Origin of the sequence: Sphingomonas corticis (assembly GCF_012035195.1) — a bacterium.
In the GTDB taxonomy this organism is placed as follows: domain Bacteria; phylum Pseudomonadota; class Alphaproteobacteria; order Sphingomonadales; family Sphingomonadaceae; genus Sphingomonas; species Sphingomonas corticis.
Genome location: NZ_JAAVJH010000006.1, coordinates 55,646 through 113,316, shown reverse-complemented (window position 1 = coordinate 113,316; position 57,671 = coordinate 55,646). Strand labels below are relative to the sequence as shown.

The 57,671-nt window shown below is 69.0% G+C and carries 47 protein-coding genes (2 of these 47 running past the window's edge); 25 read left to right on the top strand and 22 right to left on the bottom strand.

Annotated features, from left to right (window positions below):
- The 3 genes from HBH26_RS11375 to rpsD form a co-directional block, all read right to left on the bottom strand.
- Positions 1-1,549, bottom strand: the 5' portion of a protein-coding gene (locus HBH26_RS11375) for a M28 family peptidase (protein ID WP_168134741.1). It extends 80 nt beyond the left edge of the window; 1,549 of the gene's 1,629 nt are visible here — the first part of the coding sequence; it begins with the start codon at positions 1,547-1,549; the stop codon falls past the left edge of the window.
- A gap of 43 nt (positions 1,550-1,592) precedes the next feature.
- A complete protein-coding gene (locus tag HBH26_RS11370) occupies positions 1,593-3,575 on the bottom strand; it encodes an alpha/beta hydrolase family protein (protein WP_168134740.1) in 1,983 nt (660 codons plus the stop codon).
- 173 nt (positions 3,576-3,748) lie between these two features.
- The gene (gene rpsD / locus HBH26_RS11365; RefSeq protein ID WP_168134739.1) at positions 3,749-4,363 is read right to left on the bottom strand and encodes a 30S ribosomal protein S4; all 615 of its coding nucleotides are present in this window, start codon (positions 4,361-4,363) and stop codon (positions 3,749-3,751) included.
- Between the two features lie 248 nt (positions 4,364-4,611).
- Here rpsD and HBH26_RS11360 point away from each other — a divergent pair, with 248 nt between their 5' ends.
- The 3 genes from HBH26_RS11360 to HBH26_RS11350 are packed head-to-tail and all read left to right on the top strand — an operon-like array spanning position 4,612 to position 8,466.
- A complete protein-coding gene (locus HBH26_RS11360; RefSeq protein ID WP_168134738.1) occupies positions 4,612-4,917 on the top strand; it encodes a chorismate mutase in 306 nt (101 codons plus the stop codon).
- Between the two features lie 52 nt (positions 4,918-4,969).
- Positions 4,970-7,426 carry a DegT/DnrJ/EryC1/StrS family aminotransferase gene (locus HBH26_RS11355; protein ID WP_168134737.1) on the top strand — a complete coding sequence of 819 codons (2,457 nt, stop codon included), beginning with the start codon at positions 4,970-4,972 and terminating at the stop codon, positions 7,424-7,426.
- A complete protein-coding gene (locus HBH26_RS11350; RefSeq protein WP_168134736.1) occupies positions 7,423-8,466 on the top strand; it encodes a glycosyltransferase family 2 protein in 1,044 nt (347 codons plus the stop codon). Before HBH26_RS11355 ends, HBH26_RS11350 begins: the two co-directional genes overlap by 4 nt.
- Positions 8,467-8,479: 13 nt before the next feature.
- Here HBH26_RS11350 and HBH26_RS11345 read toward each other — a convergent pair whose 3' ends face one another.
- Positions 8,480-9,202 carry a murein L,D-transpeptidase catalytic domain family protein gene (locus tag HBH26_RS11345; protein ID WP_168134735.1) on the bottom strand — a complete coding sequence of 241 codons (723 nt, stop codon included), beginning with the start codon at positions 9,200-9,202 and terminating at the stop codon, positions 8,480-8,482.
- A gap of 211 nt (positions 9,203-9,413) precedes the next feature.
- Between HBH26_RS11345 and HBH26_RS11340 the strand changes: the two genes are divergently transcribed.
- Positions 9,414-10,022, top strand: coding sequence for a L,D-transpeptidase family protein (locus HBH26_RS11340; protein ID WP_168134734.1), 609 nt, complete (start codon positions 9,414-9,416; stop codon positions 10,020-10,022).
- A 42-nt stretch (positions 10,023-10,064) separates the two neighbouring features.
- Positions 10,065-11,180: an NAD(P)H-dependent flavin oxidoreductase gene (locus HBH26_RS11335; protein WP_168134733.1), complete on the top strand. Its 1,116-nt coding sequence runs from the start codon at positions 10,065-10,067 to the stop codon at positions 11,178-11,180.
- A 337-nt stretch (positions 11,181-11,517) separates the two neighbouring features.
- Here HBH26_RS11335 and HBH26_RS11330 read toward each other — a convergent pair whose 3' ends face one another.
- From HBH26_RS11330 to HBH26_RS11300, 7 genes are read right to left on the bottom strand one after another with little or no spacing between them, the layout of a single operon-like run.
- Positions 11,518-13,398 (bottom strand): TniQ family protein, encoded by a 1,881-nt coding sequence (locus HBH26_RS11330; RefSeq protein WP_168134732.1) that lies wholly within the window; start codon positions 13,396-13,398, stop codon positions 11,518-11,520.
- Complete coding sequence (locus tag HBH26_RS11325) at positions 13,395-15,200, bottom strand: TniQ family protein (RefSeq protein ID WP_168134731.1); 1,806 nt, start codon at positions 15,198-15,200, stop codon at positions 13,395-13,397. Before HBH26_RS11325 ends, HBH26_RS11330 begins: the two co-directional genes overlap by 4 nt.
- On the bottom strand, positions 15,197-16,351 hold the full coding sequence (locus HBH26_RS11320) for a TniB family NTP-binding protein (RefSeq protein WP_168134730.1): 1,155 nt from the start codon (positions 16,349-16,351) through the stop codon (positions 15,197-15,199). The genes HBH26_RS11325 and HBH26_RS11320 overlap by 4 nt, the downstream gene beginning before the upstream one ends.
- The gene (locus HBH26_RS11315; protein WP_168134729.1) at positions 16,348-18,591 is read right to left on the bottom strand and encodes a Mu transposase C-terminal domain-containing protein; all 2,244 of its coding nucleotides are present in this window, start codon (positions 18,589-18,591) and stop codon (positions 16,348-16,350) included. Before HBH26_RS11315 ends, HBH26_RS11320 begins: the two co-directional genes overlap by 4 nt.
- A gap of 2 nt (positions 18,592-18,593) precedes the next feature.
- Entirely contained in the window at positions 18,594-19,256 is a 663-nt protein-coding gene (locus HBH26_RS11310) for a TnsA endonuclease N-terminal domain-containing protein (RefSeq protein ID WP_168134728.1), read from the bottom strand.
- Between the two features lie 13 nt (positions 19,257-19,269).
- Entirely contained in the window at positions 19,270-20,013 is a 744-nt protein-coding gene (locus tag HBH26_RS11305; RefSeq protein WP_168134727.1) for a hypothetical protein, read from the bottom strand.
- 19 nt (positions 20,014-20,032) lie between these two features.
- Complete coding sequence (locus HBH26_RS11300) at positions 20,033-20,431, bottom strand: hypothetical protein (RefSeq protein ID WP_168134726.1); 399 nt, start codon at positions 20,429-20,431, stop codon at positions 20,033-20,035.
- Positions 20,432-20,575: 144 nt separating this feature from the next.
- On the opposite strand from HBH26_RS11300, the gene HBH26_RS11295 reads away from it, so the two are divergent.
- Both HBH26_RS11295 and HBH26_RS11290 read left to right on the top strand, forming a co-directional pair.
- Positions 20,576-21,703 (top strand): hypothetical protein, encoded by a 1,128-nt coding sequence (locus tag HBH26_RS11295; protein ID WP_168134724.1) that lies wholly within the window; start codon positions 20,576-20,578, stop codon positions 21,701-21,703.
- Between the two features lie 48 nt (positions 21,704-21,751).
- Positions 21,752-22,594: a hypothetical protein gene (locus tag HBH26_RS11290; RefSeq protein WP_168134722.1), complete on the top strand. Its 843-nt coding sequence runs from the start codon at positions 21,752-21,754 to the stop codon at positions 22,592-22,594.
- A gap of 16 nt (positions 22,595-22,610) precedes the next feature.
- On the opposite strand, the gene HBH26_RS11285 is transcribed toward HBH26_RS11290, so the two are convergent.
- The 3 genes from HBH26_RS11285 to HBH26_RS11275 form a co-directional block, all read right to left on the bottom strand.
- Positions 22,611-23,513 (bottom strand): 3'-5' exonuclease, encoded by a 903-nt coding sequence (locus HBH26_RS11285; RefSeq protein WP_168134720.1) that lies wholly within the window; start codon positions 23,511-23,513, stop codon positions 22,611-22,613.
- An 8-nt stretch (positions 23,514-23,521) separates the two neighbouring features.
- Positions 23,522-24,142: a hypothetical protein gene (locus HBH26_RS11280; RefSeq protein WP_168134718.1), complete on the bottom strand. Its 621-nt coding sequence runs from the start codon at positions 24,140-24,142 to the stop codon at positions 23,522-23,524.
- Between the two features lie 197 nt (positions 24,143-24,339).
- Positions 24,340-24,732 carry a MerR family transcriptional regulator gene (locus HBH26_RS11275; protein WP_168134716.1) on the bottom strand — a complete coding sequence of 131 codons (393 nt, stop codon included), beginning with the start codon at positions 24,730-24,732 and terminating at the stop codon, positions 24,340-24,342.
- 695 nt (positions 24,733-25,427) lie between these two features.
- On the opposite strand from HBH26_RS11275, the gene HBH26_RS11270 reads away from it, so the two are divergent.
- The 14 genes from HBH26_RS11270 (at position 25,428) to HBH26_RS11205 (ending at position 42,281) form a co-directional block, all read left to right on the top strand.
- Complete coding sequence (locus HBH26_RS11270; RefSeq protein ID WP_168134714.1) at positions 25,428-25,961, top strand: hypothetical protein; 534 nt, start codon at positions 25,428-25,430, stop codon at positions 25,959-25,961.
- Positions 25,962-26,058: 97 nt separating this feature from the next.
- Positions 26,059-26,343, top strand: a complete 285-nt coding sequence (locus HBH26_RS11265; protein WP_168134713.1) for a hypothetical protein — start codon at positions 26,059-26,061, stop codon at positions 26,341-26,343.
- 125 nt (positions 26,344-26,468) lie between these two features.
- Positions 26,469-27,032 (top strand): hypothetical protein, encoded by a 564-nt coding sequence (locus HBH26_RS11260; protein WP_168134712.1) that lies wholly within the window; start codon positions 26,469-26,471, stop codon positions 27,030-27,032.
- A 95-nt stretch (positions 27,033-27,127) separates the two neighbouring features.
- Positions 27,128-27,277, top strand: a complete 150-nt coding sequence (locus HBH26_RS11255) for a hypothetical protein (RefSeq protein WP_168134710.1) — start codon at positions 27,128-27,130, stop codon at positions 27,275-27,277.
- A gap of 87 nt (positions 27,278-27,364) precedes the next feature.
- A complete protein-coding gene (locus tag HBH26_RS11250; protein ID WP_168134709.1) occupies positions 27,365-27,823 on the top strand; it encodes a hypothetical protein in 459 nt (152 codons plus the stop codon).
- Positions 27,766-28,635 carry a hypothetical protein gene (locus HBH26_RS11245; RefSeq protein ID WP_168134707.1) on the top strand — a complete coding sequence of 290 codons (870 nt, stop codon included), beginning with the start codon at positions 27,766-27,768 and terminating at the stop codon, positions 28,633-28,635. Before HBH26_RS11250 ends, HBH26_RS11245 begins: the two co-directional genes overlap by 58 nt.
- A 95-nt stretch (positions 28,636-28,730) precedes the next feature.
- The gene (locus HBH26_RS11240; protein WP_168134698.1) at positions 28,731-29,738 is read left to right on the top strand and encodes an abortive infection family protein; all 1,008 of its coding nucleotides are present in this window, start codon (positions 28,731-28,733) and stop codon (positions 29,736-29,738) included.
- A 12-nt stretch (positions 29,739-29,750) separates the two neighbouring features.
- Positions 29,751-30,005, top strand: a complete 255-nt coding sequence (locus HBH26_RS11235; protein ID WP_209308503.1) for a hypothetical protein — start codon at positions 29,751-29,753, stop codon at positions 30,003-30,005.
- Positions 30,002-30,481 carry a BREX-3 system P-loop-containing protein BrxF gene (gene brxF, locus HBH26_RS11230; protein ID WP_168134697.1) on the top strand — a complete coding sequence of 160 codons (480 nt, stop codon included), beginning with the start codon at positions 30,002-30,004 and terminating at the stop codon, positions 30,479-30,481. The genes HBH26_RS11235 and brxF overlap by 4 nt, the downstream gene beginning before the upstream one ends.
- Positions 30,478-34,224 carry a DUF6079 family protein gene (locus HBH26_RS11225; protein WP_168134696.1) on the top strand — a complete coding sequence of 1,249 codons (3,747 nt, stop codon included), beginning with the start codon at positions 30,478-30,480 and terminating at the stop codon, positions 34,222-34,224. The genes brxF and HBH26_RS11225 overlap by 4 nt, the downstream gene beginning before the upstream one ends.
- A complete protein-coding gene (locus tag HBH26_RS11220; protein WP_168134695.1) occupies positions 34,224-36,941 on the top strand; it encodes a DNA methyltransferase in 2,718 nt (905 codons plus the stop codon). The genes HBH26_RS11225 and HBH26_RS11220 overlap by 1 nt, the downstream gene beginning before the upstream one ends.
- Entirely contained in the window at positions 36,938-39,721 is a 2,784-nt protein-coding gene (locus HBH26_RS11215; RefSeq protein WP_168134694.1) for a helicase-related protein, read from the top strand. Before HBH26_RS11220 ends, HBH26_RS11215 begins: the two co-directional genes overlap by 4 nt.
- On the top strand, positions 39,718-41,670 hold the full coding sequence (gene pglZ / locus HBH26_RS11210; RefSeq protein ID WP_168134693.1) for a BREX-3 system phosphatase PglZ: 1,953 nt from the start codon (positions 39,718-39,720) through the stop codon (positions 41,668-41,670). Before HBH26_RS11215 ends, pglZ begins: the two co-directional genes overlap by 4 nt.
- Complete coding sequence (locus HBH26_RS11205; protein WP_168134692.1) at positions 41,667-42,281, top strand: hypothetical protein; 615 nt, start codon at positions 41,667-41,669, stop codon at positions 42,279-42,281. Before pglZ ends, HBH26_RS11205 begins: the two co-directional genes overlap by 4 nt.
- Before the next feature lie 337 nt (positions 42,282-42,618).
- On the opposite strand, the gene gyrB is transcribed toward HBH26_RS11205, so the two are convergent.
- From gyrB to HBH26_RS11170, 7 genes are all read right to left on the bottom strand, one after another.
- The gene (gene gyrB, locus HBH26_RS11200) at positions 42,619-45,129 is read right to left on the bottom strand and encodes a DNA topoisomerase (ATP-hydrolyzing) subunit B (RefSeq protein ID WP_168134691.1); all 2,511 of its coding nucleotides are present in this window, start codon (positions 45,127-45,129) and stop codon (positions 42,619-42,621) included.
- Between the two features lie 98 nt (positions 45,130-45,227).
- Complete coding sequence (locus HBH26_RS11195) at positions 45,228-46,475, bottom strand: MFS transporter (protein ID WP_168134690.1); 1,248 nt, start codon at positions 46,473-46,475, stop codon at positions 45,228-45,230.
- Positions 46,476-46,529: 54 nt separating this feature from the next.
- Positions 46,530-47,828 (bottom strand): MFS transporter, encoded by a 1,299-nt coding sequence (locus HBH26_RS11190; protein WP_168134689.1) that lies wholly within the window; start codon positions 47,826-47,828, stop codon positions 46,530-46,532.
- Positions 47,806-49,152 carry a hypothetical protein gene (locus HBH26_RS11185; RefSeq protein WP_168134688.1) on the bottom strand — a complete coding sequence of 449 codons (1,347 nt, stop codon included), beginning with the start codon at positions 49,150-49,152 and terminating at the stop codon, positions 47,806-47,808. Before HBH26_RS11185 ends, HBH26_RS11190 begins: the two co-directional genes overlap by 23 nt.
- A 162-nt stretch (positions 49,153-49,314) precedes the next feature.
- Positions 49,315-50,361 (bottom strand): DNA replication/repair protein RecF, encoded by a 1,047-nt coding sequence (recF, locus tag HBH26_RS11180; protein ID WP_168134687.1) that lies wholly within the window; start codon positions 50,359-50,361, stop codon positions 49,315-49,317.
- Positions 50,362-50,410: 49 nt separating this feature from the next.
- Positions 50,411-51,190, bottom strand: coding sequence for a Coq4 family protein (locus HBH26_RS11175; protein WP_168134686.1), 780 nt, complete (start codon positions 51,188-51,190; stop codon positions 50,411-50,413).
- 61 nt (positions 51,191-51,251) lie between these two features.
- Positions 51,252-52,535, bottom strand: a complete 1,284-nt coding sequence (locus tag HBH26_RS11170; RefSeq protein WP_168134685.1) for an MFS transporter — start codon at positions 52,533-52,535, stop codon at positions 51,252-51,254.
- A gap of 113 nt (positions 52,536-52,648) precedes the next feature.
- Here HBH26_RS11170 and HBH26_RS11165 point away from each other — a divergent pair, with 113 nt between their 5' ends.
- Positions 52,649-53,026: a hypothetical protein gene (locus HBH26_RS11165; protein ID WP_168134684.1), complete on the top strand. Its 378-nt coding sequence runs from the start codon at positions 52,649-52,651 to the stop codon at positions 53,024-53,026.
- A 76-nt stretch (positions 53,027-53,102) separates the two neighbouring features.
- Here the strand turns inward: HBH26_RS11165 and mutL are convergent, their stop codons facing one another.
- A complete protein-coding gene (gene mutL, locus HBH26_RS11160; RefSeq protein ID WP_168134683.1) occupies positions 53,103-54,914 on the bottom strand; it encodes a DNA mismatch repair endonuclease MutL in 1,812 nt (603 codons plus the stop codon).
- Positions 54,915-55,045: 131 nt separating this feature from the next.
- Between mutL and HBH26_RS11155 the strand changes: the two genes are divergently transcribed.
- From HBH26_RS11155 to HBH26_RS11145, 3 genes are all read left to right on the top strand, one after another.
- On the top strand, positions 55,046-56,086 hold the full coding sequence (locus HBH26_RS11155) for a rod shape-determining protein (RefSeq protein WP_168134682.1): 1,041 nt from the start codon (positions 55,046-55,048) through the stop codon (positions 56,084-56,086).
- A 183-nt stretch (positions 56,087-56,269) separates the two neighbouring features.
- Positions 56,270-57,187 (top strand): rod shape-determining protein MreC, encoded by a 918-nt coding sequence (locus HBH26_RS11150; protein WP_338057334.1) that lies wholly within the window; start codon positions 56,270-56,272, stop codon positions 57,185-57,187.
- A protein-coding gene (locus HBH26_RS11145) for a rod shape-determining protein MreD (protein WP_338057333.1) crosses the window boundary here: on the top strand, positions 57,184-57,671 show its 5' portion. It continues 22 nt past the right edge of the window; 488 of the gene's 510 nt are visible here — the first part of the coding sequence; the start codon lies at positions 57,184-57,186; the stop codon falls past the right edge of the window. Before HBH26_RS11150 ends, HBH26_RS11145 begins: the two co-directional genes overlap by 4 nt.

Genomic DNA, 57,671 nt, shown 5'->3' with positions numbered 1-57,671 from the left:
TCGCGAGGTCGCGGCCCACGTCGTAGTAGAGCGACAGGTCCTGCATCATCCCGGTCCAGTTCCAGGCGGGATCGTATTCGTCCTTGGGACCGTGGTAGCGATTGGCCTCATAGTCCTTCGCCGCGGCCTCGCCCGCCGCCTTGCCGCCGGCGACCAGATCGTCGCCGTTCTCGATATAGAGCATCGGCACGCCCTGCTTGGCCAGGCTGAAATGGTCGGAGCGATAGTAGAAGCCCTTCTCCGGCGTCGGCTCCGCGGTGGCGACGCGGCCCTGCTTCGCCAGCGCGCGGCCGAGCCAGGCGTCCAGCTCCGACTTGCCGCCACCGACGACGATCACGTTGCGCGCCGGTCCCGTGAAGCGCAGCGCGTCGATGTTGACGCCGCCCACGGTCTTCGCCAGCGGCACGACCGGATGGCGGCCGTAGTAATCGGAGCCGAGCAGCCCGCTCTCCTCCCCCGTCCAGGCGACGAACAGCTGCGAGCGCGCGGTCGGCCCCGCCTTCGCATTCGCCTCCGCCAGCGCGACCAGCGCGGCGGTGCCGGTCGCGTTGTCGACCGCGCCGTTGCAGATGTCGTCGCCGTCGGCCGCCTTCTCGCACCGGCCCAGGTGGTCCCAATGCGCGGTGTAGAGGACGTATTCGTCGCGACGGGTGGTGCCGGGCAGCAGGGCGACGACGTTCTTCGACTGGTGCTTGCGCACCGTGTTGGCGAACGAGACGGACAGCGTGGTGCCGGCGAGCGGCACCGCTTTGAACCCCGGCCGCTTCGCCGCGGCGGCGAGCGTCGTCAGGTCCTGCCCCGCGGCGGCGAGGAGCGCCTGCGCCTTGTCCTTCGTGATCCAGCCGATCGCCGCGCTCTTCGCCGCGTCCGCCTCGCCGTCGGGCACCTGCTGCGCGCCGGTCCAGCTGGATTGCACGACGTTCCAGCCATAGGCGGCGGGCACGGTGTCGTGGACGATGATCGCGGCGGCGGCCCCCTGCCGCGCCGCCTCCTCGAACTTGTAGGTCCAGCGGCCATAATAGGTCATCGCCCGGCCGTTGAACGGGCCGGAGAGGCCGGCGGTCTCGTAATCGGGATCGTTGACGAGGATGACGACCGTCTTTCCCTTCACGTCCACGCCGGCATAGTCGTTCCAGCCCTTCTCCGGCGCGACGATGCCGTAGCCGACGAAGACGACGGGCGATGCCTTCACCTCGATGCGCGGGCTGCCGGTGCGATAGGTGCCGACCACCATTTCCGGCCCATAAGCCGCGGTGACGGCACCGCGCGGCGTCGCGAAGGCGAGCGGGGACACGTCGCGGGCGGTGATCTCCACCATCGGCACGGTCTGGAACCAGCTGCCGTCGTTGCCCGGCTTCGCGCCGATGCGGGTGAATTCCTTCACGAGATAGTCGAGCGTCTTTCCCTCCCCCGCGGTGCCCGGAGCGCGCCCCTCGAACGCGTCGGAGGAGAGCGTCTCCACCGCGCGCTTCATCGTCGTTTCGGAGACCTGCGCGGCGGCGGGGGTGGCGAGCAGGATGGCGGCGGCGGTGTGGAGAAGACGCTTCATGCCGCGCGCCTTGCCACAGGCGCCCGCCCCGCCACAACGGCCGCTACAGCCCCAGCGCCCGGCGCAGGAAGGCATCGGACCTCTCCAGCATCGCGGCCCGCACCTCGCCGTCGTCGAGCTGATGGTCGAGCCCCTTGTACTCGACATAGTCGACCGGCCGCCCCGCCTCGCGCAGCGCCTTCGCCATCAGCCGCGATTCGGCGACGCCGACGTTCACGTCGATGTCGCCGTGGAACAGCAGCACCGGCGCCCGGATCGCGGCGGCGTTGCGCGCGGGCGAACCCTGCCGCACGTGCGCGCCGCGGCCGATGAAGCGGTCGACGTGCGGATAGTTGGTGAAGCCGAGCGACTCGGCGCGCAGCGTCTCCAGGTCGGTGACGGGTGCGACGGCGACGATCGCCTTGAACAGATCGGGGTCCAGGGCGGCGGATTGCAGCGCGGCATAGCCGCCATAGGACCACCCGACGATCGCCAGCTTCCCCGGCGCGGCGATGCCCTGTCCCAGCAGCCAGCGGCCGGCGTCGTTCACATCGCCGATCGCGGTGCGCCACGACTGGAAGCCGTTCTTCTGGAACCAGCCGGCGCCATAGCCGGCCGAGCCGCGGAAATTGGGCTGGAGGACGGCGAAGCCGCGCGCGGCGAAATATTGCGCCCACCAGTCGAACCCCCATTCGTCGCGCGATCCCGGCCCGCCGTGGGGCATGACGATCGCGGGCAGGCCCTTGCCGGTGCTGCCGTGGGGCAAGGTGAGATAGCCGGGGATGGCGGTGCCGTCCGCCGCGGGGACGCGGACGGGCGTCATCGTCGCCAGCGTCACGCCCTCCAGCTCCGGCCGCGCCGGCAGTACCTCCACCATGGCGCGGGTCGCCTTGTCGTAGAGGTAGTAGCGGCCGGGATCGTCGTCGCTGCCCGCGAAGATCAGCAGCTGGCGCTCGCCGTCGCTGGCGTCGACGATTCCGACGATCGGCTTGCCCGGCAGCGCCTTGCCCAGCGTGGCGGACAGCCGCTCCAGCTCCTTGTCGAAGTAGACGGTCTCGCGCCGCTCGGTGGCGTAGCTCGCGCCGACGACGCGGCGCTGGCGGCCGATGCGGATCAGGCCGTCGACGTCCACGCCCTCGTGATCGAGCACCAGTTCGCGCGCCATGCTGCCGTCCAGCTTCACGCGATAGAGCGCCTGGCGCCCGTCCTTCGCCTCGAAGCCGTAGACGGCATCGAGCGCGCGGTCGATCGCGACGGGATTGAAGCCGGTGCCGTAGCCGTCGCCGAGCGTCAGCTTGCCGAGCGGCTGCCAGCCGCCGCCGGCGGCCTTGCGGTAGGAATAGGAGATGACGTTCCCGTCGTAGCCGGCGGAGTTCGAGCGGCGCGTGCCCACGATGCGGACATGGCCGTTGCCGTCGGTGAGATACTCGACCGCGTCGGCATTCGCATATTCCACGTTGCTGCGGCGCAGGGTGGTGACGTCGACCCGCTCCACGCCCAGCCCCTCCGCGCTGCTGGCCAGACGGGTGCCGATCGTCTGCTCGGGAACGTAGGAGCGCGCCATCAGGATGCCGCCCTTGCCGTCGCCGGTCCAGTCGATGACGTCGCCGCCGAATTGCGCGACGCCGAGCGCGCGGTAGCTCTGCCGCGCGGTCACCTGCTTCTGGTTGCGGCCGTCCGCGTCGAGCGCGATCAGCCGGGAGAAGACCATGTTGCGCACGCCGACGCCCGGCCGGTTGATCGCGACCTCGCACACGATCCGGTTCGCCGTCGCCCAGTGACAGTCCGTCACCTGCTCGCCGTCGGTGCCCGGCGTGCGCAGGATCGTCTTCGCCCCCCCTCCGGCGATCGGATCGGCCACCATCACCCCGGTGCCGCGCGGACCCACCGGAATGACGATGGCGACGCGCCGCCCGTCGGGCGACAGGCTGATCTGCCGGATATACTCGCGCGCGCCGAACGCGTGGGCGGTGGCGGCCGCGTCCTGCGCGGCGGCGGGCACGGCCGCGGAGGCCGCGCAGACGGCGGCGAGGATAAGACGGCGCATCGGATTCCCCCTCGTTCCTGATGGAGGTTAGCGGGGGAGGTGCGCGGCACAAGGTGGGAGAATACGCAAAAAGGGCGGCCTTGCGGGGCCGCCCTCTTGCTTTGCGGTCGTCGGACGACGTCTGCGCGCGGCGGCCGGATATGACCGGCCGTCGCTCTCGCTACGGCTTCGCCTCAGCGGCTGTAGAACTCGACCACCAGGTTCGGCTCCATCTTCACCGGATAGGGCACCTCGTCCAGCGTCGGCACGCGGACGAAGGTGACCTTCGCGGCGCCGTCCGGCGCGACATAGTCGGGCACGTCGCGCTCGGCCAGGCTCTGCGCCTCCAGCACCAGCGCCATTTCCCTGGCCTTGGTGCCCAGCGTGATCTCGTCGCCGACATTGCAGCGGCGCGAGGCGACGTTGCACTTCACGCCGTTGACGCGGACGTGGCCGTGGCTGACCAGCTGGCGCGCGGCCCAGATCGTCGGCGCGAACTTCGCGCGGTAGACGATCGCGTCCAGGCGACGCTCGAGCAGGCCGATCAGGTTCTGCGAGGTGTCGCCCTTCATGCGCGACGCCTCGTCATAGGCGTGGCGGAACTGCTTCTCCGTCACGTCACCGTAATAGCCCTTCAGCTTCTGCTTGGCGCGCAGCTGGATGCCGAAGTCGGACACCTTGCCCTTGCGGCGCTGGCCGTGCTGGCCGGGGCCGTACTCGCGCTTGTTGACCGGGCTCTTTGGACGACCCCAGATGTTCTCCCCCATCCGGCGGTCGAGCTTGTACTTGGCGCTGGAGCGCTTCGACATGACAATTCCTTCAATCTGCGAACAACGTTGACCCGGCAGACCCCTGCCTGATCGCGTCCCGGTATCGCCTGCACCACGAGGATGCAGGGCCGCCGCTTCACCGGGGTGCGGGGCCGAATTGCGAAGGCGCGCGCCTAGACGCGGGTGGGGCCTGTGTCAACCGTGGGCGCTACTTGCCGGCCGGCTTCAGCAAGGCACCCGCCCTTCCCGCTCTGGACAGCGCGGGCGCGCGCCGCCACAGCGCGCGCATGACGACGACGATCCTGGCCGGGCCCGACTGCACGACGATGGCGGAGGTGCGCGCCGGCGTGGACCAGGTCGATCGCGAGCTGGTGGCGCTGCTGCGGCGGCGCTTCGACTATATGGACGCCGCCGCCCGCATCAAGCCCGAGCGCGGCCACGTGCGCGACGAGGCGCGCAAGGCGCAGGTGATCGCCAATGCGCGCGGCGCGGCGGAGGCGGCGGGGATGCCGGGCGAGGCAATCGCCGCGATCTGGGAGACGCTGGTCGAGGCGTCGATCGCCTACGAGCTGGACGCGTTCGACCGGCGGTGACGGGAACCGGCGCTAACCGGACGTTAGTGCCGCATCGGGCACAGCGGCGGGCGTGACCGCCCCGCCCCGCCCCCTTCCCCTCATCGCCCCCTGCCCGCCGCGTCTGTCCGAACTGGGCGACGCGCTGCGCCGGGTGGAGGCGTCCGGCGTGTTCAGCAACCACGGACCGGAGGCGCGCGGGTTCGAGGAAGCGGCGACCGCGACGCTGTTCGGCGGGCGCGGCGCGACGCTGGCGGTGGCGAACGCCACGCTGGGGCTGACGATCGCGCTGGCCGATGCGGTGGGCGCGCGCCGGCGCGGGCGCATGGCGCTGATGCCCGCCTTCACCTTCGCCGCCACCGCGCAGGCGGCGTGGTGGGCGGGGATGACGCCGCTGCCGTGCGACGTCGATCCGGGGGACTGGGGCGCGTGCGCCCGCGCCGAGGAGCGGCTGCTGCAACGCCACGGCGACGCCATCGCCGCGATCGTCCCCTACGCGACCTTCGGCCGCGCGATCGACCTGGAGCGCTACCGCGCGCTCGCCGCGCGCCACGGCGTCGCGGTGGTGGTGGATGCCGCGGCGTCGCTCGGCACCCTCCATGGCGCCGTCAATTTCGGCGCGGGCGCGCCCTTTCCCGTCGTCTTCTCCATGCACGCGACCAAGCCCTTCGCGACGGCGGAAGGCGGCCTGATCCACTGCGGCGACCGCGCGACGATCGCGCGGCTGCGCGCGATGACCGGCTTCGGCTTCGGCGCGCCGCGCACCGCGACCATGCCGGGGCTGAACGCCAAGCTGCCCGAGGTGATCGCCGTGATGGCGCGCGCGCGGCTGAAGGGGTTCGACGCGCTGATGGAGCGGCGCGAGGCGGTGGCCGCGGCGTATCGCGCCACGCTGCCCGAGGGCTGCGCGGTGCAGCCGGCGCCGGCGGAGCGGCAGGCGCTGGGCTTCTTCCCGCTGGCGCTGCCCGTCGGGACCGACCGCGCCGCGGTGATCGCCGCGCTGGCCGGCGAGGCCATCGGTACCGGCGCCTATTTCAGCCCGCACCTGGGCGAGCAGCCGTGGATCCGGTCGGTCGCGAGCCTGACGCCGACGCCGGTCGCCGACGACCTGTCGCGCCGCATCCTGTCGCTGCCCCTCACCGACGCGATGACCGCCGCCGACGCGACGCGCGTCACCGCTGCGCTGGCGCGCGCGCTGTCGCGCCGCCGATTCCTGCCCGTGACGAAAGGCGCCGCCATCCACGACACGATCGTCATCGGCGGCGGACCCGCCGGCACCGCGCTGCTGACCGCCGCGGCGAAGGCGGGGCTGCTGCCCGACCTGTCGCGCGGCCTCGCCATCGTCGAGCGCGGGCCGGCGCTGGGCGCGGGCGCGCTGGGCGGGTACGCCATCACCTCGGACAGCAGCGCGGACACGTTCCTGACGGCGATCGCGGACCATCCCGATCCCGCGGTCGCGGCGCTGGCGGACCATCCGACCGCGCATCGCGTCGCCGCCTATCGTGCGGCGCTGGGCGTGCCGCTGACGGAGGTGGGCGGGCTGCTCGACACGCTGGGCGACCGGCTGGCGCACACCGTGGCGGGTCACGGCGGCGCGGTGCTGACCGGGCACGAGGCGGTGTCGGCGCGGCGCGACGGCGGCGGCTGGCACGTGCGGCTGCGGCGGCTGGCCGATGGCGAGGTGCGCGAGCATCGCGCGCGCGCGCTGGTGATCGCGACCGGCGGGCACCAGCCGCTCGACCGGCTGGCGGGTGAGCAGATCGCGGGCGTGCCGCTAGGCGAGCTCGCCGCGGGACGGCTGGTGCAGTCGGACGCGGTGCTGAAGGTGGGCGGCACGGCGATGGTCGCCGACCTGCTGGCGCACGCGCGCGCGCCGCGCATCGCCGTGGTGGGCGGATCGACCAGCGCGCTGACGACGGTCGCGGCGCTGCTGAAGGCGGGGCTGCCGCTCGGCGCGGGTGCCGTGACGCTGCTGCACCGCCGTCCGCTGCGCCCCTTCTATCCTTCCGCGGATGCGGCGCGGGCGGAGGGGTACACCGATTTCACCGCGGAGGACATCTGCCCGGTGTCGGGCTTCGTCTACCGCCTCGCCGGCTTCCGGCTGGAAGCGCGCGACCTCGTCCTCCGGCTGCTCGGCATCGACGGACGCGTGGCGGACCCCCGCGTGGCGGTGCACCGGATCGCCGGCGACGAAGACACGGCCGCGCGCCGCCTCGTCCGGCAGGCGGACCTCGTCGTCGCGGCGCTCGGCTATCGCCCGCACGCGCTGCCGATCGAGGGCGTCGCGCTGGCCGCCGACGCGGGGCGCGCGATGGTGGACGGGCATTGCCGGGTGCTGGGCGCCGACGGCGACCCGGTGCCGGACCTCTACGGCATCGGCCTGGCCGCGGGCTTCGTGCCGTGGGGACGGCTGGGCGGCGAGCCGAGTTTCCGCGGGCAGGCGAACGGCCTGTGGCTGTGGCAGAACGACGTCGGCCGCATGATCGCGGAGCAGGTGCTGGCGGCGCGTGCCGGCCGCCGCGCCGCATGACCCGCCCGCCGACCGTCAGCGTCGTGATGGCGGCATACAACGGCGCGCGGCTGATCGGCGCGACGCTGGACAGCCTGGCGGCGCAGACGCTGACCGACTGGGAGGCGATCGTCGTCGACGATGCCTCCGCCGACGACACGCGCGTGGTGGTGGCGGCGCGCCGCGACCCGCGCATCCACCTGATCGCGCTGTCGCGCAACGGGGGGCCGGTGCGCGCGCGCAACCGCGCGGTCGGGGTGGCGCGCGGGCGCTACATCGCGGCGCTGGACCAGGACGACCTGTGCCATCCGGAGCGGTTCGCGCGGCAGGTCGCCTATCTCGACGCGCACCCCCGCGTCGCCCTGCTGGGGACGGCGGCGACGGTGCTGGACGAGGCGGGAACGCTGTCCCCCGCGCGCCACGCCGCCACCAGCACGCCCGCGCTGATCGGCTGGCTGCTGCGGATCGGCAATCCGTTGGTCTGGTCGTCGGTGATGCTGCGCGGCGAGGCAGCGCGCGCACTGCACCCGTTCACCCGGCCGGAAATCCTGTATGCCGAGGACTTCGACCTATACCACCGGGTCGCCCCGTTCGGCATGGTGGCGCGGCTGGATGCGCCGCTGCTGACCTATCGCAGCCATGCCGGGGGCGCCTCGCAGCGCTACGAGGAGCGGATGCTGGCCAGCGCGACCAGGGTGCTGGCGGCGGACCATCGCGCCACCTTCGGCGACGGCGCGGGGGCCAGCGCGGGGCTGGTGGTGCGGCACGTGATGCACGGCGCGCCGGTGGCGGATCGCGCCGCGCTGGCGCGGCTGGGCGCGATGATCGCGGCGCTGAAGGCCGATCACCTGGCGCGCCATCCGGTCGGCAATGCCGACCGGCGGCTGATCGAGTGGGAGACGGGACGGCGCTGGGCCGAGGTGGTGCGGATCGCGCTGGCGGCCGGCACGATCGGCATGGCCGACGCGCTGGCCGCGCGCGCGGTGCTGCCGCACCTGGGCGTCGAGCAGCTCGCCTGGGCGCGGCTGGTCGGCGGGATGCGGCGGGTGCTGGCGTCGTAGCCGCCGCCCGGCCTCAGGCCTTGTCGGCGTAGATCATCCGTCCCGGGCCGAGCCGCTCGAACACCTCCGCCAGTTCGTCCTCGCCCACGGCGAAGCAGCCCTGGCTGCGGCCGAGCATGCCGAGCCGCGAGATCATGTCCGGATTGGCGTACCACGCGGCGTGGACGACGATGGCGCGCGACAGGGCGTTGTCGTTGGTGCGGTCGAGCCCGATCAGCTTCTGCGAGCGGCCGTGCTTGCCGTAATAATAGTTCGCCGTCGTGAAGGCGCCCTCGCACGAGGCATTGGAGCCGTCGACGTTGGAGAAACGCTGGAGATAGCCGCTGTGCGCCGGATCCGATCCGCTGCCGTGCGAGACCAGCTTCGACACCACCGAGCCGTCATGCAGGTTGATGAGGTGGAAGCGCTTGCGCGAGGACGACAGCGAGAAGTCCGCCACCGCGATGCGATCGTGCTGGGCGATGCGATGGCCGTGCTTCTCCATCGCCGCCATGGCGCGGCGGAACAGCGCCGGGTCCACGCCGCGCGGCGACAGGTCGCGCGGGGCGGTGGCCATGGCGCGCGCCGGCGCGGCGGCGACCGGGCGGTGGAAATCCTTGGGAAGCAGCGATTCCGGCTTCCCTTCCCGCATGGAGGCGGAAACCGCGCCCGGCAGCATCAGCATGCTGGCGAACAGTCCACCGTTCTTCAGCAACGCGCGCCGCGACGGCAGCGCCTCATCACGATCGTTCTGCATCTCTATCCGAGTTCAGCCCACACCCACGGCCTGTCGTATAGCAGAAAAATGGTGAACAATCCGCTATCTGGCCCGCGACTTGCAGCGGATAACGCCGCACTCGCCGCAGATACCCCACGGCTCGCCGCGCCGGCACCAACCGCGACGACGGGCGTTAACGCAGGTAAGCGGCGACCGAATCTCGCGGCCGCGATCGAGAAAGGACCCGAGGATGCGCCCCCACGCCCTCCTGATCGCGCCGGTGCTGCTGGCGCTCGCGCCCGCACCCGCCGTAGCGGCCGGCATGGACGACCTGGCCATCACCGAGGCGGCCGCGGCGCTCGCGCCCAACCGCTACCTGTGGACCGACGCCGAGGCGCAGGGACCGGTCAGCGTGCTGATCTCCCTGCCAGACCAGCGCGCCTATGTCTTCCGCGGCGAGAAACTGATCGCCGCCTCCACCGTGTCCACCGGATCCGACGACAAGCCGACGCCGATCGGCAGCTTCACGATCCTGCAGAAGAAGGCGGATCACAAGTCCAACCTCTACGACGACGCGCCCATGCCCTACATGCAGCGGCTGACGTGGGACGGCGTCGCGCTCCACGCCGGGCGCAACCCGGGCTTCCCCGCGTCGCACGGCTGCGTCCGGCTGCCCACCGCCTTCGCGAAGAAGCTGTTCGCCATCACCGAGCTGGGCGCCACCGTGGAAGTGACCGATGCCGCCTATGTCACCGGCGACGCCCCGCGCAGCGAAGCGGCCGAGGTGGCGGATGCGAATGCAGCGGCGTCGCGGGGCGCCTCCCGCCGCGACGTGGCGCGGGCACTGGCGGCGCGCTGACGCGGAGTCTAAGTCTCTCTCATTAAAACGGGAGAGGTGAGGATGAAGACGCCGGTCTGCGCGATGCTGGGGATCGATTTCCCGCTGCTCGCCTTCAGCCACTGCCGCGACGTGGTGGCCGCGGTCAGCCGTGCGGGCGGGTTCGGCGTGCTCGGCGCGACGGGGCATACGCTGGAGAGCCTGGAGACCGAGCTCGCCTGGATCGACGCGCACGTCGACGGCAAGCCCTATGGCCTCGACGTGCTGATACCGGAGAACCTGGGCGCGCGCGGGGAGACGCGCGACGCGGTGGCCGATCGCGTGCCGGCGGGGCATCGCGCCTTCGTCGCCGATCTGGCCGCGCGGCACGGCGTCGACCTGCCCGAGGAGCGACGCGGCACCGGCGCGCCGGTGCCGTTCGACCCCGACCTGGCGCTCGCGATGCTGGACGTCGCCTTCCGCCACCCGATCAGGCTGATCGCCAACGCGCTGGGCGTGCCGCCCGCGGCGATGATCGCGCGCGGCAAGGCGGCGGGCGTGCCCGTCGCCGCGCTGGTGGGCGCGAAGGAACATGCGCTGCGACAGGTGGCGGCGGGCGTCGACCTTCTCGTCGTGCAGGGCGGCGAGGCGGGCGGGCATTGCGGCGAGGTGTCGACGATGGTGCTGGTGCCCGAGGTGATCCGCGCGGTGGACGGCCGCGTGCCCGTGCTGGCCGCGGGCGGGATCATGACGGGCGCGCAGATGGCGGCGGCGATGGCGATGGGCGCCGACGGCGTGTGGACCGGTTCGGTGTGGCTGGCAACGCCGGAGGCCGAGACGAGCGAGGCGTTCCGCGCGAAGATGGTCGCCGCCACGTCGCGCGACGCGGTGCGTTCGCGCAGCCGCACGGGCAAGCCCTCGCGCCAGCTGCGCTCCGCCTGGACCGACGCGTGGGAAGCGCCGGACGCCCCGGCGGCGCTGCCGATGCCCTTGCAGAGCCTCATCAGCGAACCCGCGCTGCGTGCCGCCGACCGCGCGACCGAGCGCGGCGTGGATGCGGCGCGCGACATGGTGACCTATTTCGTCGGCCAAGGCGTGGGCCTGGTCGAGCAGGTCCGCCCCGCGGCGCAGGTGGTGCAGGACTTCAAGCTGGAGTTCGCCGAGGCGGTGGAGCGGATGACGGGGCTGGTGGCGGAGTAGCGGGGCGCTGCCGGCGACGGAGCGGATGGCCGCGCTTCGACTTCGCTCAGCGCGGACGGGGATGGACACAGCGCGACGTCCGTCCGGCCTGAGCGAAGTCGAAGGCTACGCGCCACGGTGGCGGTGCTTCGACTTCGCTCAGCCGAACGGAGGTGGGATAGAGGCGCGACATCCGCTCAGCCCCGCCGGGACGAACGGAAATGTTTGCGACGGTGTTCACGAAACCAATTGTCTGCGGAGCCAGCTCACGCAAAATCAACAGGTTAGCGCAAAAGTGGAACGAATTGGCTGTTCCCGCCGAAACCAATAGCCTGCCGAAACCGTCATTTCGAAATCATTATACTGCCGATCTCTCCAGGCAATAGGCGAGAACGGCCGTGATCGCCTCGGGACGAGGAAAAAGACGAGTATATTTTGAAGGCAGCAACGGTTCGAGGCCGGAGTCGCGGAGGACCCAACGTATTCCGCGAAGGCCGTTGTGCAGGGGGTGAATCGCCGCCAAGTCCTCAAGCGTGGCATATTGCTGAGAGAAGGCATGGGCGTCTGCGTCCGCCACGAAGTTCTCGCGGCGCCAACGGGATGAGGGAATCAGCCCCTGCGCGATTATGTGCCGGGCTGTCGTCGGAGACACGCCGATCGCCCGCGCCAGATCGAACTGATCTAGCTGGGCTCCACAGCGGCGCGGCGCGGCCTTCGGCAGGTCGGCCCGCGCGACCCGCAAATCCTTGATCTGCAAGCGGCCGGCGGTGCTGCGGGTGGCGCGCAACTCACCATGGATGATCCGGTCGATCAGACAATGGAGCGGGCGCCTGGACCACCTGACCGCCGCGTCGAAAACATCGATCCACACCAAGTCTGCGGTCGGCGGAACCAGCTTGGCCTCGATCCGGTCCAGCCACTCGTCGAGCTCGACCTGATAAAAGTATTTCACGTGATGCCTCTCCGAATACCAGACCGGCATCACAAAACGTGCGCCCACCATCCTAGAGAAGAAGGGATGGGATAGTCCGACATAGGGGGCGGCTTCCGTCGCAGCGAGCAGCGCACCGGCAGCGCGACCGACATTCTTGGCATCCTGCCGCCAACCCCGTTCAGGCAGCGCGCCGGGCAGTATGCGTTCGAACCGCTGCCGCTCCGGCACCGTCAGCGGTATGCGCGTGTAGATTCGGTAACTCGGATGCTGGCCGTGATCGCCGTAGCTGGGGCGTTTCAGAGGATCGTTGCGGCGCAGGTGCTCCCGCAACACTTCATCTATCACCTTCCGAATCGGGTTGAAGTGACTGCCGAGCCACCTTCCAAACGGGTGGCCATACAGTGACGACATCGAAGCTCGGTGCCTTGGTGGGGCTTGGCTCGCGAGATCGTCGAGCAGCACCTCGATCGACCGTGAGCCGTCACGGCAACACTCGAGACCGCGACTGACGATCAGGCCCAGTTGGTCCGGGGCCATCTCAGGACTTTCATTCCTCTGGGCGCGCATCCCGACATCCCCGGCGTCGATGCCGAACACCGCACTAGCGCCGAGCCGACTCATGACAGAGAAAGCCTGGGTTATGCCGACGGCGTCGAGTGTGGCACATGGGATCCGCTCGCCGACGCCGATACGGCCGGTGAGATAGTCGCTCCCCGCCATCGCCGTCTCGGTCAACGGCACCGCGTCCGCATCCCACAGCCACGCGCCGCAGGCGTGCCTATGCATCGGAAGGCTGTCCCAATGAATACCCTCCTCGCACCCGGGACAGCGTTCGATCATCGCGCACCGGTGCTCCGGGCATGCGTAGAAAATCGGTATCGACCACCACGAGCGATGATACGGCCCGTTGGAACGCGGTTCATCGGGCTCCAGGCGCCGAAGGTCGTCCCGGAGGCACATCGGGCAGAACCTGCGCCATTGCGACCTGGCCCTGATGATGCTTATCGTCGTGTCGCGATATTGAACGACGCCATGCCGGTCCGCCGGACGCTGCGACCATTGCTCCAGGGCCTGCCGGTCAGCTCCCGCGAAAGCCGCCAGACGGGCGATCGACGGGGGGTCGAACACGGCCGCGTCCGGCAGCGACATCCACTTCGTGAATTCCTGAAGGCTCGCGCATCCCAGGCGATCCGCGGACCGCAGCGCCAGTTCGCGCGCACCTTCGAAAGGCTTGTGCCTGATCCGCAGCACGGCCCGATCGGGAGCGGTGGAGGCTATCGACCGGGCAGTCGGCCCCAGCGTCACGATCTGCCTGCACTCGGCAAGTCCACCAGCAACGCGGCCCTCGCGGTCGTGCGGTCGTAGAACAGCTGGCGAAAAGCAGGAGGGGACAGCTTGGGCGCAATCTCGGCGCGGCGCAACCTGGCCACGACGCTCCGCGGGGACGTTCCGAACTCACCCGCCAGATCCCGCGGCGTCGCGTTGGCGCTCGTGAAGTCCACGAGTCCCTGATCGGTGACGGTGCCAGCCGGGCCCAGCAGGCCTGCGCGCACCAGTGCCGATGCGGCCTCGGGATGAATGGTCAGACTCCTCGCGACACCCCCCACAGTCAGCGGATCGGGATCGCGCAAGGCCTTCATCTCGCGGCACGAGACGACGATGGACGTCAGGCGGCCCTTCTCACCGCGAACACCGATGGGCGTGAGGGTTCCCGAAGAAATGGCATGGCAGACGTCGATGAGCGAGACCGAGAAGTTGCGGCAGGCGGTGGGCAGCGGCAGGCAAGATGCAGGCGTCCTCGACAGGTCAGGGACTCCCACGGCGAGGGACGCGACCCAGGCAACGAGCCGTTCGACATCGTATAGCGCGCCGGATCCCAGTCGCCCGGCCTCCTCATCGGGCGCGACGAACCCGACGGCGACGAGCGAGCGAAACTGGCTCCTGCCGATGCCGAGCAGCATGGCCGCCGTCCGTCCATCCACGAGCGACCCCAGGCGGCGCGCCAGTTCCTGGGCAGCGTCGCGATCGATGGCGAAGTTGACGCCGCGACGTGAACCCGTCGGCACGAGCCCAGCCCGGGTCGCGATGCGGCGCGTGCGCTCGTGTCCCATGCCGAGCATATCAGACGCCTCGCCGAGGGTCACCGCGTTCTCGGATGCCTGCAGCTCGTCGGTCGCGATGATGCCGCGCCCCGCTGCGTGACGGAGAAGCGCATCTCGCAGGATCCCACCGCTGTGGTCGCCGCCCGGCGGCGCCAGCCAGCTGCGGTAGGTCCATCCGTATGAGGCCATGAGCCCCACGGCATCGCCACCCGCGCCTGCGACCACATCATCCAGGACACTAGGAAACGAGGTCTCGACAGTGAGTGCGGTGTGGAAGCCGTCCGCGGTCAGGCCGACGAGATCGGCAGCGGCGACGGTCGGACGAGAGGTGGCGAAGCCCAATCCGCATTGACCGAGCCGACCCATCACGGCCGCGGCGCGGGCGAGGGTGAGCGCGTCGAGCAGCGGGACCGCCTCTCGCGCCCCACCTTCCAGCCGGGCGAGCAGATACGCGTCTCCGTCGCAGCGGAGCGATCCACCGTCATGTTCCAGCCAGAGCGGAGCGCCGCACCTGCAGACGTCCACCGACGGCGATCGCCAATCCACCTGCTCGCCGCACGCATCGCAGGCGCCGACCAGGAGCGACCGGTGGATCGGGCACGACAGCACCATGGTGGCGTCCCACCAGGGCCGGTGCCAAGCGGCGTATCGCTCGGCAAGACCCCCGGCACGCGCTGCCGACCGGTCCTCCGCCAGACAACGGGGACAACGCCGACGCGGCGAGACGGACAAGTCCCCTCGTCCAAGCGTCTCGCCCATCAGCGTCAGCTGGCCCGGCCGCGACCCGCGGCTCGCGGTGGACCGCGATAGCGTCACCGCGTCGATGCCGATGGCGGTCGCGAAGCGGTCGAGCCCTTCCCCCCGGGCGAGCGCCGAAATCTCGAGGCCGAGGTCGGCCGCGAGGGTCGCCGGTGTGAGCCTGAGCCTCGTGGCGGTGCGGGCCAGCAGACCGTGCGCCGGCTCCTTCGATACGGAAGGCACGCGGAGGGCGATCGCTCCGCTCACAGCGACAGGCCCTGCGCGGCGCGCTTCGGCGCCCGACGGATGCCGGTCTTGCGCGACCGGTCGACGGGTGGCGCCGAGTAGCGCGCCTTCCACATCGCCTTGAACTTGGCGGCGTCGACTAGGAACGGGTCGTCACGTCCGCCGACGGGCGCGACGAAGATGTCCGGATCGTCGGCGACGAGGACCGACGCTGGGTTCTCGAGCCGGAACGCGCTGGAAAGCATCCTTCGGTCGATCCCGCTCGCACCGGCCTTCAGCGCCAGCTTCAGTGCCTGCGACAGGATCTTCGTGAGCAGACCCACCGAACCCTCCGACGCGAAGTACAGCCGGCACGCGAGTTCCATGTCGGTGCTGAGCGCGGCGTCGGTGCCGAACCCCATCGCGTCCTCGAGTTGGCCGAGGATGTCGAGGAACTCGAGCTGCTCGTCCGGATCGGACCAGGAGTAGGGGCGCAGCTCCACAAGCGCGTCGGTGCGACGCTTCAGCGCCTTCGACGTGCGCAGCTCCTCGAGCAACTCCTCCCCTGCCATGGCGATCGGGACGCCGCAGCTGTTGAGCAGGAACTTGAGGAACTTGCCGTTGGCACGAAGCCCGGCCTCCCCTTGGCCATCGACGAACGAATGCGCCTCGTCCAGCATCAGTAGTCGGGTCTCGAGCTGCTGGAACTGATATCGCAGCCGGCTCGCCACGCCGTTGCGGGTGAGCCGCTTCGGAACGGGCGCGCCGACGGCGCGCATGATCTCCACCACCGTCTGCTTCGGATTCGCGAAGTCCGGCACATCCAGCCTGACGACCGGCCGACGGTCGCCGTAGCGACCCGACGTGTCCACCTGCATCTCCGGCAAAGCCTGGATGCTGGTAAGGACGTGGCTCTTCCCGGTGCCCGCGGGGCCGACGATCATGACGCAATACTGCGTGAGCGCCCCGCCGCCCGGAGATGCGTCCTCGAGCCCATCCTCTGAGAAATCGAACGGCGCGTCGTCTTCCACCAGGTCGGAGGGCGGGCCGGCGTCCGGCCCGACGGGCATCGCCGCAGGACGCCGGAGTTCGAGGTCCAGGATCGCGTCCTGGGCCGCGACGAACTGCGGGTGGCGGATGACCAGGGTCTCCAGCCGCAGGATGCGCGCCTTGATCTCATCCCGGGTCATCATGCGATCCTCCCCGCTCGCCGGGCCGCGAGCCTCGCCTGGACCTCCGCCGCCGCCCTCTGCGCGGGGGTGATCGTGGGCGCCTGCACACCCTGGTGCGTGAGTCGCGGAACGCCGCCGCCGAGCGGATTGCCGGACCCGTCGACCAGCGCCGGGACGGGCGTCGCCGAACCGGGAAGGCGCAGCGGCGCAGGCTGCGAGAACGTGATGAGGCCGCCACTGTCGGTGCCGCCGGTGACGACGGGAAGGACGGGCAGCAACGGGGCGGGGAAAAGGCGGATCGGGGTGAGGAAAGCGCCCTGCTCCAGGTAGCGCGCGAGCTTCACCTGGGCGGTCTTGGTGCGACCCTGCCTGCCCCGCCCGATGATGAGGTCCCGATCGGCCTGCGCGGCGGCGCGGGCGCGCTCTAGGCCATCCTCCGTCACCACGCCCCCGCGCGCCATCTCCCCGGCGAGCTGGGCATGGAAGGTATGCTGCCACGCGGTCGTGCCGTTCGCGATGTCCGGCCGGGTGCACCACAGCGTGAGCCACTCCCCGGTGACGTGGTCTAGGAGGTCCACCCCCGCGAGGTCGTAGGGGTCGTAGCGCACCTCATACCAGTCGAGGTCGGACCCATGACGGTCGCGGATGGCTCCCAAGCCCGGTCCGTTGTAGTTCAGGCCGTGCACGCGGATGCCCATGTGCGACACGCGGCGGCGCACGCTCACGCCGAGCAGGCGGCGCAGCCCGCCGGTCGAATCTACCGGCGCGACGCCGAAGTTCAGGTCGACCTGCGACTGCCAGAACTCGCCGGGCGCCATCCGCCCGTCGAGTCCGGAATGCCCACTGGGATGATAGTCGCGGGCGATCCACGTCACGATGTCGTGACGGAACTCGGCGTAGCCAACGGTCGCGTTCTTCCGGCCGTCATACTCCTTCAGATCCCACGAGATGAGACCGTCGCGGTAATCGTAAGCCTGGAGGGCGAAGCGCTTGAACAGCGATTCGATGCGACCCTTGAGCCACGGACTGAAGCCGGGCAGGCTGGCGATCTCGAAGTGGAGGAGCTGCGCCGATCGCCGGGCGGCGTGGCTGATGAAATCCATCCCGCGGTCGGTGTAGGCCCAATCCCACTTCCCGTGCTGATCCCAATCCAGTCCTGGATAGGCGGTCATGTCCTTCGGCCACAGCGCGTGCGCGATGCAGCGCGACAGCGTCGCCCACGACGGCGGGAGGAAGGAGATATGGCAGCCCAGGATGCACCGGGTCAGCCGGTCCATGATCATCGTGATCCAGGGCCGGCCGAGCAGGACCCCGCTGGCGTCGTCGACGACGTTGAGGTTCGCGAGCGTGTGGTCGATCTCGACCTGCTGCAGCAGCCAATCGGGGTCGGGCACGTATTCGTTGATGCGGCACGCCTGATCGGCGGCCCGCTGACCCTGCTGCGACCGAAGGGTCTCCCTGCGGTTGGCGGCGGCGCGGACCTTCTTCGCGAATGTGACCCTGCTCGGGACTGGCTGGCCCACGCTCTTCAGCTCGCGTTCCAGCAGCCGGTGATAGGCCGCGAGGTTGCGAATGGGACCCTTCTCGAGCGCCCGGGCGATGAACTCACCCATGACGGCCTCAACCTGGGGCGTCAGGTGGGAACCGCGATAGCCCTTGCGATCATCGTAGGTGACGAGAGCGAGCACGCTCTGGCCCATCTCCAAGTAGCGGGCGATCCACTCGGACATGGTCCGCGCGCAGGGCGCCGTCGCGGACGCCGTATCCTGCGGGCCTGAACCCGCCTCGATCGGCAGGCCGGCGGCCCGCCGCGCCTCGAAGGCGGCGCGCGCCGCCTGCCTGTCCTCCTCGGCCCACCTGTCGCGGTTTTCGTCGAGCACGGCGCCCGGCACATCTTGGAGCACGCTTCCGACAGGCTCGCGGGCGCGGATAGCCTTGAGGCATGCCTTCACCATGACCTCGCGCCGCAGGGCCCGGCGCTGCCGGTCCGGCGATTGCGCGTCCCAGGCCATCTTCATGCGCTGGCGCCGCGCCTCGTCGAAGTGCGCGGCGTCGAACGGCTTATACTCGAGCCGGCCAGCAAGGTAGACCTCGAGGATGTCATCGGCCGCGTGGAAGCGGCGTTCGCCCGGCTCGTCGTTCGGCTCGAGCAGATAGCCGTCCCGACGGCGCTCGCGGACCGTCCACCAGCGCTTGCCGCCATGGATGTCGGTAATGACGATGGTGTGGTTCAGTCCGAACCTGAGCGGGGCGCTGCCCATCGCTACGCAAGCCGCAGCATGGTGTCGAAACCGATCGCGATATCGAGGTCGACCCGGCAGCGCCGCGCCGCCGCCAGGGCGAGCGCGGCGTAGTGGCCCGCCGGTCCGAGGCCGGATTCGCGGGATATCTCCGACAGCGGCAGCGTGCCCCGCCGGCCCAGCAGATCCACCACGACAGCGACGTCATCCACCCGGGAGCGGCGGAACGCGTGCCGCAGGAGGTTCGCATTCCTGAGACGGACCGGATCGCCATACCAGCGGTCCGTCACGATCTCAAAGTCGGCACCCCGCTCCGCGCAGGCCCGCCGGATCGGATCGACCCGGCCATCGAGGTCCGGCTTCTCGGCGAGCTTCCCGTCGGGCTTGACCTCGCGGTAGGTGACGCGGCCGTCCCTCCACCGGATCTGCACGTCGGGCGTGTAGGTGCCGCCGTCGTCTAGCCGCATTCGCTCCGGCTGCGTCCTGTAGGCCACAACGTCGAAGTCGACGTCGAGAATGATGGCGGTCCGCATCTCGCCAAGGCTCTCGAAGACATGGCACACAGAATCCCGGATCGAGACCAGCTCGCCGGTGATCGATCGGGCATTGCGCCGCGTGCGGGGATCGCGGACGGGATCGTAGCGGATGCCGAAGGCCAGCTCGTCCAGGCAAGCGTCGTCGGGCATCGCGAACGCGAGTTCAGAAGACATCGTCGGACCCCCGGGTGATGACGCTCTCGTCCCGCAACTCGCCGTCCGCCGACCGCAAGGTGCCGAGCCGGAACAGATACCGCAGGGCGGCACCGGCCGCCCCACGCGAGCCGAGGAAGGACACGAGGTATCCGAACGTCGCGGACGAGCCGGGTTCCCGGAAGATCCCCATGATGCGATCGGCGTCCCCCAGGATGCGCGCCCGCCGCCGGACCTCGTCGCGGCGGCGGGCACGGGCATCGCGTTCCGGCCGTCCCGAGTAGAGTTCCGCGAGGTCGCGCTCGCCATGGCTGCGCGCCGCGGGGAGCAACGCGGCCATCGGCGTCCGCGATGCGCCGCGCGGGAAACTGACCTCGGCATGCGCGTCGAGCCACGCCCGCTCGCCCTCGATCGAGACCGACCCCGACAGCGTGATCAGGGGCCTGCCGACGGGCGAGCCGTCCTCGCCCAGCACCAGCAGGTTGACCGGTATCTCGCGCTTGAAGACCATGCGGCCGACGCGCCCGCCGTCGAACCAGCGCTGCATCGCGGCCATCCGTCGGCGCACCGCCTCGTAGGATACGGGACACAGCCCCGCCTCCCGCAGCGCCCTGAGGACATGGTCGTGCGCGCGCCTCGCACAGGGCGGCAGCGGCGGCCGGAATTCCGCGCCGATCGCGTGCGCCAGCACCGCCTCGACATGGTCGCCGAAACGACCTCCGATGAATGTCCGTCCGTCGAAGCTCAGCGACATCTCCGCCTCCTCCTCGCCGTCACTGCCGACGGAGCGCGATGAGCGACGCGTCCGTCAGATAGCCGGGCGTTGCGACGTCCACGGATCCGGACCCGAGGAGGACTAGGACCGCGAACCGCGCCGCGACGCGGGACCCGAGCGCCGCGGCGACGTCGCCGAACGGCAGCGAATCCGCCGAACCCGACAGCAGCGCGAGGACACGGACCGCGGCCACCGGGTCGACCTCGCTGATCAGCGCGTGGGCTGCCAGGGGGTCGAGCACGCCAGAACCGCGCCGCGCGGCCGCGGCTGCCATGGCCGTGCGACCGACCTCAAACATCATCGCGCGACCGACGCGTTCCGGTCCGGCGGCCTGCGGACGCCGCTCGGGCCGCTCCGTGCCACGCTGACGGCGATCCATCATCTCCAAAGTAACCATTCCAACCATGCTCCCCGAGTCCGTGTGAGTGAACGTGAGTGTAACATCAGGGAAAAAGTCGTGGCGTGTCAACCCCATTCCAACCACGTTCCTTCGTGGCATCGCAACCTGAAGCGTTTCTTGCTGCCGGGCGAACCATCGCCTATGGTGCAGCGCCATGATGCAGATGCGTTCATGACGGCCGACGGCGACGACTGGCGGGACGACCCGCGCTGGCTGGAGCTCACGCTCGAGAAGCGGGCCGCGGCGCTTACCCGCATGGCCGTAATCGAGCGCTACCTCTCGATGGAACGGCGCTCCGCCCAGGAGGCCGACCGCTGCGCCGCCGAGCTCGGGATCGGCAGGTCGCGCTTCTACGGGCTATGCAAGCTGTGGGAGCGGAGCAGGTCCCCCGTCCCGCTGGCGCCCTACAGCGAGCCCGTCGTGCCCAAGCGCCCCTCAGTGAAGGCCGAGCGCGCTGCCGAGATCGAGACCAAGGTCGGTAGCGCGCTCGCCTCGACCCGCGACCGGACGCCCAACGCCATAGTCGACACGGTCGCCCGGGACTGGGGCGAGGGGACCGCGCCGCCGGCGCGAGAGACGCTGCGCCGCTTCGTCATGCAGGCCATAGCCAGGGAGGAGACCGACGGGGGCGAGGTGCTTCGCCGCGAGGCGAACGAGGTCGCCCGCGGCTTCGGCGAGGTCGTCGTGTTCGACCATTGCTTGGTCGACATCTTCGCAGATGACGGGCCGCTCCCCAGGCGTCCCACCCTCACGCTCGCCATCGACCTGTTCACCGGCGCGCCGATAGGCCACGCCGTCGCCATGGCGCCGCCAGGCCCGGGCATGATCGTCGCCGCGATCGAAGATGCGACGCGGCGCTCGGCGAGCCTGGCCGGCGACCCGGTGCGGCCGCGGATCATCGTCGGATCCAGCTATTCCGCCGACTGGACACGGCTGATCGAACGCTTCAGGTCGTCGGGCATCGTGATGTCGGGCCGCCGTTCGCCCCAACTCCCCTTCGGCGCCCCGACAGCCCGACTCGTCGGGCCACGTCTCGGGCGGCTGCGTCTGCTCGCGCGCGCCGGGCACGAGGAGGATGGCGCCACGGCTGGCTTCGATCCCGCGAAACACCCCGTGCTGACCATCGAGCAGGCGCGGTCCGTGATCGTCACCAACATCGCCTCGGTGCTGGCCGACCGCCTCGGCGAAGACGGCGGTCGTCCCCTGCAGTTCGACCTCGTCAACGAAGTCGACGGTGTGGATTGGGGCCGGGACGGCAACGAGACCTAAGCACGCCCCGTTAACCCCATATACGGCGATCCCGCCTATCCACGCAGGATGCCGCAACATCCCGAAGTCGAATGGCTGCTCGACCTGCTTCCGCCGCACAGGCGCGGCGAGGTGGCGGCGGCGATCGCTGATGCCGGCATAACGAGGCTGCCGCCGAGGACGGTGGGAGGCGCAATCCATCGGGGATACCTGATCGACGTCGACCAGCGCCGGATCGTCGTCCCCGATGCCTTCGGCCCCAAGCGACGCGCCAGGCGCATGCTCGATCTCGCCGAAGCCCTCCGGGCGGCCCGTGGCGCCGAGATCCGCGAATGCCTCATAGCCATCGACGGACGCCTGGCATGGGATCCGCCGGCCTGGGCCTGGCGCTGCTCCCGGGTGCTTCGCGACGCGCTAGCGATGGCGGGCATGACGGCCGAGACCATGCTCGAGCACGTCCGCTGGGCGCCGACCAACAGCAACGCGATGCCGATCGCGATATACGCCAATGATCCCGCCATCGGGAGGCCGAAGCAGATCGCGTCGCTCGACGTCGAGCGCCCGCCGACCGGCGACCTGCTGCGCGCGACGATCGATCTGGGTGGTGGTGTCATCTACCGCGAGGGCGGCGACAAAACCTTCCTAAAGACCCGGCACGAGGTCTTGGCGAGAGGCAGATCGATACCCGCCACGCTGGCAATCGGGCTGAGCGGACGGCCGGTATCGGCGCTCGTCGGTCACCCGCTCCTCGACCGGGCCGGCTACACCATACGGAAATCCTGGACGGGGCAGAGATACACGCGCGCGATCATCGAGGTGCCGGAATGCTCGCTCGCCCGCCTGCCGAGCCGGTTCGCCGCGATCCTGCCCGACCACGACCGCTCGGATCTCGCGGCCTCGCCCTGGAGGTGAAGGGATACGGGCGAGCTCAGTTCAAGCGACGGTAGCGGCTACCGGCGTCGACCCGGGACACGACCGGGCCGGATGCGCGGGCGCGGTGCCCGTGGGCATATACCTCGCGATCGAGCCATTCGCGCTCGTCACCCAGCGCTTCGTCACCGACCTCCCGCATCCAGACCTTCGCGGAACCGTTCCAGAAATAGCCGCGCTGGCGCAGCACGTCCTTCCGGTCGAAGTGCGCCCCATCGGCACGCACCAGCCAGCCGCACCGATCGGCCCCGGCGAGGACGTGCGACAGCACGGTCGATCCGTCGCCGAACTGGTGGCGCAGCAGCTCGATCAGAGCGTCGACGTCGTCGCCTGCACGGTGCGCCGCGTAGAACCAGCCTGCCTGGTCGAGCAGCCAGCGCAGCGCCCGCCCCTCGTAGCCGGCCCCGGCCCAGTCGACCTCCTCCATGCTGCACGACCAGCGCAGGCCGGCGACCGCGGGCAGGCGGCCCTCGACGAACGGGCGGTCGAACCGGCTGTTGTGCGCCACCACCAGCGACGCCGACAGCAGCAGCGTGGTGGCGGCGTCGCCGTCTATGACACGGCCCGCCAGATCCGCGTCGGTCAGGCCGGTGAGGCGGGACACGACTGGATCGAGCGGCGCCCCCGGATCCTCGAGCCAGGCGAACGGCGCGTCGAGGGCGACGATCTTGCCGTCCGCCGTGAACCTGAACCGCCTCAGCGCCAGCTCGATGACGCTGTCGACGGCCGGGTCGAGCCCGGTCGTTTCGGTGTCGAGACAGATGCCGATTTTCGATCCCGCTATCGGGCCGAGCGGCACGCGCCCGTCAGGCAGTGCGACACGCTCGAGCACCCGGAACCGGCCATCGGCCGCAAGCAGCCGCCGCGCGGCTTCCACGTCGGATTGGACGGCTTCGGCCACACCGTGCCTCAATGCACGGTATGGCTGGTCGCTGCGACCTGGTTGAGGAGCAGCAGCAGGACGCGGCGGAAGCCGACCTCGCCGTCGTCCACGAGCAGGTCGCGGATCGAGCGGCCGCCGAACGCGGCGCGGTCGTCGCCGACCCACGCCGCCGCCTGCGCGTCCTCGACGCCCACGATGAGTCGCAGGTGCTCGACCACCACCAGGCGACGCGCGCGCTGGGCGACGACGGCCGGGATCGTCTCGCCGTCGTCCTGCGCTGCCTTCCCGATCCAGAGGTCGAGGGTCTGCGCCCCGACGCCCAGCACCCGCGCCGCCTCGGCGCTGTCCCAACGCCAGTGCCACATCAGGTAGACGAGGTCGGCGAGCAGCAGCGCGCGCCGGTCCGACACCTCGTTGGCGCGCACGTAGCCGGGCGTCGGCCGGTGATCGGCGTGGGTCGAGATCCACATGTCGCCCCGCTCGAGCGAGAGCTCGCCCATCGGCCGCCCGTCGCGGCACCCGGCCACATAGACGAACACGTCGGAATACGAATCCGCCCCGACGGCGTCCAAGGTCACGACCACGTTGGTCAGCATGTCCATGAGCTGCGGCAGGCCCTGCGCCTCCGCGGTGGCAATCTCTCGCATCAGTCGTCCCTTTCGTCAGTTCCTTCCGTCGGCCGGGCGCAAGCGCGGCGCACGAAATGATCCCGTGCACTTAAACCCTGACATGATGTCAAGGTTATGTCAAGAACAATCTAGGAACATCAGCCCGCGCCCACTAAATGCGGACAAGGCGGTTATCGGGACAACGCGAGGATGCTCGGCGATGCGTGAATGGCGGGTCAGGCTTCCCCGGCCGCCCCGTCGATGAACGGGAACTCCTGGCGGTCAACGCCGTCGCAGCTACCGGCTAGGTCGACGAGCGTCGCGCGCAGCCGCTCCAGCGCGACCGCCTTTCGTCCCAGATCAGCCGCGCGCGCCAAGGCGAGCGCCTTCACGTCCGCGACCCCGCGGCCACGGTCGTGCCACAGCGACAGCAGATCGGCGATCTCGCCGATCGGTAAGCCCAGGTCCCGCGCGTTGGCGATGAAGCGCAGGCGGTGGACGTCGGCGTCCGAATAGTCGCGGTATCCGCTATCCCGCCGCGGCGGGGCGGGGATCAGCGACAGCTTCTCGTAATGGCGGATCATCCGCTGCGAGACGCCGCTCGCCTTCGATGCCTGGCCAATGTTCATCGCCGGACGTTGTATGATGGCCGCGTTCCGACGAGAAGCGGAAACCTCAGCGCGACGACCGGAGCGCCGCGCAGCGGCGGGTCCACCAGCCGACAGCGATCGAGCGCCGCGACGGCCTGATTGTCGGCGATATCGCGCTTCTAGTGTCGAACGGAGCGGCCGCGCGGGAATCTCACCCCCGGCGCAGGCTCGCTGACGGCGTCGTCTCAAGCCGTCGCAAGCTGCCGCGCACGATAAGCCGGTCCCCGACATGCGCCACACGCGTCGCGCGGCCAGCTGGGCGCGAGCCACTTTCATTGAAGTTGGATCGCGGCAGCCGCCAGCGGCGTCAGAAGGGAAAATGGCTTCCGAATGTCGATGGCCGCACACGATCATCGTGAAAACGGGACTGTTCTGGGACCGCATCGGCGGCACCGAGCTGCATCTCGCTTTCATCAGCCAGAGGGAATCCGGTGTTACCTGTTTTTGCCGACCGACGCGCCCATCGCGTGAGAGTCCGGTAAGCCGCTTGAACTCGCCGCCTGACGTATCCGCGTGCGGCAGACCAGTCGGGTGCCCAGCATCGGCCGGAGCCCGTCGGCCCGGCAGGAAGCCCGTGGCGGCGGCCATCGGGGTGTGAAGCCGTAGGGAGGGGAAAAGGCGAGGCCGAGCCCGGCCCCGCGGCTTCGCCGTATACAGCTAGGAGTTAAGAAACGATGAAAGACGTTTTCCTTTCGAACATGTTCGATGATCAGAGCGATGTCCTTCCGGTTGCCGATGTGCTTTCGATGTGCGGTCTGCGCACCATCGCGGCACTCGCGCTGGAGGGCGCAATCGCCCACCCACTCGCCGGTGAACGCGACACCCTGGTCATCCAAGCCGACCTCCGGAGCGAGGAAGAGGAGTTCTCACTCGTCCGCCTCGCGCTCGCAAGCGGCAGCGACGCGGTCTGCGTGCTCGGCCCCCCGGATGCCGACGGCACGGACAAGCTGCTGGTGGTCCAGGCGGGCGAGGACAGCGCATGGATCGGCTACTGCAGCGCGTTCGCGGACTCGGCCGCAGCGCAGGGAGCGCTCGTGCCGCTTGACCCGGCGCAGGACCTGCACCTCGTCATGGGCGTGGACGGACGGCTGCAGCGCCGCGACGGGCGGCCCGCCACGCACCCGGCGTTCGGCCAACGCATCGCTGCCGCGCGCATCCGCCGGGCGGCCGAGGCTATCCTCGCCGAGGGCAGGGCGCTCGCGGCCTGACTACGCTCGTTGGGGGCGGGGCTTTCCTGCCGGTTCGCCGTCGGCGCGACGCGCCGCCGTCATTCCATTTCGAACGGGAACATCGCTAAAGGCCATCATGGACGATACGCAACGGCCCGCAGCCTCCCTCGACGCCGAAGCACATCAGGGGAGGATCCAAGCCGAGGTCGACGCGACAGATGAGCGTGTCAGCATCAGCTGGGCGCTCGAAGACCAGAACGAGTTCGGAAGGACCCTGGTCGCGACCGGGGCGATCGGCGCGGACCAGTTCGACCTGGCCGTCCGTCACGCGACCGCGACCGGGGCCTCGATCGGCCACGCCCTGATCTACACCGGCGCGATGACACAACGGCACCTCATAAGCTGCCTGGAGCGGATGTGACCGACGGGATCGCCGGCGCGAGCAGGAAAAATGGTGATCGCTTCGTCGCGGACGACTTTCGTCCTAAAACCCCTGGCAACCGCGCGATCCATCCATGAACAGTGCGGGCGAAAGGGGTTGAGCAAATGTTCGGAATGTTCGGGTCGAAGCCGGCCAGCCGGTTCAAGGTGATGAACCATGACGTCGAGGTCGCCTCGGTAAGCCGGGGAGGAAAGGTGCTCTTCACGGGAGACACCGTGAACGCTTGGCCGAAGACCCACCTCGAGGGGCAGATCTTCGAGGTGATGCTCAGGTCCCGCTCGGGCCTGCCGTATTTCGCATACTACCTCTGCAAGGACTATTACTTCGCCGTCGCCAGTCCGGCCGGCGCAGGCGGGTTCGGCGGCCCGTTCAGGACGGAGGAGTTCCGGACCGCCGTGTCGCAGCGGATCGGCCTGTTCGTCGCCGAGCACCTGCTCAAGGTGATGAAGGTCGACGCGCGCGCCGACATCGTCGGCTTCCGGCACAACCGCGTCCACACCAACGTCCTCGCCTTCGTCCCGACGCTGGGAGAGTGGCACGCCATCCAGCACTGCGACGCCGAGGACGACGACGCAACCGACCGGAAGGTGTCGGGCGTCGCGAACGGATCCGTGAACATCAAGGACGTCGTTGCCATCGACGCCATCTCACCGAACGGTCGGGACTGAGCATGAGATGCAGGGATTTCAGTATGGTGCTGACCCCGGTTGTCGTCGATAGTCAGTGGAAGGCCAGCCGATAGTCAGCAGCACGGGGAGAATTCATGGTCGGTCTGTTCGTGCTACTCTTGCTCGCCGCTATCGCGGGTAGCCGAATGATGGGAGAACTGCGCGTGGCGGGATCCAGGAACGGACCCACGGTGCGGATCAACATCGGCGACCTCATCCAGGAAGGACGGAAACTGTGCGGCTGATCGCGCAGGCGGCGACGCGGACGGAAGACGCGAACCTGTCGGGATGATGGTGCAGTATGAACGGAAAAGCAGCTCTCCCAACTGAAGGTGATCAGACGATCCGCGACGCATGGCAACCGGATCCTGCTCGATCCCGACGCGCCGCAGGTCTCGTGGATGACGCGTGCGGACCTGCACGACTGGATCTGGTCGATGCCTGAGACGACCGTCTCCGCCGCGCTCGACACCAACGCAAGCTGGCTCTGCAACATGTATGCGGTCAACAGGCCCAGCCAGTCGCACTGGCACCGGATGCGCAAGGGGCTGGAAGCTCCGCGTGACCCCCTCGACCCGTCGCTACCGGCCGACATGCCGATCCCGCTGGTGCACTTCGAATGGTCGAGCGCGGGCAGCTATGCGGTCGTCCCGCACCCCGAACCATGGTCGAGGCTTGGCGGGCCTGACCGTAGCGGACCGATATATCCCCACGACGGGAACACATTCCAGCGGTGCTCGCGGTCGGCACGTCCGGCCGGCCCGGTCGTCGCTGGACGCGTGGCCCGGTAGGGCCGCTGCCCATACCGACGGTCGCCGCGTTCCGGACCCTGATCTGGGACACCGACGCCGACGACGCCGACGTCAGCTTCGCGCTGCTCGGCCTGACCAGGCGCGAGGTGGCAAAGATCGCGCGGCGCGAGGGACTGAGCGTTCCGTCAGCAGCGTGGTGGACGCCATCCCAATACGGCTCGCGGCTCCCGATCCCCGACGGAACCCGCCCGCGCAGGCTGTCACGGGCGGACCTTCAACGGCCGATCGACATGTCTGCCGGGACGCTGACCGCCATCCGGCGCGAGATCGAGGCGGACCTGATCGCGGAGCAGGAGACACGCAATCGACGCCGCGCCGCATCGGAAGCCGCAGAAGCACGTCGGCAATCGAGATTGCGGTCCGGCATGGCAGATGTGGCATTGGCGATTGCCACCGGCACCACCGGCGAAGCCGCCTGCACGGCACAAGACGTATCTCGGGAAGCCTTCCGGGCCGAACTCCGACGGCGGTTACGCGCGGCGCTCGCTTGCGAACGCGGCGGTCTGGGTTCCGCTGACCAAATCACCGGACGCATCATGCGGGGTGTGGCCGATCGGCACGAATTGCTGCTCGTCGACCACCTTCTCCGTCCGGATGTCCACGGCATCGCCGCGCGGGATCCGGACGCAGGTGTCGCCTGCTCCTATAGCCCGGACGTCACGGCCATTCCGGGGATCGCCCGCTGGAAGGCGTCGGCCCAGGACACGGCCGAAGCGGCGGCGGGGCTAGCCGATGCACTGTCGCAGTGCGCTGCTCAGATGCCAGAGCGACTTCGGCTACGGCAATCATGAGGAAAAGACCGGTGGTGGCGTTTGCGCTCGATGAGTTGAGAATCTGCGCACCACACCGATGTTAGCATCGACGTCCATAAAGAGATCGACCGAAGATGCAGCCGTTTCTTTCACCACAGTCTGTCGAAGCGCTCGTCCAGGTCATCTCCGGCGGGAGCGGCAACAGCGTCGCGCCCTCGATCGGCATCTACCGCTCGGCTCCCAAGATCGACGCGTTCATGCGCGCCTGCGGCGTCAGGATGGCGATCGGAAGCGGCTCGCGCGTCCCGACCCTCGCTGCCGAGATCGAGGGGGTCGTCGCGAGGGGTGACACCCAGATCCTGCGCACCATCATCGAGGCCGCCGCCAATCCGGCTGACTTCATAGATGACCCGGACAAGGGCGCCGCCGTCATCGAGTATCTGAACCAGCGGCTAGCCTTCGACCAGCTGGCGATCCGGCGCCGCGGCACCAAGGTCGAACTGGTCGATGCCCAGTCGAACGCCCCGGTGGTCGGTGCGCTGAGCGCCGCGCTCACGCCGATCAACTTCGATACCGTCACCCGCGATCTGGAGCGCGCGCTCGCCAACGCCGACACCGATCCCGAGGACGCGGTCACGTCCGCCTGCGCGGTCGTCGAGAGCGTATGCCGGTCGATCATCGTCGAACTGGGCGTGGAGATGCCTGCCAAGCGCGACATCCAGACATTGTTCCGCACAGTCCGCGACCAGCTCGGCCTTGATCCCAAGGGCGAATTCAAAAGCGAAGTCGCCGAAGACGTCAGGACAACGCTCGGCGGGCTGGCGGCGTGCATCCATGGCATCGGCAGCCTTCGCACGCATGGCGGCGACGCGCATGGCCGCGAACGCGGGCACGCCCGTTACATTGATGCCAGGATCGCACGACTCGCCATCCATTCAGCCGGCGCCGCGGCCCTATTCCTGATCGAGACGTGGCAATTCAGGCACCCCACAGTCGAGTTGCACGTCGAGGCGTCACGGATGACTAGGTTCGGTGGCGCGCCTCGAAGCACCGCAGCCGCAACGATAACGACGCCTGCGGCATCCTGTCATCGTAATAAAAAGCCTAAGAAAGCGGTTGGCCAAAATGACGCTTCTTCCTAGAACCACGGAAGTATGGGGGAAAACCGTAACCTGGACCTGCTGCGCCTCGTCGGCGAGGCGCTCTACGGCGAGCGGTGGCAAGCACCGATCGCGAGCGACCTCGGCGTGTCCGATCGCGCGGTGCGATACTGGCTGTCCAAGGCGACACCCTGTCCGGACGACACCGGCAGCCGGCTGCTCGGCATCGTCGTGCGAAAGCGTGAGGCGCTCGCTCACCTCGAGGAGCAGGTTCGTTCCCGAACCTCGCCTGCGGGGACCAGGCCATGATCGACCACGCGATGGCCGCCACCGAGGCGAGGCGCATGCTCGACGCCGTTGGCGCCGCGAGCGGCAAACCGATCCTGCTGGTCGGCGACGAGACTGACCGCAGCGCCACCTTGGCGGCAATCTCGGCGGACACGTCCGCGATGCCGCTCAACCTGGGTATCGAGCTGTCCCAGGTGTTGATCGATGCGGCGGGTGCCCGTCTGGACCTATCCACCGCGATCGCCGGCATGCGGCCGTCCGATCCAGTCCTGCTCCTCGACCGCATCCAGATCCTGATGCACCCCCAGCTCAACGTGAGCGCGGTCGATACGCTCGTCCGCGTCGCGCGCCGCCGCCCAGTTTGCGCGTCGTGGCCCGGCCGATGCGCAGACGGCCGCCTCCGCTACGCCGATCCCGACCACCCCGAATGCCTCGACGAGGATGCGTCCCGCGCTCTCATCCTCGACCCGTCGACAAACGAAAGCACCTACCGATGAAATACAGCGATCTCGTCAAGTTCGAGCCGATCGAATCGGTCATCCAGCTGCTCGACGCCAACAAGGCGGACGAAGGCCGGCGGCTCGTGTCGAGCTACGTCATCTCCGACGCGATGGCCGACCGCATCGCCGACGTGATCTTCCCTCAGCTGGGCTTCGATCCGGCTGTCGACCACAAGGGCATCCTCGTGGTCGGCAACTACGGCACCGGCAAGTCGCACCTGATGTCGGTCATCTCCACGATCGCGGAGGATGCGGACGTCGTGCCCGAGGTGCGCAACGACAAGGTGCGCGCTGCGGCTGGTGCAATCGGCGGCAAATACCAGGTTCTCCGCATCGAGATCTCCAGCCGCATGTCCCTGCGCGACATCCTGGTGCAGGAGCTCGAAGGCTTCCTCGCCGCCCGGGGCGTCACGTTCAAGTTCCCGCCCGAGGACAAGGTAACCCACAACAAGACCGCGCTCATCGAGATGATGGACGCTTTCGAGCAGAAGTTCCCGGGCCAGGGCCTGCTCGTCGTCGTCGACGAGATGCTCGACTATCTCCGCTCGCGCCGGGACACCGAGCTCGTCCACGACCTGTCGTTCATGCGCGAGATCGGCGAGATCGCCAAGAACACCCGGTTCCGCTTCGTCGGCGGCGTGCAGGAGGCGATCTTCGACAGCGCGCGCTTCGCGTCCACCGCCGACAGCCTGCGCCGCGTCAAGGACCGCTTCCAGCAGGTCCTCATCGACCGGCAGGACATCGGCTTCGTCGTCGCGGAGCGGCTGCTGCGGAAGGACGAGCACCAGCGCGACGCGATCCGCAAGCACCTCGAGCCGTTCGCCAAGTTCTACGGCAACATGGGCGACCGCCTCGAGCAGTTCGTGCGCCTGTTCCCCGTCCATCCCGACTATCTCGCCATCTTCGAGCGGATCGAGTTCGCCGAGAACCGCAATGCGCTCTCGACCCTGTCCGGCACCATGAAGAAGATGCTCGACCGGGAAGTGCCTGCCGACGAGCCGGGCGTCATCACCTATGACAGCTTCTGGACGGACGTCCGCACCAATCCGGCATTCCGCGCGCAGACCGGCGTCCGCGACGTCGTGCGCATCGCAGAGACGCTGCAGGAGAAGATCGAGACCGCGTTCCCGAAGGCCAAGGCGCTGAGCCGGCCGACGGCGCACCGCATCATCGATGGCCTCGCGATCCAGCGCCTGACCACGCCGGACATCCATGTCGAGATGGGCCCGACCTCGGCCGAGCTGAGAGACCAGCTGCTGCTGATGAACCCGATGGCAGCCGAGTTCCCCTCGGACGAGCCGGCCCAGGATCTGCTCACCTTCATCGACGCGACCATCGGCGACATCTTGAAGGCGGTGAACGGGCAGTTCATCACCCGTGCAACCGGCAGCGACCAGGTGTTTCTCGATGTCGCCAAGGACGTCGATTACGACGCCGAGATCGACAAGCGCGGCGAGAGCCTCGACGACGAGGACCTCGACAACGCGTTTTATCAGGCAGTCGCCCACCTGATGGAGCGGACCGACGAGGCAACGCACCTGCCCGGGCACAAGATCTGGCAGTATCCGCTCGAGTGGTTCGAGCACCGCGTCCACCGGGACGGCTATCTGTTCTTCGGCTCGCCCAACGACCGGCCGACCGCATACCCGGCGCGCGATTTCTACCTCTATTTCGTCCAGCCCTACGACCCGCCGAAATTCAAGGACGAGGAGAAGCCGGACGAGGTGTTCCTCCGCCTCGCCAGCAAGGACGAGGCGCTCACCGCCATCCTGCGGCGTTTCTCGTCGGCGTCGGCGCTGGAAGCCCTGAACAGCGGTAACGCCAAGGCCGTGTATCGCGCCAAGGCCGAGGACGCGCTCAAGGGCATGCGCAAGTGGCTGCGCGACCAGCAGACCACCGCGTTCAACGTCACCTATCGGGGGAAGACGCGGACGCTGGGCGAGTGGGCCAAGGGCTTCTCGGTGCGCGAGCGCGCAGGGATCAAGGGCGACGAGACGGTCAACTTCCGCGAATACGTCAATGCCTCGGCGGGCTTCCTGCTCGCGCCCCACTTCGAGGATGCGTATCCGGAATATCCGACCTTCGGCACGATCGTCACCGACGCCAACCGGCGCTCGCTGTGCACGACCGCCGTGAAGTCGCTCGCCGGACCGTCGCGACCGAAGGACGCGGTGATGATCCTCGAGGCGCTGAAGCTGCTGGATGGCGATCGCCTCGATCCCCGTCAGTCCCCATACGCGCAGGAGATCCTCACCCGTCTGGGCGCGAAGGGCTCAGGCCAGGTGCTCAACCGCACCGAGGTGTTCGAGGCGACGTCGATGGCGGAGAGCTTCGTCCCCGGCCGCTTCGGCCTCGAGCCGGACCTGGTCGCCGTAGTGCTCGCCGCGCTGACCCATTCGGGCGATGTGATCGTCTCGGTGGCGGGGCGGAAGATCGACTCGTCCAACATCAATGACGGTTCATCGGCGCTCGTCGAGGAACTAGCTTCGTTCAAGCACATCGAGGCTCCGAAGGACGTCAACGTCGGCGTCCTCCGCGACATCTACGAACTGTTCGGGTTGCCGTCGGGCCAGGCTCAGGCGGCGGCCAAGGGCGACGATGCCGCCGTTCGGACGCTGCAGGACGCGATCGAGAAAACCATCGCCAGCACGCTGACCATCGCATCCGGCCTGGAAGGATCGCTGTCGTTCTGGGGATCGATGGTCGTCTCGCCCGAGCAGGTGCAGGACGGCCGGTCGCGCATCGACGCGGCAAGGAAGTTCGCGGAATCGCTGGCGGCATACAACAGCCCGGCTAAGCTCAAGAACCTGCGGACCACCGCCGAAGATGTGGCGGCCCGGTCGGACGACTTCTCCGCCTTCCGGCGCATCTCGTCACTCGCCGGTCAGATTGACGCGGTGGCAAAGGACGCGGCCTACCTCCAGCAGACCGAGATCGTCCTTCGGGACGGCGATCCCTGGCTCGAGCAGGCGCGCAAGGTCAGGCATGAAGTCACCGGCCAGCTCGCCGAGGTGCTCGACCCGCCGGCGATGACCGCAGTCCGCAACCGGCTCGGCTCGCTGAAGAAGGATTACATCGCCCATTACATGTCGCTGCACGCCAAGGCCCGGCTGGGTATGGCAGAGAGCAAGACCAAGGGTTCGCTCGTGGCGGATCCGCGCCTGAAGACACTGGAGCAGCTCGCCCGCGTGCCGATCCTGCCAGGCAACGAACTCGACAGCTTCCGCAACGCGCTCGCCGACCTCAAGACCTGCGCCGGTCTGGTTGAAAGCGAGCTGGCGAACAGAGCGACCTGTCCGCACTGCTCCTTCACGCCGAAGGCGGAGCAGCTGTCGCTGACCGCGCCGGCGTCGTCCGTGCTGTCGTCCCTGGACGACCGACTGGATGCGCTCGTCCAGGGATGGGTCGATCGGCTTCGCGCGGAACTGGAGGACCCGATCACGCTGGCCGAGGGGTTGCAGCTCGTCGACGAGAAGGTGCGCGACCGCATCAAGGCGTTCGCCGCGGGCGGCGAGCTACCCGAGCCGCTCGATGCCGAGCTCGTGACGGGGATCAAGGAGGCACTGTCCGACCTCAAGAAGGTCGTCATCACCTCCGCGGACCTGCGCGCGGCGCTAACCAACGGCGGCTCGCCGGTGACGCTGGAGGACATCCGCAAACGCTTCGAGAAGCTGCTGGTGGACGAACTGAAGGGAAGCGACGAGGCTAAGGTGCGCTTCGTGATCGTTGAGGAAGTCTGATGTCCAATTCAAACCTAAAGCTCGGCGTTCCTCAGGGGGGAGCAGTCACATGCCTCGGACGCGAGTTCGCGAATGAACAAGAGCGACGGAAATACTTTTCCGAGGAGCTTCGCATATTCCTAAAGAACGTCGATCGCTCGCAGTTCGATGGCTTCCCGGAAGGCTCCGATGAGGACATCATCCAGTTATCCAACCCGCCCTACTACACCGCGTGCCCCAACCCCTTTCTCACCGATTTGATCAACGAGGCCGCTCCTGATCGCGCATACGTTCCGTATAGCAGAGGGCCGTTGGCAGACGATGTTATCGAGGGAAAAAATGACCCTCTATACAGCGTCCCGTCTTATCACACCAAGGTTCCTCCAAAAGCTATTCGTAAATATATCCTTTATTATACGCAGCCAGGAGATATCGTCCTCGATCTTTTTGCTGGCACTGGCATGACCGGAGTTGCTGCGTCTCTAGCGGCAACAAAGCAGGCTGATGATCCCAAAGACGTCGAACATGGATTTCGCCAGGCAATCCTCGTCGACCTTTCACCAGCCGCAACATTCATTGCATCAATCATGGCGGCTCCCATTGACCCCGTGCTTGCCCAGGGCGCCGGGGGTGTGCTGTCAGATATCGTTAGTGAACGGATTCAGTCACTCTACTCGTTTTCTCCTCAAAGCTCTGAACAAATAGATTATGGTATCTGGTCGGATTGGGGGCTTTGCAGCGAATGCGACCAAGATTTCCGACTCTATGACGTTGTCATAGACTGGGATACGCCGAAAATACTTGATCAATATCCCTGCCCGCATTGTGGCGCGACAAACGTCGGGCGCAAGCTCGCGCGTAGTTTCGAGACTATCAAGGACCCGTGGACCGGCGAGGTGAAGCGTCGGGCGAAAACCACTCTGGTTTCCGTCTCCAAGAAGCAGGGCAACCGCGCTGTTAGGAGAACCGCTTCGGAGTTTGACACACGAACGGCGGACGCGGCGCTATCACAGACGCCTGCGCGAGTTCCGGAGCCGCTTCGATACTCGCACATGACCCATGAGCGAAACAACTTGCCCAAGTATTGGGGGGTGGACCACGTCCACGAGTTCTTTACGCCGCGCAATTACCTTGCAATGGATAGGCTCACCACGGACCTGCCTAATGAGTATTATCGCGCTGCAATGTTCTGCGCAATCACCACAATCGAGAATAACACGACACGTCGTAATAGATTTTACGTTGACAAACGGCGACCCAACGGTTCTCCGATCGGACCACTTTCCAATACGCTATATATTCCTACATTGCAGGTAGAGGCGAATGTCGGAATAAAGGCTCTTCAGGTTGCGAAGTCTGCGGCTGATGTTGCTTCTAAGTGGAGCAAGCACCACGCCTTCGTTACCACTCAAAGCTCTACTGACCTGCATCAGCTGCCCGACGCATGCGTAGACTTTATTTTTACAGATCCTCCTTTCGGGGGAAACATCAACTACTCTGAGCAGAATATGCTTTATGAGTGGTGGACTGGTCTACGCACCAATAACAAGAAAGAGGCAATTACCAACTCGGTGCAGGAGAAGGGCGTCAGTGAATACACCTCGTTGATGAACGCGGCCTTTCGTGAGTGTCACCGACTGCTCAAGCCAGGACGATACATCGTTGTCGAGTTTCATAATTCGTCCAATGCGATCTGGAACGCTATCCAGTTCGCTCTTGGAGACGCGGGGTTCGTGATCGCCAATGTGGCCCTGCTCGACAAGGTCCATACAACCCTACACCAAGATTCGAAAGCAGCAGCCGTAGATAAGGACTTGGCGATCACCGCTTACAAGCCGAATGGCGGCCTCGAAGAGCGTTTCGCCCTGAAAGGCGGCACGGAAGACTCGGTGTGGGATTTCGTATCAACGCACCTAAAGTATCTGCCGATTGCTACGATCAAAAAGGAAGGTCTCGAGTTTGTCGGCGAGCGCTCTCCCCGGGTTATCTTTGATCGCATGGTTGGCTGGATGATACAGCATAATACGCTGGTTCCCCTTTCCTTTGCAGAGTTTCAAGTTGGCCTTGATACTCGCTTCGCCGAGCGTGACGGGATGTATTTCTTAGCTGCTCAGGTCGACGAATACGATAAGCGCGCACTCGAGAGCGGAAGCCCTCGAACCCGTAGCCTCTTTGTAGACGATGAGAGGAGCGCGATCGATTGGATTACGGAGTATCTGAAGCAGAGACCGTCCACTTACCAGGAATTGTTCCCAGAGTTTACGAAGCAATTAGGGATTAGCTGGAGGAAACACGAGGAGCGCCCCGAGCTCGCTAAACTTCTGGAGCAAAACTTTCTGATCTACGGTGGAGAGGGGCCGGTTCCGCCCCAAGTTCACTCGCATCTCTCATCAAATTGGAAGGAAATGCGCAATCTCGACAAGAGCAATCCTCTACTCGTCGAGAAGGCCCGCAATCGTTGGTTCGTGCCCGATCCGAACAAGCAGCAGGACGTCGAGGCGCGGCGCGAGAAAGCACTGCTGCGCGAGTTCGAGACCTATAAGGCCCATAAGGGCAAGAAGATGAAGGAGATCCGCCTCGAAGTGATGCGCGTCGGGTTCAAGGCCGCCTGGGCGTCCAAGGACTATCGCACCATCATCGACGTGTCGGCCAAGGTGCCGGACGAAGTGTGGCAGGAGGACGAGCGCCTCATGATGCTGCACAGCATGGCCGAGACCCGGCTCGAGGCCGAGCGGTGAACGCCACCGCCGCGTCGGGCGCGGCGGTCGCCCAGCGCGGCGACTGGCTGTGGCACGGTGCGCTCGGCGCCGTGCAGGTCGTCGAGCGTCTCGACCGCTGGGGCGTGCGCACGCTCCGCGTGTGGACGCCGGCGACCGGCGCCGTGCAGCAGGTCGACGAGGCGGCGCTGGAGACGATCGACGCCCACGCCCCGACCCCTGGCGCGATCGTGCATCGCGCGGCAGCCGCACGCGTGCAGGAAGCGCTCGCGACCGAGGTCATGCTCGCGCCCGTGCAATCGAGCGTGATCCCTCTGCCGCACCAGCTATACGCGTTGGAACGTGCCATAGCGGGCGACCGGGTGCGCCACCTGTTCGCCGACGAGGTCGGGCTCGGGAAGACGATCGAGGCCGGTCTGGTCATCCGCGAGCTGAAGCTGCGGGGGCTGGCGAAGCGTATCCTCGTCGTGGCGCCGAAGGGGCTGACGCCGCAGTGGCAAGCCGAGATGCAGTTCCATTTCGGCGAGACGTTCCGAATCGCCGATCCCGGCGACTTCAACGCCGTGGCGCGCTGGTCAGACGCCGATAACGTGTGGCGCGCCGCCGATCAGGTGATCTGCCCCCTCGACAGCGTGAAGCCGCTCGCTCGGCGCCGTGGCTGGTCGCTAGAGCGCGTCACCGCTTACAACCAGCGTCGGTTCGAGGACCTGATAACCGCCGGCTGGGACCTGGTCGTGATCGACGAGGCGCACCGGCTGGGTGGCAGCACGGACCAAGTGGCGCGATACAAGCTGGGTGCCGCGCTCGCTGACGCGACACCCAACCTGCTCCTCCTCTCCGCCACGCCGCACTCGGGGAAGTCCGAACAGTTCCTGCGCCTAATGCAGCTGCTCGACCGCGAGGCGTTCCCCGGCGAGGACTGCATCGACCGCGAGCGGGTCGCGCCATTCGTCGTCAGGACCGAGAAGCGCCTGGCGATCGACAACGACGGCAAGCCGCTGTTCAAGCCGCGCCAGACCAGGCTCGTCACCGTCGACTGGGATTCCCGGCATGATGCCCAGCGGCAGCTATACGAAGCCGTCACCGACTATGTGAGACACGGCTACAACCAGGCGCTCAAGAGCAAGCAGCGGCACATCGGCTTCCTGATGGTGCTTATGCAGCGCCTCGTTACGTCATCGACGGCCGCCATCGCCGCGACGCTCGGGCGCCGGCTCCAGGCGCTGGAGGATGCGCCCGCCCAGCTATCGCTGATTCCCGACTTGGACGTCGGCGACATCGCGGACATGGACGGCCAGTCCCAGATCGACGAGCTCGTCGACTGGCCCGGCTGGCGGTCCGAGAAGGCCGAGGTCGCGACGCTTCTCCGGCTTGCCGAGACGGCCCTCGGCGGCACCGACGCCAAGGTCGAGGCGCTGCTCGAGCACATCTCCCGCATTCAGCTGGAGGAGGACGATCCGAACCTGAAGGTGCTGATCTTCACCGAATTCGTGCCGACGCAGGCGATGCTCGCCGCCCAGCTGCGCGACCGCGGCTTCGACGTCGCCACCCTGAATGGACAGATGGCCGTCGAGGAGCGTGTCGCCGCGCAGAAGGCGTTCGCTGGCGCATCCCGGGTGCTGATCTCGACCGACGCCGGCGGCGAAGGCCTGAACCTCCAGTTCGCGCACGTCATGTTCAACTACGACATGCCGTGGAATCCCATGCGCATCGAGCAGCGGATCGGACGTGTCGACCGGATCGGTCAGAAGCACACCGTCCGCGCGACCAACTTCGTGCTCGGCGACACCGTCGAACACCGCGTGCGCGAGGTGCTGGAGGCGAAGCTCGAGGCGATCGCCGAGGAGTTCGGCGTCGATAAGGCCGCCGACGTCATGGACTCGGTGGAGGCCGAGGCGGTATTTGATGGCCTATACATCGACGGCATCCTCGCGCCTGACGCCGTCGAGCGACAGGCGGATGCGACGCTGGAGGAATTGCGCGCACGCATCGCGGCGGAGCGGGAGCGTCGCGACGTCATGGGCACCGGTGCCGGGCTGGAAGCCGGAGCTGCGCAGCGGCTGCGGCGGCATCCCATCCATTTCTGGGTGGAACGCGCGGTCACGTCCGGTCTGCCCGAGGTCGGCGGCGCCGCGGACCGGCACGGCGACACCTGGGCGCTGACCTGGCCGAACGGCACGCGGACCGATCACGCCTGTTTCTACGCGTCATCACTGGATAATTCCCCGAATGCGACCTGGCTGACGCTCGACGACGCCGCAGTGCGCGCCATCATCGACGACGTGGCCGTGACGGTGCCGGGCCTCGGCGTTCCGCGCTTCTCTCTCCCGGCCCTGCCCGACGGCGTTAGCGGCACATGGTCGCTCTGGCGTATCCGCATGAGCACCAGCCGCACCGACGAGCAGCGCTACATGCCGCTGTTCGTCCAGGACGGACGTGCGTTCGCACCGACCGCGCGGCGGATCTGGGACATCGTCGTCGCGAACGACCCAGTCCCCGCTGGCGGCAGCCCCGCCAGCCATCCCGACATCGAGCGACTGGCCGAGGCGCAGGCGGAGCCGATCTACGTCGGGATGCGGGATCGGCATGTCATGCAGCTCGAACAGGAGCGCCGGCGGGCGTCGGCCGCGTTCGATGCCCGGCGACGCGCGATAGGCAGGGTCGGCCTGGAGAACGTGCGGCGCTCGCGCTTGCGGCGGCTCGAGGAGGAGCGCAATGCGCGCATGCGCGAGATCGATGAGGCTGCCATGGCGCTGCCGAGCCTCGAGGCGGTGATCATCATGGAAGTCGGTGCCGCATGACCGCTTGGTCCGAACACGTGACCGCGCCGTTCCAGCGGGAGTTCAGCCGGCTTTGGGCTGTGAGCGACCCGGACGAAATACTGCTCGCGCCCACCGTCGCCGGGGTCCTTGCGGGACGCGGCTTCGAGTTGATCAGCTACCGGGACCCGCTCGTGTTCCGACAGCGCTACGAGACTGACATCGCATCGGCTCAGGAAGACGCCGCGTTCATCGTGCATGTCCGGGGCGATGCCCGCAGCATCGTCCCCTGGGATGTGCTGGACCAGTCGCGTCACGTCAGCCTCTCGATCGCGGAGATATTTGGCGCCCTCGACGCTAACGCGGTGCGCGCCGTCGGACCGGAGCGCTACGACGACCTGTGGCAGATACTTTCCGACCGCCCGTCCATCCCCGTCATGGGCACCGTGGCCACTAGGGACTTTCTGGCGACGAACCTGTATAGGGTCGTCCCCGGGCTCATGCGGAAGCCGACCGACCTGTGGGAGCAGGCGTTCGACCTGTTCTTCCGCGATTCGCCGCTGCCGAAACCGCTAGCTGAACACGTCGCGTCGCGAGCCTGTCGCCCGGACGGCATGTCCGTCGTCGATGCGACGCTGATGCTCGGCGACCCCGCCGCCTTCGTCGATCGTGTGCAGCGGGACTGGAACCGGTTCGCGCAAGCCGTCTCGCGAGATGAGGAGCCGGCACCCGACATCATCCCGTTCGCGCTGCCCGGCATCCGGGTGAACCTGGACAGCATGGTGCTCGATGGCACCATCGCCCCGGCCCAAGTCGAGCAGGTCCCTGCGTCGGTCCCGAGCTGGATGCTCATCGGCATGGTGGAGGACCAGGACGCCGCCAGGTCGCTGGCCAGGAAACGGATCGATCTGCTCAGCCACGAGATTCCGGCGGACGATGCGACCCATGGAGATTGGCTCCGGTTCGCCATCCGGCACGCGGAGATCATCGACGCGGGGCGGACGCTCCAGACATCCGCGGAGACGACGTCGGATCCGATGGCCGCGATCGCGCCCGCGATCGACGGCGCGCTCTTCCAGTGGCTGTCCGCATCCTTCGACGGTCTGAGTTCGAACAGCTTCGCGACCGCACCGTCGATCGTTCATCAGGTCGCACCGCACATGGCGCATCGCCGGCGTCTCGGCGAGCGGCGTCAGGCGCTGATCGTGGTTGACGGCATCGCCCTCGACCAATGGATGATCCTCGAGCGGCGGCTCCGCGCCACCCGCGACGACGTCCTCATCGACACGAAATCATGCTTCGCCTGGCTGCCGACGGTGACGGGCGTATCGCGCCAGGCGATCTTCACCGGCGATCAGCCACGGGCCTTCGCGAAGGCCATCGGCAGCACGTCGCCCGAGCCTGCTTCCTGGCGCCGCTTCTGGCTTAACGAAGGTCTCGTCGACGGCCAGATCCACTACGCCAAGGGGCTCGGCCACCCCGGCTCGACGGACGCCGTCATCGACGGACCGGTCTCGGACGGCGCGGAGGTGATCGGCCTCGTCGTCGATACGATCGACGAGATGCTGCACGGCGAGCTCTTCGGGAAAGCCAGTCTCGTCGGCCGCATCGAGCACTGGCTCGGCCTCGGCGAATGGGACCGGCTCGTCGCCGCGCTTCTCGACGCCGGTTATCGGATCTACGTCACGGCCGACCACGGCAACGTCGACGTCGTCGGCATGGGTCGTCCGTCGGAAGGAAGCAGCGCCGAGGAACGCGGCGAGCGGGCGCGCATCTACGACAGCGACGCTCTGAGGCAGAAAGCTGCGACGTCGATCCCCGGCACGCGCATCCTCCAGCCCGGGGGACTTCCGGAAGCCTACAAGCCGCTCTTCGCTCCGCACGGGCGCGCGTTCATCCCGGACGGACGGCGCGCCGTCGTCCATGGCGGAACATCCCTCGAGGAGGTCATCGTCCCGTTCGTCACCATCTCCAGGAAGGAAAAGTCTTGAGCACCGCATCCCCCCGCATCGGCATCGATCGCTTCGTCGATGCCGACTGGATGGAGATCGCGGCCGCGGTGGTGCGCGGCGAGGCCACCGAGGACGCGCTTCGTTCGCGCTTGGCTGGCGACATTTCCGGGCTTCAGGTGCAGCGCAAGGTGGTCGGCATCCTCAACCGCATGTGGCAGCCGCAGGATGCGCCCCGACGCGAAGTCGCAGTCGAGGCCGCGGTCCTGGCGATCGGCGGCCACGCCGATCGGGTCGCGGCTTTCGAAGCCGTCGCCGTCTGCGCCTATCCGTATTTCCGACAGGTGGCCGAGAACCTCGGCCGCCTGCTTCGCCTGCAGGGCAGCTGCACCGCCGGCGAGGTCCACCGGCGGATGTTCGAGCTCCACGGCAAGCGGACCACGATCGACCAGGCGACGAGCTACTGCTTCAAGACGATGGTGTCGTGGGGGATGGTCCGACGCGCTGACGACCTTCGTCTGGTCCCGGCTGACCCGCTGCCCTTGGCCACCCCGGGGCGGCAGCTACTCAACCGAGTGGCCAACCTGTCGCGGCAGTCGGTATCCCCGATGCAGGCGACCGATCCGCTCCTTTTCCCCTTTCGGCAATCGTAGTGCGCGGGGGGCGGTGCAATATTCGCTGCCGCGAGCTTGTGGCGTGCGACAGCGATCTAAAACTTATGGGCTTTGCGGTTGGGCCGCGGCAGCAATTGCGACAGGCTGAGGTTAAACCAATGAAAGACGAAGTGCGCACTGGCCCGGCTAGTAAGGTGTGCGATGCTAGCGTCTTCACATCGTTAGATGCCACTTTCGCGCGCTGCGGACGCGAGTATGCAACGCCCAGAGGAGAGTAGGGTCCGTCACGAACTCCATTTCTGCAGCTTATTGATTTCAGGTTCGTAGGCTATTGGTTTGCTTTGGAAGACAATTGGTTTCGTGAGCAGACGGCCCGCTACACGTCGAGGTTGGCGACGTTCAGCGCATTCTCCTGGATGAACTCGCGGCGGGGCTCCACCGTGTCGCCCATCAGCCGGGTGAAGATCTCGTCCGCGACGTCCGCCTGGTCGATCGCGACCTTCAGCATCGAGCGGTTGTCGGGATCCAGCGTGGTCTCCCACAGCTGCTCCGCGTTCATCTCGCCCAGACCCTTGTAGCGCTGGATCGACAGGCCCTTGCGCCCGGCCGCCAGGATCGCGTCGAGCAGCTGCGAGGGGCGGGCGACCAGCGCCTCTCCCTTGCCGGTGGTGACCGGGGCGGGCGCGCCTTCCTCTGCGTCGTCCTCCGCATCCGCCGCGGCGGCCTCCACCGCCGGATCGGCGGCGCTGCCCTTCACCGGCACCAGCTTGGCGGCGTGGGCGAAGGTGGCGGCCTGCTCGGCGGCGAGCGCGTGCAGCTTGCGCGCCTCGGCGGAGACGAGGAACGCGGCCTCGACGATGTGGTGGTCGGTCACGCCGCGCCACAGCCGCTGGAAGTGGATGCCCCCCTCCCCGGTCAGCTGCGCGGTCCAGCTCGCCTCCGCATCGCCCTGGTCGAGCCGGCGCGTCACCTCGCGCACCGCCGCCTCGCGCTCGGCACGGGTGGCCTCGGGATCGAGCGCGCCGCCCAGCGCCAGCGTCTCGATGATGACGGGATCGTAGCGGCGCGGCACGTAGCGCATCAGTGTGCGCATCCGCCGCGCGTGGTCGACCAGCGGGCGCAGGTGCGGACCGGTCAGCTGCTCGCCGCCGCGGTCCAGCGCCATGGCGTTCACCCCCGCCTCGACCAGATACTGGTCGAGCGCGGGATCGTCCTTCAGGTACACTTCCGACCGCCCGCGCGTCGCCTTGTAGAGCGGTGGCTGCGCGATGTAGAGGTAGCCGTTCTCGATCAGCTCGGGCATCTGGCGGTAGAAGAACGTCAGCAGCAGCGTGCGGATGTGCGCTCCGTCCACGTCGGCGTCCGTCATGATGACGATCTTGTGGTAGCGCAGCTTCTCCAGGTTGAACTCGTCGCGGCCGATGCCGGTGCCCATCGCCTGGATCAGCGAGATGATCTCCTTCGACGACAGCATGCGGTCGGTGCGCGCGCGCTCCACGTTCAGGATCTTGCCGCGGATCGGCAGAATCGCCTGGAACTGGCTGTTACGGCCCGACTTGGCGGAGCCGCCGGCCGAGTCGCCCTCGACGATGAACAGCTCGGACTTGGACGGGTCGCGCTCGCGGCAGTCGTGCAGCTTGCCCGGCAGGCCGCCGCCGGCGCCCATCACCGACTTGCGGCTGGCGTCGCGCGCCTTGCGCGCGGCCTCGCGCGCGGCGGCGGCGTCGACCACCTTCTGCACGATCTGCCGGGCGTTCTGCGGATTCTCCTCCAGCCACTCGGCCATCTTGTCGGCCAGCAGGCTCTCCAGCGGCTGGCGCACCTCGGACGAGACCAGCTTGTCCTTCGTCTGCGAGGAGAATTTCGGATCGGGCAGCTTCACCGAGACGATGGCGGTCAGCCCCTCTCGCATGTCGTCGCCGGTCAGCGTCACCTTCTCCTTCTTCAGGATGCCGGACTTGTCGGCATAGGCGTTCAGCGTGCGGGTCAGCGCCGAGCGGAAGGCCGCGAGGTGCGTGCCGCCGTCGCGCTGCGGGATGTTGTTCGTGAAGCAGAGGACATTCTCGTAATAGCTGTCGTTCCACTCCAGTGCGACGTCGATGCCGATGTCGTCGCGCTGACCGCTGATCGCGATCGGTTCCGGAAACAGCGGCGCCTTGTTGCGGTCCAGCCACCTCACGAAGGCGGCGATCCCGCCCTCGTAGTACAGCTCCACCGTCTTGCGCTCCTCGTGCCGTGCGTCCGTCAGGAACAGCCGCACGCCCGAGTTGAGGAAGGCGAGCTCGCGGTAGCGATGCTCCAGCTTGTCGAAGTCGAACTCGACGATCTTGAACGTGGCGGGGGACGGCAGGAAGGTGACGCGCGTCCCCTTCCGCCCCTCCGCCGCGCCGACCACCTTCAGCGGGGCGACCGCGTCGCCGTGGGCAAAGCGCATGTAATGCTCCTCGCCGTCGCGCCAGATGGTGAGGTCGAGGAACTCGCTGAGCGCGTTCACCACCGACACGCCGACGCCGTGGAGGCCGCCCGACACCTTGTAGGCGTTGGCGTCCGACGTGTTCTCGAACTTTCCGCCGGCGTGCAGCTGGGTCATGATGACCTCGGCGGCGGAGACGCCCTCCTCCGGATGGATGCCGGTGGGGATGCCGCGGCCGTTGTCCGTCACGCTGACCGATCCGTCCGCGTTCAGCGTGATGTCGATGCGGTCGCAATGGCCCGCCAGCGCCTCGTCGATGGCGTTGTCGCTGACCTCGAAGACCATGTGGTGCAGGCCGGAGCCGTCGTCGGTGTCGCCGATGTACATGCCCGGACGCTTGCGCACCGCGTCCAGGCCCTTCAGCACCTTGATCGAGGAGGCGCCATATTCATTCGCATTGGGGTCGCTTGCCATGCGGGCGATGTAGTGTCCGGCGGGGCGAAACGGAAGTGAAATGGACCGGCGACCCGCGTCGCGCCAACGATCGGCTCGCGTGCTGATGAAGCGATCCGCTACGCGTCGTGCGCGGCGGCCTGGGCGCGGGGCAGCGGCTTCTCGCGCAGCAGGAAGAAGCACAGGCCGGACAGCACCAGCGCCACCACGGAGACCCCCAGCGCGGCGTCGTAGTGGCCGAAGCGGTCGTGCAGCCGACCGAACGCGACGATCCCCGCCGCCGTCCCCGCGAGCGCGATCGGCAGGATGCTGCCGTAGATCTCGCCATAAGCGCGCAGGCCGAACAGCCGCGCGGTGAGATACGGCAGCAGGTCGTTGTCCGCGCCGTTCATCAGCCCGGCGAGGAACACCATCCCCATCGCCAGCGCGAAGCCGGGCGCGGGGACGAGCAGGCCGGCGAACCCGGCGGCGGAGACCAGCGCCACGGCGGCGGCCACCCCCTGCGGCGCCATGCGGTCGATCAGCACGCCGATCGTCAGCCGGCCGACCACCTGGCTGAGCGCGTAGCCCGTCAGCAGCAGCGCCGCCTGCGCCGCCGTCAACCCGCGCTCGACGCCCAGCGGCACGAGTTGCGTGACGAGGCCGACGCTGGCGAGGTTCACCAGCGCGACGCCGAGTGAGAGCAGCCAGAAACGCGGGTCGCGCCGCGCGTCGCGCCCGGTGACGCCCTCCACCGGCGCGGCCGCGGCGGCATCGTCGGGCGCGCGCGCGGTGGGCGTCGCGGGCACGTGGCGGATCAGGAACAGGATGGCGGGCAGGGCCAGCAGCGCGGTGGCGGCGGCGAGGACGAGGAAGCCGGCGCGCCACCCCTGCGCCGCGATCACCGCGCCCACCAGCGGCGGCATCGCCAGCGTGGTGATCGAGAGGCCCGACGTGGCGAGCGCCAGCGCGAGGCCGCGATGCCGCACGAAACAGGCGCCGATCAGCTTGCCGTAGACCACGCTGCTGGTGCCCGGCACGGAGAAGGCGAGCAGCGCGACGAGGATCTGGTATTCGACGAGCGAGCCGGACTGGCGCGACAGCGCGACATAGGCGCCACCCAGCAGCAGCATGGCGCCGACGATGATCGGGCGGATGCCGACCCGGTCCGCCAGCCGGCCGACGAACGGCGCGACCAGCCCGCCGAGCAGGCCGATCGCCGCCGCGGTCGCCACCTCGCCGCGGCTCCAGCCGAACTCGCTCGTGGTGCCGTCGAGGAACAGGCTGGACAGGTTCTGAAAGAGGCCGGGGCCGAAGCCGATCCCCAGCACGGCGGCGAGCACCAGCGGCCAGCCACGCCGCCATTCGGTGCGCGTTTCACTCTCCATGGCGCGGGAGCCTAGCGCCAAAGCGCCAGCGCGAAAGGGCGAAAGTTTGCCCGCTCAGTCCGGCGGGGCGGCGACCGTGCGCAGTTCGGGCAGCGCGCGGTCGCCCAGCGTCAGGAAGCACAGCCCCGCCGCCACCAGTGCCCCCGCGCCGACCAGCAGCGCGAGGCGATAGTCGCCATAGGCATCGTGCAGCCGCCCGAAGCCGACCACGCCGATCCCCGTGCCGACCAGCGCCACGGGCATCCCGGTGCCGAAGATCTCCGCATAGGCGCGCAGGCCGAACAGGCGCGCGGTGAGGAAGGGCAGCAGGTCGTTCTCCGCCCCGTTCATCAGCCCGGCGAGGAAGACCAGCAGCAGCAGCGGCGCAAGCCCGCCGATCCCGGCGGCCAGCAGCGCGAAGGCGAGTGCGGAGACGAGGGCGAAGCCGGCCGCCACGGGTTGCGGACGCAGCCGGTCGATCAGCAGGCCGATCAGCAGCCGCCCCGCGATGGCACTGGCGCCGAAGGCGGTAAGCAGCAGCGCCGCCTGCCCGGCGCCGAGCCCGCGCTCCAGCCCCAGCGGCACGATCTGCGTGACGAGACCGGTGGTGGCGCCGTTGACCAGCGCGGCGGACAGCACGACCTGCCAGAAGCGCCGGTCGCGCCGCGCCTCCGCCGCGGTGACGCCGGTGACGGGCGGCTCCGCCGCGGCGCCGGACGGGTCGGACGCGGGATCGGGCCGGGTCGGCCCGGCGGCGGCGCGGCGCAGCGCCAGCAGGATCAGCGGCAGGGCGACGGCGACCGCCACCACCGACAGCGCGGCGAAGCCGCCGCGCCACCCGCGGGCGGCGATCACCGCGCCGATCACGGGCGGCGCCAGGATGGTGGCGACCGAGAGGCCCGCGGTCGACACCGCGAGCGCGAGCCCGCGATGCCGGACGAACGCGCCCGCGATCAGCTTGCCATAGACGAGGCTGCTCGTCCCCGGGACCGCCAGCACCAGCGCCACCACGCCCAGCTGATATTGCCACATCGCCCCGCTCATCGTGGCCAGTGCGGCGTAGCCGGCGCCGAGCAGCAGCATGGTGGCGACGATGACCGGACGCAGCCCGACCCGGTCGGCGACGCGCCCGACGAAGGGCGCCACCGCCGCTGCGACCAGCGCGAGCCCGGCGGCGGTGGAGATCTGCCCGCGGGTCCAGCCGAACGACGCCTCCAGCCCGGGCGTGAACAGGCTGGACAGGTTCTGGAACAATCCCGGCCCGATCGCCGCCGCGAGCATCCCGGCGGCGACCAGCGGCCAGCCGCGGCGCCACTCGCCCGTGCGAGCGGCGCCGGGGTCACCGGATCGATCAGAACCGGAAACCGAGGCCAATTGTATATTGCTCGTAGCCGCTCGCCTGGATGGTCGACAGGTTGAAGCGCACGACATCGCGCAGGCCCCGCACCTGCTCCTCGCGCGTGCGCAGGCCCGCGGACAGCGTGAATTCGTGGAAGTTGTTATTGAACAGGTCGTCGCCGGTATATTGCGTGTAGCTGTAGCTGCCCCGCACCGACAGCGAGCGGCCGCCCGCGCGCAGCGTGATCGGCGTTTCATAGGCCGCGCCGCCGCGGAACACGCCGTTCTTCAGCCCGGGATCGAGATCGAGGTCGGTAAAGGGCGTGCCCAGCGTCTGCGAGTAGCCGCCCATCGCGCCGAGCACGAGCCGGCCGCGCCCCAGCCCGGCCAGGACGTAGCGTGCCGCGATCGACCCTTGCGCGATATGACCCACCTGCCCGATCTCCGCCGAACCGGTGGCACCATAGCCGATCCGCGGCTCGATCGAGAAATTTCGACCGACCGGCATCTCCAGGCCGATCGCGAGCTGGCCGGTGTAGGCCGCGGTGCCGTTGATCCGCGTGTAGCTGAACGGCAGGTCCACCTTCAGCCGGCTGCGCCCGCCCTCGCCCACGCGGAAGCCGCGGGCGATGCGCGCGTCGATCCGCGTCAGGTCGAAGCGGCCGGCGTTGCCGAAGCCGTAGCTGGCGCCGACGATCCAGGGATCGCCCGCCGCATTGGCGCCGTCCGCCCCCTGCTCCTCGATCGCCGAATCGCCGTTGGTGAAATCGAGCGCGCCGCGCGCGAGCGCGGACTGCAGGCTGCCCGGGTTGCCCGCCAGCGGATCGACCGGCGAGGAGCGGACCAGCGCCCCCGTCAGGCACGACAGCAGCGCGCGCGAGGTGGGTGAATCGTCGTCGTCCACCGCGGCGTCGAACAGGTCGAACGAATCCTGCCGCGTCGCGCCGTTGTAGGTGAAGGAGCAGGTGTCGCCGTTCTTGTTCACGAAGGTGTTGCCGTCGGGCAGCACGACGCGGATGTTCAGCACCGGGCTGTTCTGCGCGTAGCCGCCGCGGCCGAAGGCGCCGCGGACGTCGAACACCGCGTCGATCGCCGCCGTCTGCGTGTTGAGCGGCCCGATGCGGCCGGACAGCTCGAACGGATCGAGATAGTCGATGATGCCGTCGATGTCCGACTGGTCGAACGCGTCCTGATCGTTGAAGTTGTTCAGCGCGTTGGTCACGTTCACACCGACGCGGAACGTGCCGCGCAGTTCCTCGTAATTGCCGTAATTCGGAATGGCCTGCCCCTGCGCAGTTCCGATCGCCCCCAGCGCGGTGCCCAGCGCCAGCGCCGCGCGCACGTACGTCGTCCCGTTCATCGATCCCCCCGGATACAAAGTCCCCAATGCGGATCGATTACGAAGAAGAAACGACCCCGTAAAGCGGAAGCATCCGTCCGCCGGAGAGGTGAAACCTTCAGTTTCTTACAAGTCTTCGCGAGAAGAAGGGCAATTGTAAGAAACCAAGGAAACCCACTTGATTCAGAGCAGGAGGCGCGTGGTCTGCGCCTCGTCGGGCAGGGTCGCAAAAAGTGCGGGCTCCGTGCCGGTCATCCACACCTGCCCCATGCCGCGAAGCCGCGCGAACAGCGCGGCACGGCGCGCCGGGTCGAGATGGGCGGCGACTTCGTCCAGCAGCAGCAGCGGGCGCGTCCGCCGCCGCGCCGCCACCAGCGCAGCGTGCGCGAGGACGATGCCGAGCAGCAGCGCCTTCTGCTCCCCGGTGGAGGCGTGGGCGGCGGCGCGCGCCTTCTCGACATGGGTGACGACCAGGTCGACGCGATGCGGGCCGACCAGCGCGCGGCCCGCCGCCGCGTCGCGCGCGCGCGACCGCGCCAGCGCGTCGAGCAGCGCGGGCTCGTCGCCCTCCCACCCCTCCAGCGCGAGCGCGGCGCGCGGGAAATCGCCGCCCGGCGTCCCCGCCAGCGCGGCGTCGAGCGCGGCGACCGTGTCGCGCCGCGCGGCATCGAGCGCGGCGCCGTGGCGCGCCATCTGCGCCTCCAGCGCGGCGAGCCAGTCGGCGTCGGGCCGCTCGTCCGCCAGCACGCGGTTGCGGTCGCGCATCGCCGCGTCGTAGCGCGCGGCGTGGGTGGCGTGCGTGGGGGCGAGCGCGAGCGTCAGCCGGTCGAGGAAGCGGCGCCGCTCCCCCGCGGGCTCCACGAACAGCCGGTCCATCGCCGGGGTGAGCCACAGGATCGCCGCCCGCTCGGCCAAGGCGGCGGCAGGGGCGGCGGCGCCGTTGACGCGCACCACGCGGCGCTCGGGCGCGCTCGCCAGCGTGCCGGTGGACAGCTCCACCGCGTCGCCCAGCGTGGCGGCGACGCCGAAGCCGCCGTCCCCGTCGTGCCGCGCCATGTCGGACAGCGCCGCCCGGCGCAGCCCGCGCCCGGGCGCGAGCAGCGACACCGCCTCCAGCACGTTGGTCTTGCCCGCGCCATTGGGACCCGTCAGCACGACGAAGTCGCGCGCCGGCGCGATCGTCAGCGCGGCGTGGCTGCGATAATCGGTGAGGACCAGCCGCGAGAGCATCGCGCGGGGATGTAGGCGCCGCGTGGCCGGCCGTCACCCCGCCGCGATGTCACGCCGCCAGCTGCTGCTCCTCGCGCCGGGCGCTCAGATAGGAGGCCATCGCCGGTCCCAGCTCGCGCTGCGCGCGGCGGTACAGCACCGGCTCCTTGATGTTGAGCCGGCGACGCACGTCCTCGATCGGCTCGTGCAGGAGCGTCAGGTAATCCTCGCCGGAAATCCACTTCGCGGCGCGACCGTGACGATAGCCCTCCACCACCGCCCTCGCGAACAGCGTGCCGCCCGTCACCTTCAGGCTCTTCAGCGCCGCGGCGCCGCCGATGAAGGCCCAGCCGAGACCGCCGACCTGCGCGTAGCTGAACGCGACCAGGCACGCCTCGCCCAGGCTCTCGTCCGCCTGATAGCCGGTGAGGACGTGCCAGATGTCGTGCGTGTCGCGGATGCGGCGGCCCATCCAGGCATAGGGATGCGCCAGGTCGTCCTCGCCCGGCTCCAGCTTGCTCACCTCGACCAGGCCGTCGGCGGAATAGCCCGTGCTCTCGAGGAAGTGGCGATAGGCCGCGCCGACGGTGCCGGGCGCGAAGGACGCGACGAAGGCGGGGTCGGAAAAACGCTCCGCCAGTTCCACCTGATCGTGCGCGATGCGGCCCCCCTTCGCCGTGGCGATCAGCCGCGCGTAATTCTGCGGCGCGTTGCCGACGTTGAGCGCGCGCATGATGCGGAAGACCTGCGTGGTGTCGTCGCCGTTCGCCAACAGCTTGCGGATCGCGTCGAACGCGGTGCCCCAGTCGCGGCGGCCGCTGGTGTCCGGAAACGGGGGAAGCTTGGCCATGGCACGGATCCTTGCTGACACGATTGTCAATAGATGATCGCTGACATAGGTGTCAATATCGTTATCGCCGTTCCAGCCGCGGCAACAGCACGAGGAAGCCGAGCGCGGACACGGCGAGCGCGGCGGAGAGCAGCCCCATCGGCGCCAGGTTGCTGCCGGTCGCGTCGCGCACCGCGGGGACGACGTTCTGCGCCGCGAAGCCGCCCAGGTTGCCGATCGAGTTGATCGCCGCCAGCCCGGCGGCGGCGTGGGCGCCGGTCAGCAGCCGCTGCGGCACCGACCAGAACACCGGCTGCCCGGCGAAGACCGCGGCGGCGGCGAGGCACAGGCACGCGAACTTCGCCGCCGCGCCGGGCAGCAGCACGGACCCGAGCAGCGCGGCGGCGGCGACCAGCAGCGGCGCGACGATGTGCCACCGGCTGGTGCCGTGGCGCGCGGCGTGGCGCGGCACCCACCACAAGGCGAGCGCGACAAACAGCCAGGGGATGACGTTCAGCACGCCGTTCTGAAGGTTGGTCGCGCCGAACCCCTTCACGATCGTGGGCAGCCAATATCCCAGGCCATAGGCGCCGAGCGGCATGCCGAAATACAGCGCGGCGAGCAGCAGCACGCGGCGATCGAGCATCGCGCGCCACGCCGATCCCTCCACCTGCTGCGCAGGCTCCGCCGCCAGCTCGGCGGCGAGCCACGCCTTCTCGCCGTCCGACAGGAATCGCGCCTCCGCCGGGCGGCTGGGCAGTGCCAGGATCACCACCGGCGCGAGCAGCACCGCGGGCGCGCCGGTGGCGAGGAAGATCCACTGCCAGCCGGCGAAGCCCGCCACGCCGTCCAGCTCCAGCAACGCGCCGCCGACCAGCGACCCGACCGCGTTGGCGAGCGCGGAGGCGATCATGAACCAGCCCACCATGCGCGCGCGCCTGGCCTGCGGGTACCACAAAGTCAGGAGGTAGAGCACGCCGGGAAAGAATCCCGCCTCCGCCGCGCCGAGCAGGAAGCGCAGGACGTAGAACATCGTCGGCCCGGTGGTGAAGCCGAGCGCGACCGTGACGAGACCCCAGGTGAACAGGATGCGCGCGAACCACAGCCGCGCGCCGACACGGGCGAGGATCAGGTTCGACGGCGCCTCGAACAGGAAATAGCCGAGGAAGAACAGGCTGGCGCCCAGCCCGTACGCCGCTTCCGACAGGCCGAGCGCGCCGACCATCTCCAGCTTGGCGTAGGAGACGTTCTGCCGGTCGATATAGGCGACGAGGTAGAGGATGAAGAGCAGCGGCATGAGCCGCCGGCTGATGCGGCGCAGCGTCGCCTCTCCGTCGATTGCGCTGACCCCCGCCGATTCCGCCATCCCGCCTCTCCCGTTGGTAGCGCTATGCCGGGGCCGCGCCGCGCGCGCCAGACGCGACGGGTAAAACGTGTTCGGTTACGGGATGTTAAGCGCCCTGTGTCTTCCTGCCGCCCATGTTCGAGATCAGCACCGAGCCGCAGCACAAGCTGGTCCGCCTGAGACTGACGGGGATGCTGACTCGCGACGGCGTCGCCGACCTGTACCGGCAGGAGCACGCGGCGATCGCGGCGATGGGATGTCGCCTGGGCGATCATCTGTGCATCGTCGACCTGACCGATTGTCCGCTGCAGATCCAAGACGTCGCCAGCGCGTTCCAGTCGGAGATCGGGTCCGAGGGCAAGGCGCGGCGCCTCGCCATGTACACCGGGCGCGCGCTCGCCCGCATGCAGGCCCGCCGCATCGCGGGTGCGCGCGACGACGTCGCCATCTTCGAGCATCGCGAGGAGGCGGAGGCGTGGCTGCTCGCCGGCGGGGACGGGCAGGCGGGATAGCCCGCGCCCCGGGGGGCGCGTGGCCCTCGGCAGGTCTTCCCGGGGTTGTCCCGGGATGACGTCGGGTGCAGCCCCCTCAGCGCCGTCCGAACAGCTTCTCGATGTCGCCGTGCGCCAGCTTCACCCAGGTCGGTCGCCCGTGGTTGCACTGGCCCGAGTGCGGCGTCACCTCCATCTCGCGCAGCAGCGCGTTCATTTCCGCCACGGACAGGACGCGGCCGGCGCGGACCGAGCCGTGGCAGGCCATGGTGCCTGCCACCGCGTCCAGCCGCTCGCGCAGGGACAGCGCCTCGTCATAGGCGGCGAGTTCGTCGGCGAGGTCGGCGACGAGGCCGGCGGGATCGGCCTGGCCGAGCAGCGCGGGGGTCGCGCGGACCAGCATGGCGCGCGGGCCGAAGCGTTCGAGGTCGAGGCCGAAGTCGGACAGTTCGGCGGCGCGCGCCTCCAGCCGGTCGCAGGCGGGCTCGTCCAGCTCCACCACCTCGGGCAGCAGCAGCGCCTGCGCCGCGACGCGCCCGCCCGCGAGCGCACGGCGCATCCGTTCGAGCACCAGCCGCTCGTGCGCGGCGTGCTGGTCGACGAGGACGAGGCCGTCGCCGGCTTCGGCCACGATATAGGTCTTCGCCACCTGCCCGCGCGCGACGCCGAGCGGGTGGTCGGTGGTGGCGGGTGGCGCGGCGGTCGCCGGCTCCGCGCGCGCGGCGGGAGGCGGCGCGAAGAAGGTGGGGCGGGGATCGTGGAAGGAAAGCCCTCTTCCCTGTGGGGAGAGGGTTGGGTGAGGCGCCGCCGCGAACGTGTCGCTCGGTGAGACTTCCGCCCCTCCCCCAACCCCCTCCCCGTAGGGGCGGGGGCTTTCATGAGACCATAGCGCCATCACGTCGGCCGGCGCCGAATGCGCCACCCGGTGCCCCGCCGCATCCAGCGCGCGGCGCAGGCCGGAGACGATCAGGCCGCGGACCAGCTGGGGATCGCGGAAGCGGACCTCGGTCTTCGCCGGGTGGACGTTGACATCGACCTCCGACGGGGGGACGTCGAGGAACAGCGCGACCACGGCGTGGCGGTCGCGCGGCATCATCTCCGCATAGGCGCCGCGGATCGCGCCGATCAGCAGCCGGTCCTTCACCGGGCGGCCGTTCACGAACAGATACTGATGGTCGGCCACGCCGCGATGGAAGGTCGGCAGGCCCGCGACCCCACCCAGCACGTGCCCCTCCCGCTCGAAGTCGATCGCGACCGCATTGTCGGCGAGCGCGCGGTCGGTGAGCGCGGCGACGCGATCGGGCCGGTGCTGCGCCGCCGCGACGGACAGCGCGCGGCGGCCGTCGTGCTCGACGCTGAAGGCGACCTCCGGCCGCGCCATGGCGAGGCGCTTCACCACGTCCAGGCAGGCGGCATATTCGGCGCGGGCGGAGCGCAGGAACTTGCGGCGGGCGGGGACGCGCGCGAACAGCCCCTCGGCGACGACGCGGGTGCCGGGCGGCATGGCCGCCGGCCCCTCGCGTTCAGCCACGCCGTTGTCGATCGTCACCGCCCAGCCCTCGCATCCCGGCGGGCGGCTCTCGATCGTCAGCCGCGCGACCGAGGCGATCGAGGGCAGCGCCTCGCCGCGGAAACCCAGCGTGGCGACGGTGTCGATGTCGTCGGTGGGCAGCTTCGACGTGGCGTGACGCTCCAGCGCCAGCCGAATCTCGTCGGGCGCCATGCCGCGGCCGTCGTCCGCCACCTCGATCCGGTCGACGCCGCCGCCGGCGAGCACCACGGCGACCCGTGCCGCGCCCGCGTCCAGCGCATTCTCCACCAGCTCCTTCAACGCGCTGGCCGGTCTTTCCACCACTTCACCGGCGGCGATCCGGTTGACGAGATGCGACGGGAGGCGGCGTATTGACACGGGGCAGGTCCCTAGCCCAAGCGGCCCCATCCCGCGAGCCTGGAAGTTGCCCCGCCACCGCGCGCATCGGCCGGGCGGGATGAACGGCACCCCCCACCGGCAGCGCTGCCGGTCAATGGACATTCCTTCTCATGTTCTTCTCGCGCCTGTTCAAGATGACCTCGCACGACATGGCGATCGACCTCGGCACCGCCAACACGGTGGTCTACGTCCGCGGCCGCGGCATCGTGCTGAACGAACCGTCGGTGGTCGCGGTGGAGACGATCAACGGCGTCAAGAAGGTGAAGGCGGTCGGCGAGGACGCCAAGCTGATGATGGGCAAGACGCCCGGTTCGATCGAGGCGATCCGCCCGCTTCGCGACGGCGTGATCGCCGACATCGACGTCGCCGAGCAGATGATCAAATACTTCATCGAGAAGGTGCACGGCCGACGCCGCTTCATGCGCTGGCCCGAGATCGTGATCTGCGTGCCCTCCGGTTCGACCAAGGTGGAGCGGCGCGCGATCCGCGACGCGGCGCAGAACGCGGGAGCGAGCGCGGTCTATCTGATCGAGGAGCCGATGGCCGCTGCGATCGGCGCCGACATGCCGGTGACGGAACCGATCGGCAGCATGGTGGTCGACATCGGCGGCGGCACGACCGAGGTCGCCGTCCTGTCGCTGCGCGGCCTCGCCTACACCACCAGCGTGCGCGTGGGCGGCGACAAGATGGACGACGCGATCGTCAGCTACGTGCGCCGCAACCACAACCTGCTGATCGGCGAGGCGACGGCGGAGCGGATCAAGCAGGAGCTGGGCTGCGCCAAGCCGCCGGTCGACGGCATCGGCAAGACCGTGCACATCAAGGGCCGCGACCTCGTCAACGGCGTGCCCAAGGAGATCCAGATCAACCAGGCGCAGATCGCCGAGGCGGTGAGCGAGCCCGTCGCCACGATCGTCGACGGCGTGCGCATCGCGCTGGAGAACACCGCGCCCGAGCTGGCCGCGGACATCGTCGACCAGGGCATCGTGCTGACCGGCGGCGGCGCGCTGCTGCAGGGGCTGGACGAGGTGCTGCGCGACGAAACCGGCCTGCCCGTCACGATCGCGGACGACCCGCTGATCTGCGTCGCCGTCGGCACCGGACGCGCGCTGGAGGACCCGATGTTCCGCGCGGTGCTGCAGAACGGGTGAAAGCGACTCGCCGCTTCCACTTTGTTGCAAGGTCGCTAGACCACGCTTCGTCAGAATCGACACCACCCCGTTCGGCCTGAGCGACGTCGAAGGCCATACGCTGTCGGCTGTGCTTCGACCTCGCTCAGCACGAACGGAGCGGAGTTGCGGTCCGCGACAGTGGGAAACGGTTAGTTTGGGAGAATGGCGGCAATGGCGCCGTCGCGCGATCGGCGTCCCGGCTTCTCCAGGCGGGCGCAATACGGGCTGTTCGTCACCTACGTCCTCGGCATCGCCGGGGCGGTGGTGGGGGCCGCCCTGCTCGCGCTGTCCACCGTCAACCCCGCGGGATTCGCGGCGCTGCGCAGCGGCGTGGCGGAACTGACCGCGCCGGCGTCGGGCGGGATCGCCGTCGTCGTGCGCGGCATCGCATCGGTGCCGCAGGCGATCGGCGGCTGGATCGACGTCCACGGCGAGAACGCGCGGCTGAAGGCGCGAATGGATCGCGCCGCCGGCGCGCTGATGACGGGGCGTGCCGCGGTGATCGAGAATGCGCGGCTGCGCCGTCTCCTGGCCTTTCGCGAGCGTGACGAGGGCGTGGTCGCCACCGCGCGGATCGTCAGCACCTCGGCCAGCAGCACGCGCCGCTACGGCCTGCTCAACGCCGGTCGCTGGCAGGGCGTGGAGGAGGGCCAGCCGGTTCGCGGACCCGAGGGGCTGATCGGCCGCGTGCTGGAGGCGGGGCCGAACACCGCGCGCGTGCTGCTGGTGACCGATCCGGAAAGCGTGGTGCCCGTCCGCCGCCTGCGCGACGGGCGCGCCGCGCTGGTGGCGGGGCGCGGCGACGGGCTGGTCGACGTGCGCACGATCGACACCGCGGACGGCCAGTTCCGCCCCGGCGACGTCTACGTGACGACGGGGGTCGGCGGCATCTACACGCCCGGCGTCGCGGTCGCGATCGGCACCGCGCGGGGCACGGACAGCGCCGCGGCGCAGCCGTTCGCGCGCCCCGATTCGCTCGACGTGGCGATGGTCTCGCGCCAGTATTTCGCGCCCCCGCCGCCGGCGCCCGCCCCGTCCCCCGCACCCTCCCCCTCGCCCAGCCCGAGCGCGGCGCCGTGACGCTGCCGCCGCGCGCGCCCTTCGCCGAGCCGATGGCCGCGGGCCGGGCGCGGCTGCTGCCGTGGACGACGGTGATGGCGGGGTCGCTCGTCACCATCCTGCCGCTGGGCGCCACCTTGCCGCTGCTGCCGCCGTTCGGGCTGCTGGTGCTGCTCGCCTGGCGGCTGCTCGCGCCGCTGGCGCTGCGGCTGTGGGCGCCCGCGCTGCTCGGCTTCTTCGACGATCTCGTCTCCGGCCAGCCGGTGGGCAGCGCCACGCTGCTGTGGCCCCTCGCCTATTTCCTCGCCGACGCGCTGGAGGCGCGGTCGGGGGTGCGCGACTTCTGGACGATCTGGCTGATCGCCTCCTTCGCGATCGCGCTCGTCCTGCTTGCCGGGCGCGTCATCGCGACGCCGTGGACCGCGCCCGTCCTGCTGGCGCTTTGCGTGCAGATCGTGCTGTCGGTCCTCGCCTTTCCGCTGGTCGCGCGATCGGTCGCGTTCGT

Coding starts and splice junctions, on each gene's coding strand:
- HBH26_RS11185 (WP_168134688.1), bottom strand. CDS start 49,152: ATGAACGGGACGACGTACGTGCGCGCGGCGCTGGCGCTGGGCACCGCG.
- HBH26_RS11350 (WP_168134736.1), top strand. CDS start 7,423: ATGACCCGCCCGCCGACCGTCAGCGTCGTGATGGCGGCATACAACGGC.
- HBH26_RS11260 (WP_168134712.1), top strand. CDS start 26,469: ATGTTCGGAATGTTCGGGTCGAAGCCGGCCAGCCGGTTCAAGGTGATG.
- HBH26_RS11290 (WP_168134722.1), top strand. CDS start 21,752: ATGCCGCAACATCCCGAAGTCGAATGGCTGCTCGACCTGCTTCCGCCG.
- HBH26_RS11305 (WP_168134727.1), bottom strand. CDS start 20,013: ATGTCGCTGAGCTTCGACGGACGGACATTCATCGGAGGTCGTTTCGGC.
- HBH26_RS11310 (WP_168134728.1), bottom strand. CDS start 19,256: ATGCCCGACGACGCTTGCCTGGACGAGCTGGCCTTCGGCATCCGCTAC.
- HBH26_RS11340 (WP_168134734.1), top strand. CDS start 9,414: ATGCGCCCCCACGCCCTCCTGATCGCGCCGGTGCTGCTGGCGCTCGCG.
- HBH26_RS11345 (WP_168134735.1), bottom strand. CDS start 9,202: ATGCAGAACGATCGTGATGAGGCGCTGCCGTCGCGGCGCGCGTTGCTG.
- brxF (WP_168134697.1), top strand. CDS start 30,002: ATGATCGACCACGCGATGGCCGCCACCGAGGCGAGGCGCATGCTCGAC.
- HBH26_RS11150 (WP_338057334.1), top strand. CDS start 56,270: ATGGCGGCAATGGCGCCGTCGCGCGATCGGCGTCCCGGCTTCTCCAGG.
- recF (WP_168134687.1), bottom strand. CDS start 50,361: ATGCTCTCGCGGCTGGTCCTCACCGATTATCGCAGCCACGCCGCGCTG.
- HBH26_RS11270 (WP_168134714.1), top strand. CDS start 25,428: ATGAAAGACGTTTTCCTTTCGAACATGTTCGATGATCAGAGCGATGTC.
- HBH26_RS11170 (WP_168134685.1), bottom strand. CDS start 52,535: ATGGCGGAATCGGCGGGGGTCAGCGCAATCGACGGAGAGGCGACGCTG.
- HBH26_RS11370 (WP_168134740.1), bottom strand. CDS start 3,575: ATGCGCCGTCTTATCCTCGCCGCCGTCTGCGCGGCCTCCGCGGCCGTG.
- HBH26_RS11155 (WP_168134682.1), top strand. CDS start 55,046: ATGTTCTTCTCGCGCCTGTTCAAGATGACCTCGCACGACATGGCGATC.
- HBH26_RS11275 (WP_168134716.1), bottom strand. CDS start 24,732: ATGAACATTGGCCAGGCATCGAAGGCGAGCGGCGTCTCGCAGCGGATG.
- gyrB (WP_168134691.1), bottom strand. CDS start 45,129: ATGGCAAGCGACCCCAATGCGAATGAATATGGCGCCTCCTCGATCAAG.
- HBH26_RS11280 (WP_168134718.1), bottom strand. CDS start 24,142: ATGCGAGAGATTGCCACCGCGGAGGCGCAGGGCCTGCCGCAGCTCATG.
- HBH26_RS11335 (WP_168134733.1), top strand. CDS start 10,065: ATGAAGACGCCGGTCTGCGCGATGCTGGGGATCGATTTCCCGCTGCTC.
- HBH26_RS11220 (WP_168134695.1), top strand. CDS start 34,224: ATGTCCAATTCAAACCTAAAGCTCGGCGTTCCTCAGGGGGGAGCAGTC.
- HBH26_RS11300 (WP_168134726.1), bottom strand. CDS start 20,431: ATGGTTACTTTGGAGATGATGGATCGCCGTCAGCGTGGCACGGAGCGG.
- HBH26_RS11295 (WP_168134724.1), top strand. CDS start 20,576: ATGGTGCAGCGCCATGATGCAGATGCGTTCATGACGGCCGACGGCGAC.
- HBH26_RS11240 (WP_168134698.1), top strand. CDS start 28,731: ATGCAGCCGTTTCTTTCACCACAGTCTGTCGAAGCGCTCGTCCAGGTC.
- HBH26_RS11235 (WP_209308503.1), top strand. CDS start 29,751: ATGGGGGAAAACCGTAACCTGGACCTGCTGCGCCTCGTCGGCGAGGCG.
- HBH26_RS11225 (WP_168134696.1), top strand. CDS start 30,478: ATGAAATACAGCGATCTCGTCAAGTTCGAGCCGATCGAATCGGTCATC.
- HBH26_RS11255 (WP_168134710.1), top strand. CDS start 27,128: ATGGTCGGTCTGTTCGTGCTACTCTTGCTCGCCGCTATCGCGGGTAGC.
- HBH26_RS11195 (WP_168134690.1), bottom strand. CDS start 46,475: ATGGAGAGTGAAACGCGCACCGAATGGCGGCGTGGCTGGCCGCTGGTG.
- HBH26_RS11360 (WP_168134738.1), top strand. CDS start 4,612: ATGACGACGACGATCCTGGCCGGGCCCGACTGCACGACGATGGCGGAG.
- pglZ (WP_168134693.1), top strand. CDS start 39,718: ATGACCGCTTGGTCCGAACACGTGACCGCGCCGTTCCAGCGGGAGTTC.
- HBH26_RS11320 (WP_168134730.1), bottom strand. CDS start 16,351: ATGATGACCCGGGATGAGATCAAGGCGCGCATCCTGCGGCTGGAGACC.
- HBH26_RS11315 (WP_168134729.1), bottom strand. CDS start 18,591: ATGGGCAGCGCCCCGCTCAGGTTCGGACTGAACCACACCATCGTCATT.
- HBH26_RS11265 (WP_168134713.1), top strand. CDS start 26,059: ATGGACGATACGCAACGGCCCGCAGCCTCCCTCGACGCCGAAGCACAT.
- HBH26_RS11165 (WP_168134684.1), top strand. CDS start 52,649: ATGTTCGAGATCAGCACCGAGCCGCAGCACAAGCTGGTCCGCCTGAGA.
- rpsD (WP_168134739.1), bottom strand. CDS start 4,363: ATGTCGAAGCGCTCCAGCGCCAAGTACAAGCTCGACCGCCGGATGGGG.
- HBH26_RS11175 (WP_168134686.1), bottom strand. CDS start 51,190: ATGGCCAAGCTTCCCCCGTTTCCGGACACCAGCGGCCGCCGCGACTGG.